This window comes from Vibrio coralliilyticus (assembly GCF_024449095.1).
In the GTDB taxonomy this organism is placed as follows: Bacteria; Pseudomonadota; Gammaproteobacteria; order Enterobacterales; family Vibrionaceae; genus Vibrio; species Vibrio coralliilyticus_A.
The window spans coordinates 1326446-1384116 of sequence record NZ_CP024627.1 but is presented as its reverse complement, the minus strand read 5'-3'; the positions used below and the strand labels follow the sequence as shown (position 1 = coordinate 1384116).

74 protein-coding genes and 4 pseudogenes (2 of these 78 running past the window's edge) are annotated in these 57671 nt (G+C 40.8%); 6 read left to right on the top strand and 72 right to left on the bottom strand.

The annotated features are described in order from the left end of the window. The 41 genes and pseudogenes from CTT30_RS06540 to CTT30_RS06305 form a co-directional block, all read right to left on the bottom strand. Positions 1-1237 carry the 5' portion of an IS4 family transposase gene (locus CTT30_RS06540; protein WP_252036413.1) on the bottom strand. It extends 86 nt beyond the left edge of the window, so 1237 of the gene's 1323 nt are visible here — the first part of the coding sequence; the start codon lies at positions 1235-1237; its stop codon lies off the left edge, out of view. A 78-nt stretch (positions 1238-1315) separates the two neighbouring features. Beyond that, positions 1316-1531: pseudogene (locus CTT30_RS06535) on the bottom strand (DUF1801 domain-containing protein); the annotation flags it as partial. A 580-nt stretch (positions 1532-2111) separates the two neighbouring features. Continuing rightward, positions 2112-2522, bottom strand: a complete 411-nt coding sequence (locus CTT30_RS06525) for a GNAT family N-acetyltransferase (RefSeq protein WP_252036412.1) — start codon at positions 2520-2522, stop codon at positions 2112-2114. Between the two features lie 649 nt (positions 2523-3171). Then, positions 3172-3351, bottom strand: a complete 180-nt coding sequence (locus CTT30_RS06520) for a 6-phosphofructokinase (RefSeq protein ID WP_252036411.1) — start codon at positions 3349-3351, stop codon at positions 3172-3174. Positions 3352-3603: 252 nt separating this feature from the next. Then, positions 3604-4077 (bottom strand): DUF4145 domain-containing protein, encoded by a 474-nt coding sequence (locus tag CTT30_RS06510; RefSeq protein ID WP_252036410.1) that lies wholly within the window; start codon positions 4075-4077, stop codon positions 3604-3606. A gap of 157 nt (positions 4078-4234) precedes the next feature. Next, positions 4235-4555, bottom strand: a complete 321-nt coding sequence (locus CTT30_RS06500) for a hypothetical protein (protein ID WP_239866734.1) — start codon at positions 4553-4555, stop codon at positions 4235-4237. A 135-nt stretch (positions 4556-4690) separates the two neighbouring features. After that, positions 4691-4966 carry a hypothetical protein gene (locus CTT30_RS06495; protein ID WP_039952315.1) on the bottom strand — a complete coding sequence of 92 codons (276 nt, stop codon included), beginning with the start codon at positions 4964-4966 and terminating at the stop codon, positions 4691-4693. 147 nt (positions 4967-5113) lie between these two features. After that, positions 5114-5464, bottom strand: a complete 351-nt coding sequence (locus CTT30_RS06490; protein WP_252036615.1) for a cupin domain-containing protein — start codon at positions 5462-5464, stop codon at positions 5114-5116. Positions 5465-5916: 452 nt separating this feature from the next. Then, positions 5917-6117 (bottom strand): hypothetical protein, encoded by a 201-nt coding sequence (locus tag CTT30_RS06485; RefSeq protein WP_252036409.1) that lies wholly within the window; start codon positions 6115-6117, stop codon positions 5917-5919. Positions 6118-7325: 1208 nt separating this feature from the next. Continuing rightward, positions 7326-7601: a hypothetical protein gene (locus tag CTT30_RS23385; RefSeq protein WP_305130653.1), complete on the bottom strand. Its 276-nt coding sequence runs from the start codon at positions 7599-7601 to the stop codon at positions 7326-7328. Positions 7602-7757: 156 nt separating this feature from the next. Next, complete coding sequence (locus tag CTT30_RS06475; protein WP_252036408.1) at positions 7758-8075, bottom strand: hypothetical protein; 318 nt, start codon at positions 8073-8075, stop codon at positions 7758-7760. A 463-nt stretch (positions 8076-8538) separates the two neighbouring features. Beyond that, positions 8539-8952, bottom strand: a complete 414-nt coding sequence (locus CTT30_RS06470; RefSeq protein ID WP_252036407.1) for a hypothetical protein — start codon at positions 8950-8952, stop codon at positions 8539-8541. A 902-nt stretch (positions 8953-9854) separates the two neighbouring features. Beyond that, a complete protein-coding gene (locus CTT30_RS06465; protein ID WP_252036406.1) occupies positions 9855-10061 on the bottom strand; it encodes a hypothetical protein in 207 nt (68 codons plus the stop codon). A gap of 484 nt (positions 10062-10545) precedes the next feature. After that, positions 10546-11028 (bottom strand): annotated as a pseudogene (locus tag CTT30_RS06460) (tetratricopeptide repeat protein). A 135-nt stretch (positions 11029-11163) separates the two neighbouring features. Next, entirely contained in the window at positions 11164-11796 is a 633-nt protein-coding gene (locus CTT30_RS06450; RefSeq protein ID WP_252036404.1) for a hypothetical protein, read from the bottom strand. 114 nt (positions 11797-11910) lie between these two features. Further along, positions 11911-12444, bottom strand: coding sequence for a hypothetical protein (locus CTT30_RS06445; RefSeq protein WP_252036403.1), 534 nt, complete (start codon positions 12442-12444; stop codon positions 11911-11913). A gap of 157 nt (positions 12445-12601) precedes the next feature. Then, positions 12602-12997 carry a DUF3465 domain-containing protein gene (locus tag CTT30_RS06440; RefSeq protein WP_252036402.1) on the bottom strand — a complete coding sequence of 132 codons (396 nt, stop codon included), beginning with the start codon at positions 12995-12997 and terminating at the stop codon, positions 12602-12604. Positions 12998-13109: 112 nt separating this feature from the next. Next, complete coding sequence (locus CTT30_RS06435) at positions 13110-13877, bottom strand: GNAT family N-acetyltransferase (protein ID WP_252036401.1); 768 nt, start codon at positions 13875-13877, stop codon at positions 13110-13112. Positions 13878-14014: 137 nt separating this feature from the next. Further along, positions 14015-14623, bottom strand: a complete 609-nt coding sequence (locus CTT30_RS06430; protein WP_252036400.1) for a hypothetical protein — start codon at positions 14621-14623, stop codon at positions 14015-14017. A 145-nt stretch (positions 14624-14768) separates the two neighbouring features. Next, a complete protein-coding gene (locus CTT30_RS06425; protein WP_252036399.1) occupies positions 14769-15572 on the bottom strand; it encodes a hypothetical protein in 804 nt (267 codons plus the stop codon). 579 nt (positions 15573-16151) lie between these two features. Further along, entirely contained in the window at positions 16152-16493 is a 342-nt protein-coding gene (locus CTT30_RS06420) for a hypothetical protein (protein WP_252036398.1), read from the bottom strand. 149 nt (positions 16494-16642) lie between these two features. Next, the gene (locus CTT30_RS06410) at positions 16643-17230 is read right to left on the bottom strand and encodes a hypothetical protein (RefSeq protein WP_252036663.1); all 588 of its coding nucleotides are present in this window, start codon (positions 17228-17230) and stop codon (positions 16643-16645) included. Positions 17231-17385: 155 nt separating this feature from the next. Further along, on the bottom strand, positions 17386-18000 hold the full coding sequence (locus CTT30_RS06400) for a hypothetical protein (RefSeq protein WP_252036397.1): 615 nt from the start codon (positions 17998-18000) through the stop codon (positions 17386-17388). A gap of 151 nt (positions 18001-18151) precedes the next feature. Beyond that, the gene (locus CTT30_RS06395; RefSeq protein ID WP_172855367.1) at positions 18152-18604 is read right to left on the bottom strand and encodes a hypothetical protein; all 453 of its coding nucleotides are present in this window, start codon (positions 18602-18604) and stop codon (positions 18152-18154) included. 186 nt (positions 18605-18790) lie between these two features. Next, positions 18791-19009, bottom strand: coding sequence for a DUF7661 family protein (locus CTT30_RS06390; RefSeq protein ID WP_252036396.1), 219 nt, complete (start codon positions 19007-19009; stop codon positions 18791-18793). A gap of 137 nt (positions 19010-19146) precedes the next feature. After that, on the bottom strand, positions 19147-19683 hold the full coding sequence (locus CTT30_RS06385) for a ClbS/DfsB family four-helix bundle protein (protein ID WP_252036395.1): 537 nt from the start codon (positions 19681-19683) through the stop codon (positions 19147-19149). 229 nt (positions 19684-19912) lie between these two features. Continuing rightward, positions 19913-20227, bottom strand: coding sequence for a nuclear transport factor 2-like protein (locus CTT30_RS06380; RefSeq protein WP_252036394.1), 315 nt, complete (start codon positions 20225-20227; stop codon positions 19913-19915). Between the two features lie 115 nt (positions 20228-20342). Continuing rightward, positions 20343-21116: pseudogene (locus tag CTT30_RS06375) on the bottom strand (phosphotransferase). A 623-nt stretch (positions 21117-21739) separates the two neighbouring features. Further along, positions 21740-22156: a hypothetical protein gene (locus CTT30_RS06370; protein WP_140083190.1), complete on the bottom strand. Its 417-nt coding sequence runs from the start codon at positions 22154-22156 to the stop codon at positions 21740-21742. Between the two features lie 149 nt (positions 22157-22305). Further along, entirely contained in the window at positions 22306-22776 is a 471-nt protein-coding gene (locus tag CTT30_RS06365; RefSeq protein ID WP_252036393.1) for a hypothetical protein, read from the bottom strand. A 137-nt stretch (positions 22777-22913) separates the two neighbouring features. After that, positions 22914-23486 carry a hypothetical protein gene (locus CTT30_RS06360; protein ID WP_060531460.1) on the bottom strand — a complete coding sequence of 191 codons (573 nt, stop codon included), beginning with the start codon at positions 23484-23486 and terminating at the stop codon, positions 22914-22916. 138 nt (positions 23487-23624) lie between these two features. Next, on the bottom strand, positions 23625-24329 hold the full coding sequence (locus tag CTT30_RS06350; protein WP_252036392.1) for a hypothetical protein: 705 nt from the start codon (positions 24327-24329) through the stop codon (positions 23625-23627). 140 nt (positions 24330-24469) lie between these two features. After that, the gene (locus tag CTT30_RS06345; RefSeq protein WP_252036391.1) at positions 24470-24871 is read right to left on the bottom strand and encodes a hypothetical protein; all 402 of its coding nucleotides are present in this window, start codon (positions 24869-24871) and stop codon (positions 24470-24472) included. Positions 24872-25012: 141 nt separating this feature from the next. After that, positions 25013-25330 carry a CPCC family cysteine-rich protein gene (locus tag CTT30_RS06340; protein ID WP_252036390.1) on the bottom strand — a complete coding sequence of 106 codons (318 nt, stop codon included), beginning with the start codon at positions 25328-25330 and terminating at the stop codon, positions 25013-25015. 135 nt (positions 25331-25465) lie between these two features. After that, positions 25466-26005: a hypothetical protein gene (locus CTT30_RS06335; RefSeq protein WP_252036389.1), complete on the bottom strand. Its 540-nt coding sequence runs from the start codon at positions 26003-26005 to the stop codon at positions 25466-25468. Positions 26006-26011: 6 nt separating this feature from the next. Further along, complete coding sequence (locus CTT30_RS06330; RefSeq protein ID WP_252036388.1) at positions 26012-26170, bottom strand: hypothetical protein; 159 nt, start codon at positions 26168-26170, stop codon at positions 26012-26014. Between the two features lie 489 nt (positions 26171-26659). Further along, positions 26660-27466 carry a cytidine/deoxycytidylate deaminase family protein gene (locus CTT30_RS06325; protein ID WP_252036387.1) on the bottom strand — a complete coding sequence of 269 codons (807 nt, stop codon included), beginning with the start codon at positions 27464-27466 and terminating at the stop codon, positions 26660-26662. A gap of 136 nt (positions 27467-27602) precedes the next feature. Next, positions 27603-27932 (bottom strand): hypothetical protein, encoded by a 330-nt coding sequence (locus tag CTT30_RS06320; RefSeq protein WP_252036386.1) that lies wholly within the window; start codon positions 27930-27932, stop codon positions 27603-27605. Between the two features lie 9 nt (positions 27933-27941). Then, positions 27942-28088, bottom strand: coding sequence for a hypothetical protein (locus tag CTT30_RS06315; protein WP_252036385.1), 147 nt, complete (start codon positions 28086-28088; stop codon positions 27942-27944). A 446-nt stretch (positions 28089-28534) separates the two neighbouring features. Continuing rightward, the gene (locus tag CTT30_RS06310) at positions 28535-28756 is read right to left on the bottom strand and encodes a VF530 family protein (RefSeq protein WP_004400149.1); all 222 of its coding nucleotides are present in this window, start codon (positions 28754-28756) and stop codon (positions 28535-28537) included. A 279-nt stretch (positions 28757-29035) separates the two neighbouring features. Beyond that, entirely contained in the window at positions 29036-29353 is a 318-nt protein-coding gene (locus tag CTT30_RS06305; protein ID WP_252036384.1) for a hypothetical protein, read from the bottom strand. Positions 29354-29565: 212 nt separating this feature from the next. On the opposite strand from CTT30_RS06305, the gene CTT30_RS06300 reads away from it, so the two are divergent. Together CTT30_RS06300 and CTT30_RS06295 are read left to right on the top strand one after the other, a co-directional pair. After that, a complete protein-coding gene (locus CTT30_RS06300) occupies positions 29566-29850 on the top strand; it encodes a type II toxin-antitoxin system RelB/DinJ family antitoxin (protein WP_239871581.1) in 285 nt (94 codons plus the stop codon). Continuing rightward, positions 29847-30125, top strand: coding sequence for a type II toxin-antitoxin system RelE/ParE family toxin (locus tag CTT30_RS06295; RefSeq protein WP_025796573.1), 279 nt, complete (start codon positions 29847-29849; stop codon positions 30123-30125). The genes CTT30_RS06300 and CTT30_RS06295 overlap by 4 nt, the downstream gene beginning before the upstream one ends. Before the next feature lie 173 nt (positions 30126-30298). Here CTT30_RS06295 and CTT30_RS06290 read toward each other — a convergent pair whose 3' ends face one another. Beyond that, positions 30299-30535 carry a hypothetical protein gene (locus CTT30_RS06290; RefSeq protein ID WP_252036383.1) on the bottom strand — a complete coding sequence of 79 codons (237 nt, stop codon included), beginning with the start codon at positions 30533-30535 and terminating at the stop codon, positions 30299-30301. Positions 30536-30964: 429 nt separating this feature from the next. Here CTT30_RS06290 and CTT30_RS06285 point away from each other — a divergent pair, with 429 nt between their 5' ends. Continuing rightward, entirely contained in the window at positions 30965-31471 is a 507-nt protein-coding gene (locus CTT30_RS06285) for an HNH endonuclease (RefSeq protein WP_252036382.1), read from the top strand. Positions 31472-31740: 269 nt separating this feature from the next. Here the strand turns inward: CTT30_RS06285 and CTT30_RS06280 are convergent, their stop codons facing one another. The 7 genes and pseudogenes from CTT30_RS06280 to CTT30_RS06240 all read right to left on the bottom strand — a co-directional run bounded on the left by CTT30_RS06280 (position 31741) and on the right by CTT30_RS06240 (position 39086). Next, positions 31741-32427: a hypothetical protein gene (locus CTT30_RS06280; RefSeq protein ID WP_252036381.1), complete on the bottom strand. Its 687-nt coding sequence runs from the start codon at positions 32425-32427 to the stop codon at positions 31741-31743. A 174-nt stretch (positions 32428-32601) separates the two neighbouring features. Then, positions 32602-33543: a Shedu immune nuclease family protein gene (locus CTT30_RS06270; RefSeq protein WP_193275176.1), complete on the bottom strand. Its 942-nt coding sequence runs from the start codon at positions 33541-33543 to the stop codon at positions 32602-32604. A gap of 671 nt (positions 33544-34214) precedes the next feature. Further along, positions 34215-34670 (bottom strand): annotated as a pseudogene (locus CTT30_RS06265) (GNAT family N-acetyltransferase). Positions 34671-35158: 488 nt separating this feature from the next. Continuing rightward, a complete protein-coding gene (locus CTT30_RS06260; protein ID WP_252036380.1) occupies positions 35159-35821 on the bottom strand; it encodes a hypothetical protein in 663 nt (220 codons plus the stop codon). A gap of 390 nt (positions 35822-36211) precedes the next feature. Next, positions 36212-36448, bottom strand: coding sequence for a hypothetical protein (locus CTT30_RS06255; protein WP_252036379.1), 237 nt, complete (start codon positions 36446-36448; stop codon positions 36212-36214). 228 nt (positions 36449-36676) lie between these two features. Next, positions 36677-36925: a hypothetical protein gene (locus tag CTT30_RS06250; protein WP_252036378.1), complete on the bottom strand. Its 249-nt coding sequence runs from the start codon at positions 36923-36925 to the stop codon at positions 36677-36679. A gap of 1423 nt (positions 36926-38348) precedes the next feature. Next, complete coding sequence (locus CTT30_RS06240; protein ID WP_239876928.1) at positions 38349-39086, bottom strand: SDR family NAD(P)-dependent oxidoreductase; 738 nt, start codon at positions 39084-39086, stop codon at positions 38349-38351. A gap of 253 nt (positions 39087-39339) precedes the next feature. Here CTT30_RS06240 and CTT30_RS06235 point away from each other — a divergent pair, with 253 nt between their 5' ends. Next, entirely contained in the window at positions 39340-39582 is a 243-nt protein-coding gene (locus CTT30_RS06235) for a type II toxin-antitoxin system Phd/YefM family antitoxin (protein ID WP_239866745.1), read from the top strand. Positions 39583-39588: 6 nt separating this feature from the next. After that, complete coding sequence (locus tag CTT30_RS06230; protein WP_038939651.1) at positions 39589-39885, top strand: type II toxin-antitoxin system RelE/ParE family toxin; 297 nt, start codon at positions 39589-39591, stop codon at positions 39883-39885. Between the two features lie 171 nt (positions 39886-40056). On the opposite strand, the gene CTT30_RS06225 is transcribed toward CTT30_RS06230, so the two are convergent. Next, entirely contained in the window at positions 40057-40404 is a 348-nt protein-coding gene (locus CTT30_RS06225; protein ID WP_239866754.1) for a hypothetical protein, read from the bottom strand. Positions 40405-40463: 59 nt separating this feature from the next. Continuing rightward, on the bottom strand, positions 40464-40604 hold the full coding sequence (locus tag CTT30_RS06220) for a hypothetical protein (RefSeq protein ID WP_252036377.1): 141 nt from the start codon (positions 40602-40604) through the stop codon (positions 40464-40466). Between the two features lie 606 nt (positions 40605-41210). Between CTT30_RS06220 and CTT30_RS06210 the strand changes: the two genes are divergently transcribed. Further along, positions 41211-41666 (top strand): hypothetical protein, encoded by a 456-nt coding sequence (locus CTT30_RS06210; RefSeq protein ID WP_252036375.1) that lies wholly within the window; start codon positions 41211-41213, stop codon positions 41664-41666. 143 nt (positions 41667-41809) lie between these two features. Here the strand turns inward: CTT30_RS06210 and CTT30_RS06205 are convergent, their stop codons facing one another. From CTT30_RS06205 to CTT30_RS06100, 21 genes are all read right to left on the bottom strand, one after another. After that, on the bottom strand, positions 41810-42199 hold the full coding sequence (locus CTT30_RS06205; RefSeq protein WP_252036374.1) for a hypothetical protein: 390 nt from the start codon (positions 42197-42199) through the stop codon (positions 41810-41812). 151 nt (positions 42200-42350) lie between these two features. Further along, complete coding sequence (locus CTT30_RS06200; protein WP_252036373.1) at positions 42351-42722, bottom strand: RidA family protein; 372 nt, start codon at positions 42720-42722, stop codon at positions 42351-42353. Between the two features lie 137 nt (positions 42723-42859). Continuing rightward, positions 42860-43357 carry a PDDEXK-like family protein gene (locus tag CTT30_RS06195; RefSeq protein WP_170966842.1) on the bottom strand — a complete coding sequence of 166 codons (498 nt, stop codon included), beginning with the start codon at positions 43355-43357 and terminating at the stop codon, positions 42860-42862. Positions 43358-43499: 142 nt separating this feature from the next. After that, on the bottom strand, positions 43500-43748 hold the full coding sequence (locus CTT30_RS06190) for a DUF4144 family protein (RefSeq protein ID WP_353505744.1): 249 nt from the start codon (positions 43746-43748) through the stop codon (positions 43500-43502). A 675-nt stretch (positions 43749-44423) separates the two neighbouring features. Further along, complete coding sequence (locus tag CTT30_RS06185) at positions 44424-44774, bottom strand: hypothetical protein (RefSeq protein ID WP_252036372.1); 351 nt, start codon at positions 44772-44774, stop codon at positions 44424-44426. A gap of 607 nt (positions 44775-45381) precedes the next feature. Then, positions 45382-45807: a hypothetical protein gene (locus tag CTT30_RS06180; protein ID WP_172848009.1), complete on the bottom strand. Its 426-nt coding sequence runs from the start codon at positions 45805-45807 to the stop codon at positions 45382-45384. Between the two features lie 168 nt (positions 45808-45975). Beyond that, the gene (locus CTT30_RS06175) at positions 45976-46431 is read right to left on the bottom strand and encodes a hypothetical protein (protein ID WP_252036371.1); all 456 of its coding nucleotides are present in this window, start codon (positions 46429-46431) and stop codon (positions 45976-45978) included. Between the two features lie 465 nt (positions 46432-46896). Further along, entirely contained in the window at positions 46897-47472 is a 576-nt protein-coding gene (locus CTT30_RS06170; protein WP_252036370.1) for a GFA family protein, read from the bottom strand. Between the two features lie 909 nt (positions 47473-48381). Further along, a complete protein-coding gene (locus CTT30_RS06165; protein WP_252036369.1) occupies positions 48382-49461 on the bottom strand; it encodes a hypothetical protein in 1080 nt (359 codons plus the stop codon). A 669-nt stretch (positions 49462-50130) separates the two neighbouring features. Further along, positions 50131-50844, bottom strand: coding sequence for a hypothetical protein (locus CTT30_RS06160; protein WP_252036368.1), 714 nt, complete (start codon positions 50842-50844; stop codon positions 50131-50133). Between the two features lie 152 nt (positions 50845-50996). Further along, a complete protein-coding gene (locus CTT30_RS06150; protein ID WP_252036367.1) occupies positions 50997-51464 on the bottom strand; it encodes a GNAT family N-acetyltransferase in 468 nt (155 codons plus the stop codon). Between the two features lie 143 nt (positions 51465-51607). Further along, on the bottom strand, positions 51608-51868 hold the full coding sequence (locus tag CTT30_RS06145) for a YrhK family protein (protein ID WP_239871653.1): 261 nt from the start codon (positions 51866-51868) through the stop codon (positions 51608-51610). Between the two features lie 172 nt (positions 51869-52040). Then, positions 52041-52907, bottom strand: a complete 867-nt coding sequence (locus CTT30_RS06140) for a DUF2321 domain-containing protein (RefSeq protein WP_252036366.1) — start codon at positions 52905-52907, stop codon at positions 52041-52043. Between the two features lie 28 nt (positions 52908-52935). Continuing rightward, complete coding sequence (locus tag CTT30_RS06135) at positions 52936-53391, bottom strand: GNAT family N-acetyltransferase (protein WP_252036365.1); 456 nt, start codon at positions 53389-53391, stop codon at positions 52936-52938. Between the two features lie 119 nt (positions 53392-53510). Continuing rightward, entirely contained in the window at positions 53511-54584 is a 1074-nt protein-coding gene (locus CTT30_RS06130) for a hypothetical protein (protein WP_252036364.1), read from the bottom strand. 217 nt (positions 54585-54801) lie between these two features. Beyond that, positions 54802-55029 carry a hypothetical protein gene (locus CTT30_RS06125; protein WP_252036363.1) on the bottom strand — a complete coding sequence of 76 codons (228 nt, stop codon included), beginning with the start codon at positions 55027-55029 and terminating at the stop codon, positions 54802-54804. Between the two features lie 41 nt (positions 55030-55070). Next, complete coding sequence (locus tag CTT30_RS06120; protein ID WP_252036362.1) at positions 55071-55220, bottom strand: hypothetical protein; 150 nt, start codon at positions 55218-55220, stop codon at positions 55071-55073. Positions 55221-55685: 465 nt separating this feature from the next. Beyond that, entirely contained in the window at positions 55686-56162 is a 477-nt protein-coding gene (locus tag CTT30_RS06115) for a hypothetical protein (protein WP_252036361.1), read from the bottom strand. Positions 56163-56308: 146 nt separating this feature from the next. Further along, a complete protein-coding gene (locus tag CTT30_RS06110) occupies positions 56309-56770 on the bottom strand; it encodes a hypothetical protein (RefSeq protein ID WP_252036360.1) in 462 nt (153 codons plus the stop codon). Further along, entirely contained in the window at positions 56736-56918 is a 183-nt protein-coding gene (locus CTT30_RS06105) for a hypothetical protein (protein WP_252036359.1), read from the bottom strand. Before CTT30_RS06105 ends, CTT30_RS06110 begins: the two co-directional genes overlap by 35 nt. 450 nt (positions 56919-57368) lie before the next feature. Then, positions 57369-57671: the 3' portion of a hypothetical protein gene (locus CTT30_RS06100; RefSeq protein ID WP_252036358.1), read on the bottom strand. The gene runs 117 nt beyond the window's last position; only the last 303 of its 420 coding nucleotides appear in the window; the start codon falls outside the window, past its right edge — the gene reads right to left on this strand; the stop codon is at positions 57369-57371.

Genomic DNA, 57671 nt, shown 5'->3' with positions numbered 1-57671 from the left:
TGAAGTGACTTATGTTCTCCCTCATTTGCTTGAGTTTGCTCGGTAGAGTTCCGTCAGGGCTAAGCGCTAGCCAACGTAGCTGGGTATCTATCAAATTTATTGCCGCTGTAAAGCTCACTCTAGTTGGCCTTACCTCAGCGTCTTTAGCAATATGAACCATCTCTAAGCGCACCAAATTGTACGCCAGCAATATTCCCCAGAGCTCTTGTCTAACACCAGCAGCAAAACGACTTCTCAAGGTGACTTCATTTTGTAACTGAGTTTGTTTTATCTCACCGTAACCTTCTTCTATTTCCCAGCGTTGCCAATAGACAGTCAATAAGTCTTCTAATGAGTATTTCTCAGGATCAACCAGTGAAGTTATAAAGCCTTCAATTTCACCTTTTGGGTCTTTGTAGAGGATGAGGCGTGCTTGCCAATGAGTCGGCAAATTAGGGTTATTGCGCTGAGCTTGCTGTGAAACAGGCATAGAGATAAGCATGTCGTTTTCAGCAAAACGCTCCAAAACTTCATATCTTACTTTGCGTTTCACAGGGGTTAGCCAGTGGCTATTGGAGGCAGCAGCATTCCACGATATCAATAGGTCGGCAGAAAAGTAGCAACGATCAAACAATGTGAGTGAGTTTGCTGGCACGTCTCCTAATAATCGGCGTGCCAGTGTTGTCTCACCGACCTGACAAGCATCGAATGCAGCCCCTACCATAAAACGTGTCTCGGTAGCCATCAGACCGACCAAGCGCAGTTGAGGATAAGGTTTATGTTTTTGAGAAATGAATCCAAACGCTTGCGCATTGTCTTCTGAATCTTGGCAACGAAAAGTGGTACCATCCACGGCCATAATGTTTAGCCCTAGCGCCTTATCCTTTACTAGCGCGTCGCTCTCCCATGCCGCCATAGAGGTTTTAAACAAAGCAGCGAGAGGAGCTTCGTCCAAACGTTGCCTAGAGTCAGTAAGTACGCTAGGTGCAACACGAGACCAAGAATCCTGAGGCTTAGGTTGGAGAGCTAGGTCAAGAGAACTGCATACTTCTTTGATTGATTTATTCCGTTGCAATCCCATCCAAATGACGAGCCAGACGGCTTGTTGCGCTGGTAAGCGTCGCCTTCTAATGCTTGCTTTAGACGTATCAAGCAAAGCTTGTTCTATCCATTCAAGCTGAATGGCATTAACTACAGACTCATAGTTTTTACCATCCTCGATAGTCTCATGTGCCAAAAGCAGCTCTTGAGCAAACATAAAAAATCCCCACTAACTTTGTTAGTGGGGATTATCATACGATCTCAGGATCGTTCAAGTCTCTAAAACGATCGGCATTAGGTAATAATTGTTAGGAGATTTCAGCTTCCAGTCTATTCTTAGCGGGCTGCCTGTTTTTACACTATAGCTAGGTTCACCCCACTTTAGAGTTTCATCGACTTCACCTAACTCCAAATCAGATGCGATTTGAAAGACTAGATTTCGTAGCTCCTCTAGCCTAATACAAGCATTTTCCGGATATTCATCGAAGCGTTCTTTGACTACCTTGTTCACTGGAATCTCCTATTCACATAACGCCCTTGTTAAGCGGCTACCAACGATTCCACAAAACTCAAACAAACTACCGTAAACACCAACCTCGACCAAACACAAAACCGCCAAGCGTTGGTTGTCCGTCTTGAGCAGATTGTTAGGTATGCTTATTACGAAGTCTTTGCTCGCTGGTGCTATAAGACTAAGCTATGAAACACCAAAGCTAACTGCACCGCAACAACCACCAAAGATGAATAACAACCACATCACTATTTTTGCGGTGGTTCGCTGAAGCAAAAAACTAACCGGATGTATATAGCGAACTTTCAATGAACAAACTTGACCAAAAGCACTTAAAACGGAAAACCCTCAACCACTAACGTCAAAACTTGCCAGTTGACTGAAACTTTCGCATGAAAATATTCGAGCCACATGCCCACTTAAATTCATGACAAACAAGGGAGTTGAAGTGGCTGAACGCCCAACTAAAAAACGACCAAATCTAAAGCAACCTAACGCCGCATTAAGGTGTGAGCGGCGCTTGGCTATACTTGAGCGAAGCGAAAACGCCAAGCGTTGCGAATCACTCTTAAATGCTTTGTTATGCGTGCGGCTTAAACTTCTTCGTCATTCCTTGGCTGGACGGAGAAACAAGTTTGTACCCTAACTTCTCGTAAAACACTGGTTCATCTGCGATCATTGAAACATAAGAGCCTTCGAGAGCAACTGACGACAAATAGTTATCTATATACTTCATGACCTTCCGGCCTAAACCTTGGCCTTGATAGTTCGGATCAACTGCAACATCCACCACTTCAAAGTTACATGCACCGTCTCCAACTACCCGCCCCATCGCAATTAGCACATCATCATCTCGAACCGAGATAGCGTACAAGCTATTTGGCAAAGCAATAGTGGCAGCTTTTAACGACTTTGGAGACAAACCTGCCTTCACTCTCATTTCGCAAAATTCTGATGGGCTAGGGACTTTTGCTTCGTATGTTATTGTCATGATGTACATCTCCTTTTATTACATTCGGAGCATACACAAGACAACTGTATAAATAAACATGCAAAGTAAGTTTTTGATTAGTACGCATAACGCCCTTGCTAAGCGGCTACCAACAATAGCACAAAACTCCAACAAACCACCGTAAGCACTAAACTCAACCAGACACAAAATCGCCAAGCGTTGGTTGTCCGTCTTGAGCGGATTGTTAGGTATGCTTATTTCGAGTGCCTTTGCTCGCTGGTACTATAGGACTCCCCCATGAATCACCAAAGCCAACTGCACCGCAATAACCACCAAAACTGAATGGCAATCACATCACTTTTTGCGGTGGTTTACTGAAGCAAAAAACTAACCAAATTGAGATGGCGAACTTTCAACGAACAAGATTGGCCAAGAGCACTTAAAACCAGAAAACACTCAACCACTAACGTCAAAGCTTGCCAGTTAAAGAAACTTTCACCTGAAAATCTTCGAGCCACGTAGCTGCTGAAATTCGCGAAAAATAAGATTATTGAAGTGGCTGATCTCAAGACTAAAAAACCGTACAAGCTTAAAGCAACCTAACGCCGCATTAAGGTGTGAGCAGCGCTTGGCTATACTTGAGCGAAGCGAAACTGCCAAGCGTTGCGAATCACTCTTAAATGCTTTGTTATGAGTTGGGTGTGTCAGTCAGCACTTTCTCTTCTCGACGGCCTTTAAAGTAATACAATACAAAACCAGACGCAGCAGGAAATAAAACTGCAAATAAGACTAATAGAACTTTATTACGAGTACGTTTTGCTGATAGTGCCACAACAAACGAATACACAATCATATGCAATATAAACATCAATACTAATGTTTTTAAAACTATCTCGAACCAACCCTCTACGGGAAGATAGCTCAAAATGGCAGCTACTAAAAAAGAACCGTAACAACTAATGCCTGCGTACTTCTTTATCAATTTTATTACCTCGTAAACTCATAACGCCTTGTTAAGGGGTGAGCAACGCAATACCGAAGCTGCCGCAGACCACCTTAAACACTAAACTCAACGCATAGTAAAAATGCCACGCGTTGCGAATCCCTCTTGAACAATTTGTTATGCATCACTTGCACTGTTTTGCTGAATTACAGTTTCAAGAGCATTATCTAGAATGAGAACCGCGGTATGAAAATATATTCTTGGCTCATTGAAAGATGCTCCAGCAAGCTCTGCACTTTTGACTTTTTCTAGTTCGTTGAGAACATCTGGATTCTCGAAACTACAGCCAAATATGTTGTGGGCGAAAGCATTTCTAATTTCTCTCAACGCGTGCAACTCCGATTGCACCTGTTTAGAAATTAGCTCTAGCTCAAAACAAAGATCAATCCTTTTGGCAAACTGATTAACTACTTTTTTTGAAACACCACTTTTGAAACTATTATCAAGTATTCTCTCAAGTTTTGCGTCAAATGCAGCGCACGAAATAAGCACCGCACTCCGGTCATCGCTTTTTAAAACATCAAACCAAGTAGATGCATTTTTAATGTTACTCAAGCCTTTGAATTTGTTTTTATCATCTTTAATTTTCACAGCTACTCCATGATGCATAACGCCCTGTTAAGGGGTGAGCAACGTAATACCGATGCCACCGCAAATCACCTTAATCACTAAAACCAACGCATAGTGAAAATGCTACGCGTTGCGAATCCCTCTTAAACAGTTTGTTATGTTGTCTGAATAGTTATCGCTATTCAGCTAACACCTCTTTAATTAACGGATAATCATATCCTGTTTGGCAACCTTCAGCATATATCTTTACTGTTTTCCCCGAAGCATAAGCAGAAAGCAATAGAGAATAAGTTTCTTTAAACAAATTGTCATCTGCCTTCAAAAATAAGTAGGCATTATTTTTACAATCATTCTCGACCTGGCTTTCATGAACAAAATAAATCCCATTTCGACTTGGCTTTGGATACACTTTCGTAATAAGCCCCGCAGTATTCCAAGCCCCAGAAAAAGCGCTAGAAGATACTAAAGCAGTAAGCGTGAACAATAATAGTTTCTTCATTTAAAACTCTCAGTAATTTACATAATTTCCAATAAAACATAACGCCGCATTAAGGTGTGAGCGACGCTTGGCTATACTTGAGCGAAGCGAAACTGCCAAGCGTTGCGAATCACTCTTAAATGCTTTGTTATATATTCATTCTTCTAGTTTACCGACCACCCATTGTGAACCCAAAGCAGAACGCCTTGCACAGGTACCTGGTTCCAGTGCCGTCAAATCATTAATGGTTGCATCCTCAGCCACTAGGTGCCCCACACCAATATGATGGGGGCGACCGCTTTCGACGCAACCGTCAATACCACACAGAAACTGCCAGTCTCCATCAAAATCTCTTACAGAAAAGAGCACTGGCCTAGTTTTCTCAAATACATGCGTGCACACAAACACGCCATAATCGTTTCTAAATTTCATAAAAGCCCTAGAATATATAACGCCGCGTTAAGGGGCGACAACGCATTCCACCCAACTTAAGTCATTGTGCCGTAAACACATAAACCAAACTTTGAACCAAAACCGCCAAGCGTTGAGAGTCCCTCTTGAACGCTTTGTTATGGTGATTTATTTTAGACTTGCTTGAATGATGAGTAACTCAATTTCATTAGCGGATGTATTAACCAGACCGTGAGTACCAAAACGTTTATTAACTATCATATCTCCTGAAGTCACTTTTCTTTCCTCACCTTCAATGGTCATAGTGCCTTCACCTTTCAAAATGATATACATTTCTTCATCGTCTTCGTGAGTATGCTCACCCATAGAACTTCCTGGTGGCATCACTACACGGATAGCAAAATCCCAAGCACCATCGAAATCTTTACGCCTAAATGCACGATAGATACCAATCGAACCTTCTCCATCATGGCTATTTTCGTCGACTTCTTTGTCACAAGTGTAAAAATTACGTATCATTTTTCCGAATTCCTTTCTGATTATTTTCCGCAGGTCCGTAAAGCGCCATAACGCCCTTGCTAAGCGGCAACCAACGATACCACAAAACTCAGACAAACCACCGTAAACACGATACCCAACTAGACACAAAACCGCCAAGCGTTGGTTGTCCGTCTTGAGCGGATTGTTAGGTATGCTCATTTCGAGTTCCTTTGCTCGTTGATGCTATAGGGCTAAGCCATGAAACACCAAAGCCAACTGCACCGTAATCACCACCAAAACTGAATAGCAATCATCACTTTTTTGCGGTGGTTCACTGAAGCAAAAAACTAACCGGATAGAGATAACGAACTTTCAACGAACAAACTTGGCCAAAAGCACTTAAAACAGAAAAGCCTCAGCCACTAACGTCAAAGCTTGCCAACTAAATGAAACTTTCACCTGAAAATCTTCGAGCCACGTAGCTGCTGAAATTAGCGAAAAATAAGATTATTGAAGTGGCTGATATCAAGACTAAAAAACCGTACAAGCTTAAAGCAACCTAACGCCCTTGCTAAGCGGCAACCAACGATACCACAAAACTCAGATAAACCACCGTAAACACGATACCCAACTAGACACAAAACCGCCAAGCGTTGGTTGTCCGTCTTGAGCTGATGGTTAGGTATGCTCATTACGAGCATCTCTGTTCGCTTAAGCTATAGGACTAAATCATAAAACACCAAAGCTAGCTGCACCGCAATAACCACCTAAGCTGAATAACAACCACGTCACTATTTTTGCGGTGGTTCGCTGAAGCCCAAAAACTAACCAAGTTGAGAAAACGAACTTCCAATGAATAAACTTGGGCAGGAGCACTTAAAAACAGAAAGCACTCAGCCACTGACGCCAGAGCTTGCCAGTTGAATGAAACTTTCACCTAAAAATGTTCGAGCCACATGACCGCTGAAACTAGCGACAATAAAAGGATTCGAAGTGGCTGAACGCCAAACTAAAAAACCGTACAAGCTTAAGGCAACCTAACGCCGCATTAAGGTGTGAGCAACGCTACAACAAAGCTAAACCATACCGCCGTAAACACAAAGCCCAACGATGGAATGAAAAATGCCAAGCGTTGAGAATCACTCTTAAATGCTTTGTTACATTAGCCAAATATGAGTAATTAAGGGACGGTTCCCAGTACATGATAAAGCCAATTTCACGGGTTTTCCGGCACTATATGCAGTTAACGCCATAGAATATATACCTCTACCTTTGTGCGTGTTTAAAAACACAGTGTTATACGTGCTGTCACTTCCTGCACGACACTCCGAAGGGATGAAATCACTAGGCACTCCACCCTCTATGATTATCAATGCTCTTCCGTTTTCATCACCTTCCACAATAATGCTAGATATCTTTTTTGCTGTAGGCATCCAACTCCCCGGATTTGCAGATGCAGATACCGATGTAAACACCAATACAAACAAAATTAGAGGTAAAACCTTCATAACCTTAGTTCCTTGAAATATTTTAAAAAATAAAACTTACGATATTTCGATCTAAAAATGTAACGCCCTTGCTAAGCGGCGACCAACAATAACACAAAACTACAGCAAACCACCGTAAACACTAAACATAACCAGACACAAAATCGCCAAGCGTTGGTTGTCCGTCTTGAGCTGATGGTTAGGTATGCTCACTACGAACACTTTAGCTAACTTGAGCTATAGGACTAACCCATGAAGCACCAAAGCTAACTGCACCGCAATAACCACCGAAGCTGAATAACAGCCACGTCACCATTTTTGCGGTGGTTCACTGAAGCAAAAAAACTAACCGGATGTATATAGCGAACTTTCAACGAACAAACTTGACCAAGAGCACTTAAAACGAAAAACACTCAGCCACTAACATCCAAGCTTGCCAGTTGAATGAAGCCTTCACCTGAAAAAGTTCGAGCCACGTGGCCGCTCAAATTTGTGACGAATAAGACAATTGAAGTGGCTGATTGCAATACCACAAACCACACAAGCTTAAAGCAACCTAACGCCCTTGCTAAGCGGCTACCAACGATACCACAAAACTCCAGCAAACCACCGTAAACACCAAACACAACCAGACACAAAACCGCCAGGCGTTGGTTGTCCGTCTTGAGCTGATGGTTAGGTATGCTCATTACAAACGCTTTGCTCACTGAAGCTATAGGACTAAACGATGAAACACTAAAGCTAACTGCACCGCAATCACCATCGAAGCTGAATAAACAACCACGTCACTATTTTGCGGTGGTTTACTGAAGTCAAAAAGCTAACCAAATTGAGAGAATGAACTTTCAACGAACAAACTTGACCAAAGCACTTAAAACCAGAAAACACTCAGCCACTAACATCAAAGCTTGCCAGTTGAATGAAACCTTCACCTGAAAAAGTTCTAGCCACATAGCCGCTGATACTAGCGACAAAGAAAGATTCAAAGTGGCTGAGTACAACAATAAAAACCGTACAAAATTAAAGCAACCTAACGCCCTTGCTAAGCGGCTACCAACAATAACACAAAACTCAAACAAACCACCGTAAACACTGAGCACAACCAGATACAAAACCACCAAGCGTTGGTTGTCCGTCTTGAGCGGATGGTTAGGTATGCTCACTACAAACACCTTTGCTAGCTTGAGCTATACGACTAAGCCATGAAACTACAAAGCTCAATGCACCGCAATAACCACCAAAGCCGAACAACAACCACGTCACTGTTTTTGCGGTGGTTCACTGAAGCAAAAAAAATAACCGGATGGAGATAGCGAACTTACAACGAACAAACTTAACCAAGCGCACTTCAAACCAGAAAACACTCAACCACTGACGCCAAAGATTACTAATTAAATGAATCTTTCACCAGAAAAAGTTAGGGCCACATGGCCGTTTAAATTCGAGACAAATACGATTATTGAAGTGGCTGACTGCCAAACTAAAAAACCGTACAAACCCAAAGCAACCTAACGCCCAATTAAGGTGTGAAGCACGCGATCACTACACTTAACTAGGACGCCGTAAACATTTAACTAAATTGAAACCAAAAGTGCTGAGCGTGCTGAATCACTCTTAAATTGTTTGTTATGTTTCGTAGCCTAAGATTTCGATACCCTTCTCACCAATCACTACCGGAAACTCACCGACCTTGTAGAGCTCCATCAGAAACTTATCTAAATTCAGCTCACGGTATGAAATAGGAGCATTTTTATAAGTATGATATGAATAAGTTCTTGGGATGAATATTCGTTCAATATGCTTGTACTCGACAGGCCCACCACAGCCTTTAACTGGGTCACCAATTGCCGAATCCCATACCTGTTGGTTACTAGGGGCATTACCAAAGAAAACTTTTTCGGTATCCGTAAAATGATACTCAATACCAGAAAAATCTGCTCCATACTCTGCCATTGTAAGGAAGAGCTTCTTCCACTTATGATTGGACATTAAACGCACTGAGTATATCTGTCTCAGAGCTTTATCATTGTGAGCTTTCATTTAAACCTTCTAGAAACATAACGCCGCGTTAATGGGCAAGCAACGCTGCCACAAACTTAAACCATTGTGCCATAAACACAAAAACTAAACTGTGAGCCAAAACTGCCAAGCGTTGGTTGTCCAATTAAACGCTTGGTTATGGAAGCCTAAGACAACCAACACACTCACCGCAAGCCATGGGCTTATTGTGACCACTAAACACAACAAACCAGTATGCAGCAACCCAATGAAACTTATAGAAGAAACCTAACAACAACGACACAGCCAACTAAAACAAAGAAGGGCCGCCCCGCTGAAGCCAATTACCAGCTAATTGCCGTAACACTAAACCCACTTGGGAACAGGATGCAAACGGCGGATTAGCCTGTGTGGAAGACAGAAAGCGGCTTTTCAACAGAGATTAAAATCTGGAATCTTGTGGACATGCAGAAACTACCAAGAAACTCGCAGCGAACGCTGAACCAACAAACCAAAAAAGAACTCTATCTTGCTGCAACATAACGCCCTTACTAAGCGGCTACCAACAATACCACAAAACTCAAACAAACCACCGTAAACACGATACCCAACTAGACACAAAACCGCCAAGCGTTGGTTGTCCGTCTTGAGCGGATGGTTAGGTATGCTTATTTCGACTCCCTTTGCTCGTTGGTGCTATAGGACTCCCCCATAAAACACCAAAGCCAACTGTACCGCAATCGCCACCGAAGCTGAATAGTAACCACATCACTATTTTTTGCGGTGGTTCACTGAAGCAAAAAAGCTAACCAAATTGTGATAACGAGCTTCCAATGAATAAACTTGGGCAGGAGCACTTAAAAATAGAAAACACTCAATCACTAACGTCAAAGCTGACCAGTTGAATGAAACCTTCACCTGAATAAGTTCGAGCCACATGGCCACTAAGATTCGCGATAAACAAGTTTATTGAAGTGGCTGATTGCCAAACTAAAAAACCGCACAAGCCCAAAGCAACCTAACACCCTTGCTAAGCGGCTACCAACGATACCACAAAGCTCAAACAAACCACCGTAAACACTGAGCACAACCAGATACAAAACCGCTAAGCGTTGGTTGTCCGTCTTGAGCGGATGGTTAGGTATGCTCATTACAAACGCTTTTGCTCGCTTAAGCTATAGGACTAACCCATGAAACACCAAGGCCAACTGCACCGCAACAACCAACAAAGCTGGATAATAACCACGTCACTGTTTTTGCGGTGGCTCGCTGAAGCCAAAAAGCTAACCAAATTGAGAGAGCGTACTTTCAATGAGTAAACTTGGACAAGAGCACTTAAAAACAGAAAACACTCAATCACTAACGTCAAAACTTGGCAGTTGAATGAAACCTTCACCTGAAAAAGTTCGAGCCACATGGCCGCTGAGATTCACTACAAATACGATTATTGAAGTGGCTGACTGCCAAACTAAAAAACCGTACAAATCCAAAGCAACCTAACGCCCAATTAAGGGGTGAACAACGCTACCACCCAAACCTAAAGCATTTTGCCATAAACACTAAATTTGAAGTAGAAGCAAAAATGCCGAACGTTGTGAATCCCTCTTAAATTGCTTGTTATAAGCGTGTTTCGTTTTACCACTTTCTATCTAAATCTTCTGCGTATAAAGAAATAGCTCGCTGATACTCTTTAATTGCATCACTGTTCGTGGTTGATACTAAAAGTTCGAGTAGTAATGATGTTGCTTCTTTATGGCGTCCCAAGTTGTAGAGACACATGGCATAGAAAGGCTGAATTTCAATGGAACTAGGGTACTCTCTTAGAGTTTGCTCAAAGTAGCTTAAAGCCTCCGAATACATGCCAAGGCTTCGATAAGTACTCGCTAGCCCAAACAAAGCATCAAACCTATCTACCGACGATAAAAGACCTGAAAGAGATGACAGATAATGAGTAATCGCTTCTTACTCTTTACCTTCGTTGTCGTATGACCAAGCAATTTGCAAATGAGCTTTAGCAGAACAAGTTTCATCGTTTAGCAGCGTTTTTAGCAAAGCTCTCGACTCTTGATACTTACCCTGTTTCCGCAATTCAATTGCTTGTTTGATGATACTTTCCATAATTTTCCTCGAAGCTTATAACGCCCAATTAAGGTGTGAAGCACGCGACCACGACACTTAATTTGACCTCCGTAAACACTGAACTCAACCCAAACCAAAAATGCCAAGCGTGCTGAATCACTCTTAAATTGTTTGTTAGCCCTGTTTGCCCAAGACTGTCGGTAAAATAAACCTTGTATCTTCGTCCCGAGCGAAAAGTTTCTGATTCATTTTTGATTCAGGTAACCGTCTATCAACTGGGACATATTCTTCTTTAAGTGATGATACAAACAACTCGTAGTCTCGATCATCTAAAGCATGACTCATGTTTCTGACCGACGTATGAATCTTATGCAGTTCAGCCTTTACCGCTTCTGGAGACAATTTTCCTATATTGCTTTCGAGTCTTTCAATTGCGAGTATTACACGACGAATTTTATCTGGTGCAGAATGAATACGCCGCAAGTCAATTATATCTTCTTCGTGCATGCCTTTTCGGATTAACTGACTAGCGAAAAGAGCTTTTATCAACTTGGCATCTTTTATTATGTAATCAATTCCGCTTCTAAAGCTTCCATAGCCACAAATTGCTGCATAGATTGAGCCTACGATTAGTAAATTCGCTTTTACACTACCTTCAGACAGTTCGACATAACATTTTACTTCTGAACCATAGATGTCTCTAGCATTAGATTGTGCTAAATCAGACAAATACTTTTTCGTCAAACGCTCGTCAATACATGAGTAGTCAAAATCTATAGTTATAGATATTCCAGCTAATACGGACACAATTTCTCCAATTTACTCTTGAGGGCTAACGCCGCATTAAGGTGTGAGCGGCGCTTGGCTATACTTGAGCGAAGCGAAAACGCCAAGCGTTGCGAATCACTCTTAAATGCTTTGTTAACCCTCGCTCGCGCTATCACTCTCTACTGGCACACGATAACCTTTCGACTTCCACTCCAATTCTTTAGCATGACCTTTACCGAGGATTTTGAGCACCCTGTTTTTAACTAAACACCAAGCTTTCAGATAAATGGGCATACACTCCCATTTAACCCGTTCCCAGTCGTGCTTTAAGAGTAAAGCCATATGTGTAGTAAATTCTTTAGTGTCAGATTTGTGCTCAAGCTTATCGAATACATCTAATACCTTTTGGTCTACATTAGATTTTGGGTTAAGGGATGTCGTTAGTTTCGCTCTTAGGCTGGCTATTTTAGCAGCGTCTGGAACTATATTATCATTAGCAACTAAAGTGACCATTTCCTGCGTTAACATTCTCATTTCGCTACGCCACTTTGCCCTTTCCTTAGTAACCTGTTCAATATGAACAGATTTTTCATCTTTTCTTAAAGCGAAGAAAGCACCAAGCCATCCTGTAAGAGTTACTAATGAGACACCTGCTAGTAAAGAAGCGATATCAAACTCAATATTCATTATTTCCTCGTAGTTAAAAAGAGGGTTAACGCCGCATTAAGGGGTGAACAACGCAACCACCCGACTTAACATATTGTGCCATATACACTTAAATTGAAGTAGAAGCTGAAGTGCCAAGCGTTGAGAATCCCTCTTAAATGCTTTGTTATGTGAATTTTCACTCGTACATTTTACCGTTGTGCTTTAGCCAACCGTGCGGATGCCTATTGTTGGGATCACGGTGTGTCCAGTGAATTACACCACCCTTTTTATTCCATTCATATTCGCCGTAAAACTGAACTCGATCGCCGACTTTTAGGTTGGGGATTCTTGGCGCTAAATCGATATTATGGGCAACAAGCAAAGTCTGCTTACTATCTAATTTGAGTATAAATCTTTGATGTCGACTTCCTTTGTTGTCATCTGGCAATAGGCGAATCACTGTTCCTGAACCACGAACTTGAAGGTCACTTTGATGATTTTCAAACGCCTGCCCGAGCTTGTAGTTATTCGCTAGAGCATCAACTGAAACTAAACAAAAAGCTACAATAAATATTGCGAAGAACTTCTTCATACACTCAATTCTCTCTGATTCACATAACGCCGCATTAAGGTGTGAGCGGCGCTTGGCTATACTTGAGCGAAGCGAAAACGCCAAGCGTTGCGAATCACTCTTAAATGCTTTGTTAGCTATTTGGTGAAGTGTAGCCCGTTGTTGTAGCTACGACTTCAAATCCACGCTTTGATACCATCGGTTTACTCATATCTGAGGCATCGATTATTAGATATTTAACACCTTTCGACTTGGCTTCAGCGATGCGCTTATTTAGGAGCAAGCTATAAAACCCATTACCTCGAAACTCTTTGATTGTGCTTCCGCCCCAAATACCTGCGAATGGGCTGTTTCCATTAAATGTTAGCCAAGCAGAAGTTACTGGCTGTCCATCTACATACACAACATAAATGGATACCGAATCTGGAGATTGTTCTTTGAGGCTCATTAAGTAGTTGTATTGCCAATCGAAATCTCCGCCCCAAACTTGTTCTTGAACCTTTATTGCATCACGAATGCCTTGGCTGTCGAAAACTTCTGTAATCTGAGATTCATCGAAGAATTCGTTATCTGTTTTAGAAAGGTCTAAAACCATAAATGATTCGGTATCTTCTTGTTCAAAACCATTAGCGAGCAATACACTGCCGATATTACTTGGTTTATCGGTACTATATGTCTTCCACTCAAAGCATAATTTGCGTTGGCTAAAGTATGCAAGCTGCTCCTTAACTATTGATTCAGAGAGACTTTCATCAAAGTCAAAGAACGAAATATAACTGCCGTGACGGTCATTAGACACAAATTTAGTCAGATTGCTATCTGACTCCTTTACGCCATTAAACGAGTGAATAAGCTTGCGTTCAAACTCATTGTACTCTCGCATTACATCCACTGTATTCATTTTATCCTCGTATATAGCTAACGCCGCATTAAGGTGTGAGCAACGTTACCACAAAACTTAACCATACAACCTTAAACACTAACCCCAACGATGAAATGAAAAATGCCAAGCGTTGGGAATCACTCTTAAATGCTTTGTTATGCACGTACTGCACCAAAGCGTTCTGCTATAACGTAAGAATTACCTAACTCAAAGACAGACAAGCTTGGGTAACTTATGAATTCTGAACCTGTCCAATGTTTTGGAGCGCCTACCTCAATGGGCTTGATATTTATTGGCAGTGCACTTAGCTCTTGAGTAATTTTGCCAGCCAATGGTTTGGGGAAGCGACCTAAAGTACCAAATTTAGCTTTCACGATCCCATTTACTGTTGGCTTTTGATTCAAGAACCGGACTAAGTATTCCGCTTTTCCCATTATCTCCACACAGGCGCTGAAAAGAACACCAAGAAGTGACTCTGGGCTGCATGAGTTCCCCGAAAAAAACAGGTCAATTTCTACTTCTTGGTACGGAATTAAAAGAGGAGAGTTCTTAGATATAGAGAGTAACTCTTCTTCAACAGAGCATATAGACTCTTCAACGACACCAATACACTGCGCTTCCCAAAGTTCAGAAGCAGCCTCATTATGCATCAAGACTGAAAGGCTAATCCTAAGATCGTCCGCATACCAATCAGCATCAACGATGCGAATATTACCTTCTGCTTCATCAAACTCTGTTTGAATTCTTTCTAATAGTTCTTTCATATAACCCTAAGTGCATAACGCCGCGTTAAGTGGTGAGCAACGCAGACCACCCTACCTAAACCATTGTGCCGTAAACACTAAAGCTGATTCAAACTGAAAATGCCAAGCGTTGGGAATCCGTCTTAAACGCTTTGTTATACGAATTCTATCGCTGGTTTTTATAATAGAAGTTGCTTGGAAGAGTCATTGTGATTGCACCATTCTCAGTGTAGACGCCGACATACGAGCCATTTTTTAAAATTATTAAACCCGTAACTTCTTCAGACTCTATCGAAGAATCATAAGGTTTAACATGTTTTGTTTTAATTGATACACAAGGATTCCAGCCACTTTCCAGTTTTTTACATAAGTTACCCTTTTTATTTTCTAGTATTTCATTAACAACATAGCGTCCATGATCGCTACCTATGTTTGGCAAAAACACCCAAATAGACAAAAAGAAAGGTAATAAACCCAAGAAGAATATAAAGAAGTATGACGCTAAAAATGCAAAGACTGCTTGTTCTTTGATAAAAAGCCAAGTAGCAACATTACTAGTATATTTAAATAGTAACCTATGCTTTCTTTTGAGTCTTATATAACGAGCCTTTCTTTGAAACTTTTTCAATCTAAAAGGAGCAATATCTTTGTCATTATCGCTTTTAGGCGTTATTGACAAAGCAGCCCAAATACGAGCAAAAACAAAAACAAAAAATAATACAACAAGCAAAGCTTGGGGATGTCTGCCCATTACAACCATTAAGTTAGCCCCGAGCTCCCGACTTGCATAGTATGCCCACACAATAGCATTTGACCAATCAATAGCAAAAAAAGCGTACTCAAAACCAAAAGCTTCTACGTAGCCTTGATAATAACCTAAACCATAAACGTAAATAGCATTTGTCAGCAAACCTGACCCCGCAAGAATCAGTAGAATTCTTTTGAAAATTCTTTGTACTACAATTTCCAAGTACGTAACTCCTTACAATTCGTATAACGCCCTGCTAAGTGGCTAGCAACGCATTACACGATACTTAAACTAACCACCGTAATCACTATGCCTGATTAGAGGTAAAATCGCCAAGCGTTGATAGTCCGCCTTGAGCAGATTGTTAGTTGGCTAGCACGCACTGAAGTTTCCATTCTCCACAGTAGAATCAGCGGACGCCCTAGATTAGTAGACTAGATGACTAAAATGCACCCTGCTCTCTTTGCACAGACAAACTAAAAGCGCCTGTAGCTCATTGCATGCCTGAGTCACTGAAACCAGTAAACCTGATACGCCCGTTCTTCAAACCAGACACAAAACTCGAAAGGCAAGCTAACCACCAAACCAGTTCAATTACGGCGAAGTTTCCTCTTGCCGAAGTTCGGAGAACGAATGTAAATAACGCGCACAGAACCCGTACCTAAACCAAGAAACTATTGCCAACTAACGCCGCGTTAATGGGCAGGCAACGCTGCCACAAATAAACCATTGTGTCATAAACACTAATGCTAAACTGTGTACCAAAATTACTAAGCGTTGACTGTCCAATTGAACGCTTTGTTATGCCTTGCCTTGAAGTAGGCGATAAAAGTTCCAAATTAGCCCATATAAGCCAACATATACCAATATTGGAGCTATTTGATTTAGCGTACTAACACAAATTAAATAACCGATACAATATACCCCACCCCATGCTTTGAAAACATCGAATGCTAAACTGATTGTAGCCAACACAAGAGGAACTCCAGCTAACACCACTACTCCAAACATCACATGAAAAGCATATGGGTAGTCACGTTCCAAATATGGCTCAGGAATTAACAGGAAGATAATGTAGCCGAGTAGAGATATGCTAAGTATTACTGCCAACACTTTCAAATATCGTATATTTTTGCTTGCCATTATAAATCCTATATTGGAGCATAACGCCCTGTTAAGGGGTGAGCAACTCAATACAAAAGCCGCCGCATACCACCTTAATCACTTAAACCAACGCATAGTAAAAATGCCACGCGTTGCGAATCCCTCTTGAACAGATTGTTATACATTTCTTACCCACACGGTTCCGACAACCCAGAACTCCATGCTTCAATAACATTTCCGGGGTTCTCTATTTTGTAGCAAGCCATAAGACTTGAAGGAGATTTGATGCCTAGCACTACCCCTTTACCCTCTACTTTCCCGAAGCTGTCTCGATAAGCCGATAAAGCAGGTTGAATTATATTTTTCCAGTAAACATCGACCAGCTCGCTTTCACTCGTATATTTAAGGCTTTCGGATAACTTACTGGAACAAAACAACGTATAAAATGTTACACCCCCAGATGACATGACCGATGACTCTAGTGAGCAACTAAGAAGATTACTTTCACCTACTGAAGTCAAAAATGGTTCCAACTCACTTCCAGCGGCACTTAGCTCTAGCTGAATATAGGTAAAAGGTACTAGTGTCGTGACAACTAAGAGCAAGCCCATACGAAGCTTATTACCTGTGTAATTTTTAAACGCGTGATAATAAGTGAAAGGAAATAGGAACAGCCCTAAGAAACCCAACCATATCTTTTGCTTAAACATGTCGACAACGACTGTAAAATACAAAACTATCCCTATAAAAATCAGAAAAACAGACAAACTTAACATAATTGTGATTTACTTCCTTTTTAATGTATAACGCGTAATTAAGGTGTGAGCCACGCTACCACGACACTCAAATTGAACACCGTAAACACTAAACTTAACCCAAACCAAGAATGCCAAGCGTGGGGAATCACTCTTAAATTGTTTGTTAGGCAAATTTATAGTTGATTCGCTTTCTTATACAAAGATGGGAGTATGACAGCAAAGCCTATACAGTCGTCTCCCTGAACTTTTTTCCCGTGATATTTTTCTACGTAATTTCTAAAGAACTCATAAGCTTCCCGACTATATGGGTCTTGGGTTTCGCTATGCGTTTTCAGTAGCATTTTTGCATTTTCAACGGCGTCAAATAAATCTTTCTTGCCCGTAGTAATTGCAAGAACGTAGGAGTTAATCATTTTATCCCTGAAATTGTTCAACTTATGTAGAACCGCTAACTTTTCTGCATTTCCAAGTTTGTAAGTAACAGAAGCAAGCTTAGCCTCATTTTGAGCAATAACAGCCTTTAGATTAGCCTCTTGACCTTGTAATTTTATAATGGAACTATCGTACTCTTTGATTTGAACACCTAAGGTTTCTATCTGCTCCGATAAACTTTGCCTTATCTTACTAAGGTTTTCATTTTCTATTTTGGCTTGTTGTAACTCTTTCTCTTTTACAAATACTGGATGAATAGTATTAAAATAAGCCCATACACCAAAAGCTAAACTTAGTGCGGTTGCTATTTTTAACACATTTTCAACTACTCCATCGTCTTCTTTAAACCACTTCACGAAAATATAACTCCCATTTGCCTAACGCCTTGCTAACGGGCGATAACGCTATACCACCCAATTTGAAACTTGCACCCTAAACACTGAGACTGATTTGTATGAAAGTGACCAAGCGTTAGGAGTCCCTGTTAAGCGACTTGTTATGCAAATATCAACGAATGCGAACTTTACCAATAGCATTAACTCGGCTGTATCTGTATTTGGGGTAATAAACCCAGAATGTGTTGTCATTCTTTGAGTCCTCAGCTATCAACAGCTCGACCTCACCATTGTTAACAACGATCCGCACTTTATTTTTAGTTAGTGGTTTCGTCCTATATAATGTCACATACTTTTTATTTTTTATTGCATCCAAGAGCTTTGATTCATCAAAGTCTACATCCGATTCAATAACAAAGCTGTAATCACTTATTTTTTCAGTGAGTACTGTTCTGATTTGATGCCTCAGTAAAGTATCTGAGAGCATGACTAAGAATACCATCCCTACAAATACTACTATGCATTCTTTACCTTTACTCAAGCATCCAAACCAAAAAAGTAATAACAAGCAAAGGACAAAAATTATTTGAGTAACAGAAAGCCAAATGTCTAAGTAATTATCCATACTCCCTCATTTGCATAACGCCGCGTTAAGTGGTGAGCAACGCTACCACCAAACCTAAAGCATTGTGCCGTAAACACTTAAGCTGATTCAAACCAAAATTACCAAGCGTTGCGAATCCATCTTAAACGCATTGTTATGTGATTTTTCTGGCATATCCGATCAGCCACAACCTACAACTTGTTAGTTTCAATTTATTTGAAACACTGAATGATCTTTCTGATTAGCATATTCATGATAAATATCATCCAAATACTGTGCTAATTCAGTTTCGGTCAAATCAGAGGGAATCACGACATCATAGACTTTAGTTCGTACTCCTGCGTCAGATTCTCTATATAAAACCCAATTATCTGCTTCACGATAAACTGACATGATTCTACCGAACACATTAAATTTAAGAATCATAGAGTTTCCTTTTTATTTCAATTTTGCCAATCACATAACGCCGCATTAAGGTGTGAGCGACGCTTGGCTATACTTGAGCGAAGCGAAAACGCCAAGCGTTGCGAATCACTCTTAAATGCTTTGTTAGTGCGTACTTTTTACGAATGCATTTTTGCGTGAGCCCGGAGCTTTTTTAACGCCCAATCATAGTGACTTGGCATCGCAGATACACAGTAACTTCCTAACGTTGTTGTACCGGTCCAATCGAAATACTGTTTGGTGAAAAGTGCCTCATTAGTAAAACTATTAGCTAACTCGAGCGACGCTTTATGACTTTCCTGTACCAATCGCTTTGCTGCCGACAACTCTGTTTCTTGGTGCTTTTGCCAAAATTCAATGTTCATTTGGCCGTATGTTTTCCAATTGTATGGTTCAGGAAGAAAACTGGCCTTCTGCCCCGCCATGTTTGAATTAACCCATTTCAGTAACAACTGATGCCATTCGTACAGATGTATCAATACATCTCGAAGGTTTCGGTCGCGGGCCCAATGTAATTCCTTTTTACCCTTATCACTGGAAAAATCAAACTCAGTATTTAACACACTTTCAGGCATTGAATCGATATACCGAAATAGCTTTGTAAAACTCTCATCAGCTTGATGAATTAACTCTTCCTTAGTCTTCGGTCTTGCCATAACAAACTCCGTTCATCGTCTATAGATAAGCACTAACGCCGCGTTAATGGGCAGACAACGCTACCACAAACTTAAACCATTGTGACATCAACACAAAAACAAAAATGTGAGATAAAGATGCCAAGCGTTGACTGTCCCATTGAACGCTTTGTTATGCAAATTTAGCTCACGTCTTTAATGTGATGTATTTTACCATTTTGAAACTTAAAGTATGTCTTACCTTTCATAGCTAATTCCTGGCCTTCCTTGAGACCATTGGGAAGATCGATTGCCAAAGACCCGTATAATCGATACTGACTGTTGCTGTACTATCACTTAGCTGTATATCCGTTACAACTTGCTGGCGAGCACTAAACATTTTTGCTGACTGGGAAGCTAAGTTTTCAAAATCTACCTTACCTACTGTACGCGCCGTTATCTCACCATTTGATTCGTTTTCGAAAACGATATTATCACTAAGAATCTCTAACATCCCAGTCACATCAAACGCGTTGTAACGACTTATATAGGCCTCGACCAATTCAACTTTTTCACTTTCTGACATGCTAATTATCCTTATTTGTAATTTGCATAACGCCGCATTAAGGTGTGAGCGACGCTTGGCTATACTTGAGCGAAGCGAAAATGCCAAGCGTTGCGAATCACTCTTAAATGCTTTGTTAGTTGCACAACGCGCACTGAATTTTTTGTTTATTTTCAGTGATATATTCTATGTCATTTAGATAAGCTTGAAGATGACCTTGCTCTATGTTTTCAGCAAAGGTTTCATTACCATTTTCAGCTTCACTGCGCATGAACAAAACTAAAGCCTGTAATCGCTCAATCATTGCGTCCGCTAGTTGATTTCTTTCAGACGTAGATGCACCGTAACTATCACAGAACAACTTAGCTCTAGTTACCTGCTCAGAGATTGTGCCTAACTTATCATTGCTGTCAGTTTTGAAAGGCGACCAACAATAAACTGAATATGCTAAATCCCATATTCTTGGCGCAGGGTGCGCAGTATCAAAATCAAATACACCTACAACTGTGTTCTCGGATAGAGCAACATTGTATGGGGTAAAGTCACCATGACAGATAACTTCAAAAGGCTCTCTTGGCTCTAGCATCCACTTGTGTGCATTGACATCTACTTGTTCCAAAAGTGGCGCAGTTGAGTCATGTATTTTACGCAATAGTTTACCTGCTGATGTGAGTGCATCCACAGTAGCAATTGCACCGACTAGAGGATAGTTATAAGTATTTCCAACGACAAAACTTAGGACTTCCTGTTCTTAGTTAACACCAAGAAATCTTGGACATTCATCTACATTTTCTCGCTCGAGGTGTTTCAAAATAAGCTGAATTGTAGGACTCCACGGCTGAAGAGGACGATAGACAACTTCACCATCTCGATATATTGCTGATTCTCTTCCACCTGATAATTCTTCCACGAAACCTCCTCGTGCAACTAACGCCCTTGCTAAGCGGCAACCAACAATAACACAAAACTCAAACAAACCACCGTAAACACTGAGCACAACCAGATACAAAACCGCTAGGCGTTGGTTGTCCGTCTTGAGCTGATTGTTAGGTATGCTCATTACGAACGTCTTTGCTAGCTGGAGCTATAGGACTAGACCATGAAACACCAAAGCTAGCTGCACCGCAACAACCACCGAAACTGAATAGCAACCACGTCACTATTTTTGCGGTGGTTCACTGAAGCAAAAAGCTAACCAAATTGAGATTACGAACTTTCAATGAACAAGCCCAGCCAAGAGCACTGAAAACGGAAAACACTCAGCTGCTGACGCCAAAACTTGCCAATTAAATGAAACCTTCACCTGAATAAGCTCGAGCCACATGGCCGCTAAGATTCGCGATAAACAAGTTTATTGAAGTGGCTGATTACAAAACTACAAACCGCAAAAACTTAAAGCAACCTAACGCCGCGTTAAGTGGTGAACAACGCGACCACGTAACCTAAACCATTGTGCCGTAAACACTTAAGCTGATACAAACCAAAAATGCCAAGCGTTGTGAATCCGTCTTAAACGCTTTGTTATAAGCATGACTATAAGTGGGCACCTTCAAAAGTCATGAAAAAATACAATGTAAAGGCTACACCAGAGATGAAATAAGCAACACACACCCACAAACACCATTCCATGCAGTTTTCAACTGTAGATTCTGATGTGTTCTTTGACCAGAGAATGCCTGCTTGCTTCCCCCATGCAATCCTGAGCCATTTCGCTGAAAGGTATTGATAAACTAAACCGCTAAGAATAGATAACCCTAACAAAAGCCACGCAATATAGATACTACAGCCGAATACTGCCAACAAAGGAGAATCTTTCGGAATGTCAATAAAGTTCCTAGCGAAAAAGACTGGCAGCAATAAAGACGCGGTAGATAGATTGACTACGGATTTAACCATATCCAAGTAACGATCATTTGTATCTTTTTTCCAAGGTTCTTTCATTTCATTCATGATATTTCGTTCTATACGCTTAATGCTTATAACGCCCAATTAAGGGGGGAACAACGCCTCCACCCAGACCTAAAGCATTGTGCCATAAACACTAAATCTGAAGTAGAAGCAAAAGTGCCAAGCGTTGTGAATCCCTCTTAAATTGTTTGTTATACATTTTCTTTCAATGTGTTAGAGAAAAACTGCTTGATATACACCTCTACTTTATCAACCTCTTCATCAAAGTAAGCAACCACACCACCATCAAGCTCTATTTTTAAGCTTGATACATCAAAGTCTTTCGAGAAAGCTGATGAAAATGCCCCTTGATGTCGCACTGTTTTTTTAACTACAGGCTGATACATTGTAATACCCCGATGCTTACTGCCATTGGCTATATCTTGCATGTAGCCGAGAGCGGGACAAGAGCCTTTCATGAAATTTTGGAAATCTCGTTTTTTGGGGTACGTTATAGCTAATGAAGGATATTCTTGATAAATCCACTCCACAATGTGCCATGAAAAAATTGCACAGATTACCGCAGAGCCAGAAGATAACGGCTCTTTGCGATACTCTTCAGCTAAACGTGAAAATTCTTGAAATAGATCTTTTGAATTTTTAATATCAAATGAATAGCTCAACTTTACCTCCAAATGTATAACGCCCAATTAAGGGGTGAACAACGCCTCCACCCAAACCTAAAGCGTTGTGCCATAAACACTAAAAGTGAAGTAGGAGCAAAAGTGCCAAGCGTTGTGAATCCCTCTTAAATTGCTTGTTATGTGCGTCCGCGAAGTTTACTCGAGACGACAGTGGCTTTTGAAACTATGTTGCTTAAGCTATCTATACTCTTTTCAGCTATCTCAACTGTCGGAATTAGTGAAGGAGATTCACTCTGCGCCGAAGACGTAACTGATAGTTGAGCCAAAATTGATGCTTTTACATCAGGAGCAATATCCTTCTCGGAGACTAATTCACGATACGCTAGTACACCTAACAACCTGTCTTCACACAGACTAACTCGAATGGTGCAAATTCTAAAAAGATATACTATCGCCAAGAATGCCAGCGTGATACCACCTACAATAGGCACCCACATAGTATTATTTCCTACTAGTCCTGCGATTGACTCTGGCGAGCTCAATTCACCGGGAGTCTTACCAGTTGCACGAGCTATCTCGATCATTGTATACGCAACTTGCTTTAGTGACTGTTCAGCAAACTGAGTAACGTATAACCCGAATAGGGTAACGCTCAAACTTAGCGTTAGGAGCACTATTAAAAGTAAGTATTTGCCCAATCGAGCCGAAAATAACTGCTTACGAATCTCTTTTTCTAAATCACTGAACATTCTACGTCCTCAAAAGCACCATAACGCCCTGTTAAGGGGTGAGCAACGCAATACTGAAGCCGCCGCATACCACCTTAAACACTAAAGCCAACGCATAGTGAAAATGCCACGCGTTGCGAATCCCTCTTGAACAGTTTGTTAAGCTGCTGGGTGACGAGCCTTCTGCTCTACACACGCGTATTGAAGGTTCGCTATTAACATGTTGGATGCTCGTTTGTAACTGATCATTGCTAGTAAAGCGAACACTGTAAACAAAACCACATACAAGAACTCTTCAAAACTACTATTTAAAAAAGTGTCGTCTATTTTTTTGCCCGATAGACTGAGAAAGCGTAGCTGTAAGTTCAAGCTTAATAGATACAGCCCCCAAAAAGCACCTATTATCCATTTGTAGAACTTCACTTTAGCATCAATACGTTGTTCGACTTTCTCAAGGTTACTTTCTAAGAGTTCTATGTCTGACTCACTTTGAACTCCGTTTTCATCAAGTATATCGACAATTTTATTAACGCTAGCCTCAGTCGCTCCATAGAATGCGTAAGTACTAGGTGTTGAAAAAATTGTTAACAACAATATTCCCCAAATGCAGATATTGAATAATATGAGAAATATCTCTTGAGGCATCTCCATACTTGATGAAAACAGTGCCAATAGCACCATTAATGCAAAGCTCGTAAAAGACCATACAGCCATAGGTTTGGTGAAATCACCGAAGCCTAGTTTTAGGTAGACCAAAGGATAGACAAAAAGTCGTTGAACTGGCTTCAGCAAACTTCGATTTATTGAAAATCCTAGTAAAGCGGACTCTGAAGCTTCCAATATTTCTTTTGTTTTTATAAACATCTGACCAAATCCTGTTGCAGCTTAACGCCGCATTAAGGGGTGAACAACGACACCACCTAATCTAAGCCATTGTGCCGTAAACACTAAAGCTGAATCAAACTGAGAATGCCAAGCGTTGAGAATCCCTCTTAAATGCTTTGTTAGGCTTTCAAACGCTCAATTTTGTCTTTTATTTCTTTACAATACTTATCATAGTTCTTGACCTTGGTTAATTTACCTCCACAACTAACAGCTACAAGATATGCTAATAGAGACATCAAACTAATGAAAATAGACGATATATCCGCCCCCTCCGAGGCAATATTCACAAGCTGATAAACCTGTGCACTAGCAATGAGCGCAAGTACTATAAGAATAGATTGACCAATGTAGATCATTAAATACTTGTTATCACTATGAAGTTTTTCTATTTGTGCAAGCCGTTTTTCCAAAGATGAAACCTTCTTAGCTTTGCTCCAGATCCAAATTTTAATTACCCAACCTTTGTAAACAGGTATTGTTGCAATCAAACCAACAATTGCTACAAATTTCTCGAAAGTCATACTTTTCCTATTAAAGATAGCCTAACGCCGCATTAAGGTGTGAGCAACGTTACCACAAAATTTAACCACACCACCGTAAACACTAAGCCCAACGACGGAATGAAAAATGCCAAGCGTTGGGAATCACTCTTAAATGCTTGGTTATATTTTGTTCCTTGAGACCACTCGATATTCTAAATAGTAGTTTCGTAAATTTGTATCGGTTCTACTAGGAGATCGACAATGTCGCAAATCCTTTTGTTCAGCTGCTCCAAACACCAAGAAGTTAAATCTTGCTTCACTCAATGAAACACCGTTAGGCCCACCTAGAAATTTTTCAGAATCTGGATCATCCTGCCCATCATCTTCCCAAAAACAGATTTCACATATTTCATACTCAGCAGGCTTTCCAATAGTCGCGTACCCACAACAAGGGCATGCATACAAAGTATCCTTAGCTTGCTCTCGAATTTTACTCATGTAGCCCCCAGAAATATAACGCCGCATTAAGGTGTGAGCAACGCTACCACTGAACCTAACCATACCACCATAAACACAAAACCCAACGATGGAATGAAAAATGCCAAGCGTTGGGAATCACTCTTAAATGCTTTGTTATATTACGGTTCCGATATAAACACCGATACAAAAAACAATAAGAATCAAACCAATTATTCCAATAATGGTATATTTTAGTAGTCGTTGTATAGTTGCTAATTGTTCTTCTGTTCGATTTAAAGAGAGTGCATTTTCACGAGAGATAAACTCCTTATTATCAGTTGAGTTAACGGATGCCACATTCGCAACCACACTACCTCCAGCGCCAAGAAATGTTGCGCTAGCAATTGATAACAAAGCTACATATGCCGCTTTTAAATTGTCAGGTACTGAAAAAAGCTTAATTGTACTTTCGTTGTCTAGGCTTGCTGCTCCACCTAAAGCTACAACAAAAAACACTCCAGACAAAATCATTATCGTTCCTTTCTCTAGTTGATCTTTTTCATAAAAAACCGACCACAAAAAAAGCGTTAAGTAGCTAAACAAGAAGCCTATCAGAGCTAGGTTTGTAAGGTCGCTCATACCTAACAGCATCGAAACAAAGAAAATAAACCAGCCTAACACTGAATATTTAATTGATTTTGTTGTTTTTTTCATATTGTCCTAATATCGATTAGTAATGGAGTAATATAACGCCCTTGCTAAGCGGCAACCAACAATACCACAAAACTCAGACAAACCACCGTAAGCACTAAACATAACCAGACACAAAACCGCCAAGCGTTGGTTGTCCGTCTTGAGCTGATTGTTAGGTATGCTCATTACGAATGCTTTTGCTCGCTTAAGCTATAGGACTAACCCATGAAACACCAAAGCTAACTGCACCGCAATAACCACCAAAGCCGAACAACAACCACGTCACTATTTTTGCGGTGGTTCGCTGAAGCTAAAAAGCTGAGCAAATTGAGATAACTAATGACCAATGAATAGACTTGGACAAGAGCACTTAAAACCAGAAAACACTCAGCCACTAACATCAAAGCTTGCCAGTTGAATGAAACTTTCACCTGAAAACGTTTGAGCCACATAGCCGCTGAGGTTCACTACAAATACGATTATTGAAGAGGCTGACTGCCAAACTAAAAAATAGTGCAAACTTAAAGCAACCTAACGCCGCATTAAGGTGTGAGCGACGCTTGTACATAACTTAACGCATTGAACCTTAACCACTAAAGCCCCAGTTTAAACTGAAAATGCCGAGCGTTGCGAATCACTCTTAAATGCTTTGTTATGTAAGTATTGAGCCCATACTCACTTGTCGTTTCTCACTTCCCATTTGAAAATGATGTCGTTATCGAAAATTTCAACCACTTGAATAAGAACATAAAAAGTTGAACTTGATGGCTTAACTATAGCGATATCGCCTTTGTACATTCTTGCGTAATGGCTTGGAAAACGGAACACTGTTGGATCACTAATGTCGCCGAAGTTTCTTGCTCCGGCGGCGACTAAAACAGAACCGTTACAACCATGAAGGTCAACACACCCATGTGTAGGCTGCAATGTAGCCCACTTAATATCGATTGTTCTTTCATCTGTCTCACTAAACTGGACTTCAATTTCGTTCCCGCTATGTACGACCGGGACTCTTCTTTTACCACAACCATAAATTTTATGTATGTTACCGCAGTCAAAAGACTCCTCTTCGACAGCAGCTCTAAGTTTTCGATTGAAGAAGCTTACATTAATATTGTTTTCCAATAGTTTTCTGTAACCTTGAGAATAAATCGTTCCATTTGGGTCTAAAACACCGATTACAACCTCGTTCACTCCGGAGTCGATTAATAGCTGAGCACAAGATGGAATCTTCTGGTCTGTATCTAATTCAACACACGGTTCTAACGTCGTATAAACAGTTGCACCTTTAATCTGTTCATCGGTCAGTTTTCTTATAGCTACGCGTTCAGCATGAACGCTTTTAGTTTCACCACGGTAACCTGTAGCTAATAATTTCCCACTTTTCGCTACAGCAACCCCAACTCGTGGAAACTCAGTGCACTTCAAGTGCTCTTCTATGGCGATCTTCATTAAGTCAGATCTTGAGTAATTATTCGACATACTATCCTACTTACATAACGCCCTGCTAAGCGGCTGACAACATACCATAAAATGCAAACAAACCACCGTAAACACAGACCAACTTTTGGAATACACTCGCCGAGCGTTGGCTGTCCGTCTTAAGCAGCTTGTTAGCTTATTTTATTAGATGTACTTCATTTACGTCTTCACTATCACTCCAACGCTCACACTTTCCAGTGCCGTGTACACGTACCGTTTTCGCGGCAGCATAAGCCGTCAATAACAACGATAACTGTGACTTTCCCGCCAGAGAGTGCTCATCTTTTATTGCCCAATACGTTGTACCAGAGGCGCAGCTAGCTCTGTTAGTTGCCTCACCTGACACATAGAAATAGTGCAATCCATCACTTTGTCTTACTATGATATCCGTTACTTTCCCTTCCACCCAACCAGCAAGAGAGCCACTTGATATTAACATCAAGCCAACGGTAATTACTTTTTTCATATTCTGTTACTATTTAAATAAAGCTAACGCCCTTGCTAAGCGGCTACCAACAATACCACAAAACTCAAACAAACCACCGTAAACACTGAGCACCACCAGACACAAAACCGTTAAGCGTTGGTTGTCCGTCTTGAGCGGATGGTTAGGTATGCTCATTACAAACGCTTTTGCTAGCTTGCACTATAGGACTAAACCATAAAACACCAGAGCCAACTGCACCGCAATAACCACCGAGCCTGAATAACAACCCCGCCACTATTTTTGCGGTGGTTCGCTGAAACAAAAAAGCTAACCAAATTGAGATAACGAACTTTCAATGAACAAGCTCGGCCAAGAGCACTGAAAACGGAAAACACTCGGCCACTAACATCAAAACTTGCCAGTTGAATGAAACTTTCTCCTGAAAAAGTTCGAGCCACATGGCCGCTGAGATTCGCGACAAACAAGATTATTGAAGTGGCTGAACGCCAAACTACAAACCGTTCAAACCCAAAGCAACCTAACGCCGCATTAAGGTGTGAGCGGCGCTTGGCCATACTTGAGCGAAGCGAAAACGCCAAGCGTTGTGAATCACTCTTAAATGCTTTGTTATGCAAATTTTCTTACTTGCAGAAAGTCTCAATATACAGTGCTTCTACTTTGTCTCTAGCCCACTGAGTGCGACGCAAGAACTTAAGCGAAGACTTGATAGATGGGTTATTGTAAAAGCAGTTGATCTGGATTTCCGCGTCCAAGCCTTCCCAACCATAATGTTCCTGTAGACGGACAAGAATTTTCTCTAGCGTCAAACCATGTAGTGGGTTGTTTGGTTGCTCTTGGCTCATTTGGGGAATTCCTGAAATACTTAAAATCAGCCTAAGTCTACCAGATTAGCAGTAGGAACTTAGTAGTTTTACCCACATTTATCGCTATCTGTCTGAACAACCAGAAACGAACAGAAATGAGCTATAGAGTTAAATTACCCTCATTTGCATAACGCCCAATTAAGGGGTGAGCAACGCTACCACCCAAACCTAAAGCATTGTGCCATAAACACTATATTTGAAGTAGAAGCAAAAATGCCAAGCGTTGGGAATCCCTCTTAAATTGTTTGTTATAACTCACTATTCTGACTGCAGTTTCTTATGTAGCTTCAATATATCCGCCGCAATTTTACTCGCTGTTTTATTTTGGATCTTAGTCATTGTATGAGCGACAGCACCTTCAACCATTTTGCCTTCAAAGTTAGCTCTAGGATCACTTTTAGTCATACGTTCTTGTATTGATCGCCAATCACCAAGCAACTCTTCGGGAAAGTGAATATCTAAAAGACTTGAAGTCGCCTCATTGGCACTAAGCAAGCGACTTCTCGCATCACCAGCTCCAATACACAACTCTTCTACTGCATCATCAATACGACCTTTAACATATTGGTATTTCATGTATAAATTCCCTCGGAACTTGAATGAGTTATAAAGTCCAATTAAGGGGTGAACAACGCCTCCACCCAACCTAACGCATAGTGCCATAAACACTAAATTTGAAGTAGAAGCAAAAGTGCCAAGCGTTGTGAATCCCTCTTAAATTGCTTGTTAGTTGCCCAACTTCAAACCTAGTGCTAACATTTGTACACACATAAAATATGGAGTGCATCATGGACACTAGAATTCAATTTCGTGTTGATGAAGAAACGAAGCGACTAGCCCAACAAATGGCTGAAAGCCAAGGCAGAACACTAAGTGATGCTTGTCGTGAACTGACTGAGCAACTGGCTGACCAACAGAGAAAGACTTTATCTCACGACGCATGGTTAACTGAACAAATTAACTTAGCTTTTGAGAAGTTTGACTCAGGAAAAGCCACTTTTATTGACCATGAGTCAGCTAAATCTCGTATGGACGAGCGTAAAGCTAAAATCCGTAACCGAGGCAAATTATGATTTTGTGGGAAGAAGAGTCTCTCAACGATCGCGAAAAGATCTTTGAGTTTCTCTACGACTTCAACCCCGAAGCTGCTGACAAAACCGACGATATTATTGAAGCAAAAGTTGAGAACCTTTTAGAGCAACCTCATATGGGAGTCCAGCGTGACGGAATTAGAGGGCGATTGCTCATTATTCCTGAGATTTCGATGATTGTTTCCTACTGGGTTGAAGGTGATATCATTCGAGTTATGCGCGTGCTACACCAAAAACAAAAATTCCCAACGGACTAATTATGTCGACTGGGAAACTAACGCCACGTTAAGGGGCAGCAACGCTACCACAGTCTTAAAGCATTGTGACATAAACACTTATGCTAAACTGTGAGACAAAATTGCCAAGCGTTGACTGTCCCTCTTGAACGTATTGTTAGCTCTAAGTGCTCGGCGATATATATGTCTTATAACTATTGAAATGCGTCGCCCAAGTTTTCTAAGGTTTTATAACCACACTTTTCGCAAACCACGTACCTATCGATTAAATCTAAAGATGCACCTACAGGGCTAGCGACCCCACCAAAGAAACCTTCAAGGAAAGCCTTAAATTGTTCTTTCTTACTTTTACCGTATTTCGAAGGCTTCTGCTTTATTAGTTCCTTATGCTCGGTTTTTTCACCACACTTCTCACAAAAACTAAGACTCATTTCCTACACCTCTAACTGATTTATACCTATTGGAGTAGATAATCACATAATGGCACAAGAAAGATTGAGCTGGTTTCCAGTTAACAAGCAAATTTTGAATTAATTGCCCTGCAAATAGAAGAGAGCTAACGCCCTTGCTAAGCGGCTACCAACGATACCACAAAACTCAGATAAACCACCGTAAACACTAAACATAACCAGACACAAAATCGCCAAGCGTTGGTTGTCCGTCTTGAGCGGATGGTTAGGTATGCTACCTTTGCTAGCTGCACAGGACTAACAAGGCCACAACACTTAAGAGCACGATTAGGACATGAATTAGCCGTATTATTAAAGCGGTAAAACCGAGTGAATATAGCTGGGACAAGATAAGCTTATTTTTATTTTTATTTTTATTTTTATTTTTATTTTTAATCAGGAGACCGACTTATGGGAGTTAAAAGCAAAAACGCTTCAGGAAGATACTGGGCGGAAGTTATTGATGCTGTAAATGAAGTCTATGGTGATAGAGCAGATAACCTTACCTATGGTGGCTACAATAACCACTACGGCTGGGTCAACAGACCTGGCTGGTTTGCTGAGATACGTCGAGGGCTGTATCAGAGTTTAGAGTGGGACAGAACCACAAATACACCACTAACTCGTTGCCAAACCTGTGGTTTTATTATGTCTCCCCAAGCAGTTCAGATAGATCATATCGTTCCCTGGAATATGTATTTAGATGGATTCCGTCACCCCGGCTCACCGATGACTAACCTAGAAGCACGACTCCTATATAATGATCCGGCTAATTTGCGTGCCATTTGTGCTCTATGTAATGGTGCCCATCCGGAGGCGCGCGCTCCAGCGGGTAATACCCGGGGAGCATTTGAACGAGCTGCAGCTCAGCGCATTGATTTCCTAGTTGGGCTCCGCCTTAATGACGGTGACGATTAAGTGGCTTCTTAAAACGGAAAACTCTCAATCACTGACGTCAAAACTTGGCCAGTTAAATGAAGCCTTCACCTGAAAAAGTTTGAGCCACATAGCCGCAGAAACTAGCAATAAAGAAAGATTCGAAGTGGCTGAGTACAACAATAAAAACTGTAAAGACTTAAAACAACCTAACGCCGCATTAAGGTGTGAGCGGCGTTTGGCTATACTTGAGCGAAGCGAAACTGCCAAGCGTTGCGAATCACTCTTAAATGCTTTGTTAGCTAAGTACACTAGATTGCTGGCTCAATAGATAAAAGCAAAATTTCTCCATCTACGAAACCAACATTTACTTCAACCCCATCTAAACTTAAGTTGTAAGGTTTTTTCGCCTTGAGGCTTTCATAGATACTATGTAACAGTTGCTTTGCGTTGGTCCCTTCCGTCAACTGAAAAATTGACCCAAGATACATATATTGAGTTAGTGCTACATCTTGAGCACAATCTTCTATCCTATCGTAAGGGGATTTCAATTTAAGCTCAGCTAACATTTCACGCTTATTTTTCATAGCCGTTAAAATATCTACTTTGGCACAAGCATTGGGGTAAATATATTCATATACCTTAAACTCACCCTCCGTCGTACCAATATAACTATTCAATTGAGACACTGTATCTATTCTAAGTTCATGTCCAATAGTGCCTTCAATATCTTTTATTTTATTCAGTTCTTTTTCAAGGCTTAATCGTTCCCTTTCACTAAGAGATGCTAAGTATTCTGAAGCCAAAGACACCTTAACGTCTGATTTAGTTACCTGTAACTCAGGCTTAGCTGCGAATGCCAGTTCATTATAATAGTTAAATAGATTTATGATGCTTACTTTTGTCGTTCTCACATCCGAGCGATTTTCATTTTCTGCTTGTGCGTTAAAAGTCAACATTAGCAACGCTAATAGTATAGTTTTCAGTCCATTAGACATTTTTCATGATCCTTACCGTAATTTATTTTTCGGTGCATAAATGTAGCTAACGCCCTGTTAAGGTGTGAGCAACGCAATACTAAAGCCGCCGCATGCCACCTTAAACACTAAACTCAACGCATAGCAAAAATGCCACGCGTTGCGAATCACTCTTAAACAGCTTGTTAGGCCTTACTACGAGCAAATCTCGAGCACATCCTTGGATTTCTGGAATAGCTCGTCATATGTGACAACTTCAACGCCAGCTAAAGTGTTTCTGAACAGTTCAAATGACTTGAACATTTCTGGGTTTTCCATTTCTCGCTGGATGTTGCCGATAACTACAATACATCTAGGGTTGAAAGCTGAAAAGTCAATATCAGAAGTTTCTGCATTGAGCTTGTAGTACTCCTTAAGCACCTTATCTTTATAATTTAATACCTGAACAATGCTTCCTGATAAATCCGAACTTATTGTATAAGCACCATTCCTATACTTATTCCCCAAAGTGCGAGTTCTAGGGGTCTTTATCTCGACTAGCACGACATTAGATGTTGATTTATTAGCATAAATAAAATCAACAATAGAGCCACCTTTATTAAGAAGTGATTTACCACCTAAATAGCAACGACTACCTATTTGTATAAGGCTCTGTGGAAATATCTGAGAAAGAACTGATGGACATCTTTCGAATAGTTTCTGCCAAAATTCTTCTGAAGAATTTAGATGGTTACTATCCCAAAGTGCAATGGCTTCTCTTAATGAAAGCTCTACTTTTTCATCCAGCTCTGGAGCAGGGATCTTTTCATATTCTAGGAAACTTTTTATCCTATCTAAGTGCTTTAACTTAGCTTCCTTTAACCATTTGGCTGAATAGAGCTCAGGCTGAAGGTCGATAAGCCTATGATGGCTTGGACACAACAACATGTAATTATCTTCTCGAAGATACCCCGGAAATCCAATGTTAGGATTATGCCTTGGACCATTGGGCATAAATGATTCTATAAAAGCAACCTCTCCGATGAACGTCTCACCATCAACACTTAGGTTTTGCCCACACCCCGGAAACGAACACTGGCTACCACTTTCGGCAACTAGTTTTTTCTTTTTCTCAATTGAAATTACATTTCTCTTCATTACTAAGTCTAGTGTTCCTAATTGAAGACAGAGGCCTAACGATTAGCTAAGTGGCTAACAAACCTGCCACCTCACTCAATTTAAACACCTTAAACACACAACTAAACCAAACTGAAAATGCCAAGCGTTTGTTAGTCCGTCTTTAGCGCCTTGTTAGTTTGCCACAGCGATATAGCCAAAGGTTTAGCGCCAAGGTGCTGAATTGGTTACAAAACTACTGGCTTTGAACTCATAAGTAAAATGAATAGTTCGAAATTCAAACCAAATAACCAAACGTGCTTGGCAAAGAAGACTTTCGAAGATGCTTACAACCACACACGCCAATTCCTAAAAAGATGCTATTGCCTAAAAACACCAAAGAAACAGCACCAAAGAACTTGGGAAAAAGAACCTTACTAACACTGAAGAACTGAATGACACGGAAACCACTTAACCGAAAAACCCACTACACGTGATGATAAATACGATGATAATGAGCGAAGAACTAGCAGGTGAATAGCAAAGAAACCGAGCCAGCTTTTAGGCCCAAAACGCTTTTCTGCCCTTTGCAAACTAACGCCGCGTTAAGGGGTGAGCAACGCCACCACCGAACCCAAGCCATTGTGCAGTAAACACTAAAGCTGAATCAAACGGAAAATGCCAAGCGTTGAGAATCCCTCTTAAACGCTTTGTTATGAGGCAACTTGAAGCGACAAAGAAAGGAAGTTTTCATCGCTTTCAGTCACCTTATAGCCAAGAGATTTGTAAAACCTTACCGCTGACTCGTTTCTAGTAAAACTTGATAAAGTTACATGACTACGCCCTTGCTCTCGCGCTATTTCGTGAACCATATTCATTACCCTTCCACCCAATTTTTGATTTTGAAATTCTGGGAACACAATGAGTAAATGCACATGAAAAGCGTTTTCGTAAGGCTTGAAGCCTAGCATTCCAACTTGCGTGTTATTGACATAAACCCAGTAAAACCAATGCGGCTCATAGTCTTTTTTTAAACGATTAACCTAAAACTCATCACACCAGCCAAAGACGGCGTCAACATGCGAATAAAGTCCCTGTTTTACAACAGAGAACAGACTTTCAAACTCATCAATTTCTATTTGTATTAGTTGAATATCCATATGCCTCATAACGCCTTGTTAACGCGCGAGAAACTAGTGTGCCATACTATTGAGCGAAGCGAAAATGGCACGCGTTTTGAGTCGCTGTTGAACAATTTGTTATAGCTACAACTCTACGAACTTCGCCATTCAGATAAAGCCTCAGTGACGTTAAAGTTAGTTCTGAAATTAGCTACTTTCCTCGGTGCAAAATACACCGGTTTCGCACGGATACTAATAGCAAGTTGATCGATATATGATTTGCCCGTTGATTTATAACTTGATGCTTCCGAATGAGTTAATTGAATCTCTATGGTAAACATGCCGACAGTTCCACATACCACCGACAAATACATATCGTTTGTGTGTTGGAAAAGAAGCCATGACATGTGTTCTTCATCTAAGACTACCACCAACCCTCCAGTAGCTATAACGCCGCATTAAGGTGTGAGCGGCGCTTGGCTATACTTGAGCGAAGCGAAACTGCCAAGCGTTGCGAATCACTCTTAAATGCTTTGTTAGCTCTCATTTGTACCTAGCTTTTTAGTTAACCATGTATATGTTGTCATTGGCTCTTCAAAGCACGGTTTTGTAACTTTTTCTAAGTCACTTTGAATTACTTCTAGCTTAATTCGAATCGTATCGTCCTCTGCAAATGAGTCCCAGAATATCCCTTCATGGATTCTCATTTGTTCTAGATGCCTTTGAAACTCGTCATCACTCATAGGGACACGACCTTGACGTTGCCAGTAGTGTGTTGCTAATTGTCTCGATGAGGCAAAGATACTATTAAGTACTTTATTCGTTTCAATAAAAACCTCTTCACTCTCCGCACCAAATGAGGCCATAAACCTATATTTCATCGTTTGGAATTTCGTAAAAACTTCTTTTCTAGATTCGTAGCGCTCAAAGACAATATACCCGCGATCTAGTAACTCCGATTCTTCTTTGCTTTCCGTTTCACCTTTAACCCGAGATGAACCTTCGCTCGCTGAGGCAAATGGGCTACGGATTACCGCTATAGCATCTTTAATTTCGAAAAAACAAGCTAATACTTCTTCCGCCAGTTCAATTCTACGCTTGCCAATGAACTCTCGCTTCCAAGCACCTACACCAGAAATTATTGCCCAACAAGCGGATATGATCGCTATAGTTTTTGCTATTAGTGCTAATGTTTCCATAATTCCTCACTTGAGAGCTAACGCCCTTGCTAAGCGGCTACCAACGATACCACAAAACTCAGACAAACCGCCCTAAACACCACACATAACCAGACACAAAACTGCCAAGCGTTGGTTGTCCGTCTTGAGCGGATTGTTAGGTATGCTCATTACAAACACCTTTGCTAGCTTGAACTATAGGACTAAGCTATGAAACTACAAAGCTCAATGCACCGCAATAACCACCAAAGCCGAACAACAACCGCGTCACTATTTTTGCGGTGGTTTACTGAAGCAAAAAAACTAACCAAATCGAGATAACTAACTACTAATGCATAAACTTGGGCAAGAGCACTTAAAACAGAAAACACTCAGCCACTGACGCCAAAGATTACTAATTAAATGAATCTTTCACCAGAAAAAGTTAGGGCCACATGGCCGTTTAAATTCGAGACAAATACGATTATTGAAGTGGCTGACTGCCAAACTAAAAAACCGTACAAACTTAAAGCAACCTAACGCCCTTGCTAAGCGGCTACCAACAATATCACAAAGCTCAGACAAACCACCGTAAACACTGAGCACTACCAGATACAAAACCGCTAAGCGTTGGTTGTCCGTCTTGAGCGGATGGTTAGGTATGCTCATTACAAGCGCTTTTGCTAGCTTAAGCTATAGGACTAAACTATCAAACACCAAAGCTCAATGCACCGCAATCATCACCAAAGCTGAATAATAACCTCGTCACTGTTTTTTGCGGTGGTTCGCTGAAGCCAAAAACTAACCGGATGGAGATAGCTAACTTTCAACGAACAAGCTTGGCCAAGAGCACTTAAAACAAGAAAACACTCAGCCACTAACGTCAAAGCTTGCCAACTAAATGAAGCCTTCACCTGAAAAAGTTCGAGCCACACAGCTGCTGAAATTCGCGATAAACAAAGCAGTTGAAGTGGCTGAGCACCAAACTACAAACCGTTCAAATCCAAAGCAACCTAACGCCCTTGCTAAGCGGCTACCAACGATACCACAAAACTCAGACAAACCACCGTAAACACGATACCCAACCAGACCCAAAGCCGCCAAGCGTTGGTTGTCCGTCTTGAGCGGATGGTTAGGTATGCTCATTTCGAGTGCCTTTGCTAGCTTGAGCTATAGGACCAGCCCATGAAACACCGAAGCCAACTGCACCGCAATCACCACCGAAACTGAATAGCAATCACATCACTTTTTTGCGGTGGTTCACTGAAGCAAAAAACTAATCGGATGGAGATAGATCACTTTCAACGAACAAGCTTGGCCAAGAGCACTTAAAACAAGAAAACACTCAGCCACTAACGTCAAAGCTTACCAGTTGAAGAAACTTTCACCTGAAAACGTTTGAGCCACATGGCCGCTGAGATTCGCGACAAACAAGATTATTGAAGTGGCTGACTGCCAAACTAAAAAACAGTGCAAACTTAAAGCAACCTAACGCCCTTGCTAAGCGGCGACCAACAATAACACAAAACTACAGCAAACCACCGTAAACACTAAACATAACCAGACACAAAATCGCCAAGCGTTGGTTGTCCGTCTTGAGCTTATTGTTAGGTATGCTCATTACGAACACTTTAGCTAGCTTGAGCTATAGGACTAACCCATGAAGCACCAAAGCCAACTACACCGCAATAACCACCGAAACTGAATAGCAACAACGTCACTATTTTTGCGGTGGTTCACTGAAGCAAAAAAGCTAACCAAATTGAGAGAACGAATTTTCAACGAACAAACTTGGCCAAGAGCACTTTAAACGAGAAACACTCAACCACTAACATCAAAGCATGCCAGTTGAATGAAACCTTCACCTGAAAATGTTCGAGCTACATGGCCGCTGACACTAGCGACAATAAAAGGATTCGAAGTGGCTGATTACAAAACTACAAACCGCAAACACTTAAAGCAACCTAACGCCCTTGCTAAGCGGCAACCAACCATACCACAAAGCTCCAGCAAACCACCTTAAACACAGTACTAAACCAGACACAAAATCACCAAGCGTTGGTTGTCCGTCTTAAGTAGATTGTTAGGTATGCTCATTACGAACACCTTTGCCAGCTTGAGCTATAGTGCTAAACCATGAAACAACAAAGCTAACTGCACCGCAACAACCACCAAAGCTGGATAATAACCACGTCACTGTTTTTTGCGGTGGCTCGCTGAAGCAAAAAAAACTAACCGGATAGAGATAGCGAACTTTCAACGAACAAACTTGGCCAAAAGCACTTAAAACGGAAAAGCCTCAGCTACTGACGTGAAAGCTTGCCAACTAAATAAAACTTTCACCTGAAGAGCTTCGAGCCACGTAGCCGCTAAAATTCGCAACAAATGAGATTATTGAAGTGGCTGATATCAAGACTAAAAAGCCGTACAAACTTAAAGCAACCTAACGCCCAATTAAGGTGTGAAGCACGCGACCACGGCACTCAACTTTACCACCGTAAACACCGAACTCAACCCAAACCAAAAATGCCAAGCGTGCTGAATCACTCTTAAATTGTTTGTTAGCCGCTCATGCCAACGATAGCCCACCATCAACTACTAACGTGTGACCAACTATATAGCTGGCTTTATCTGATAATAAAAACTCAATTGCATTGACGATTTCGTCGATTTCCCCAAAACGATTGATAGGTACTACGTCAGAAACATCAGCGCGGATATTAGAGTTTTCAAGTTGCCTTTCTTCCCATCTGGGAGTCCACGTTACACCAGGAGCAACCGCATTGATTCGAATTCCAGATTTGATACTTTCTAGGGCAACTGATCTCGTTAGCCCCTCAAGGGCGTGCTTAGCAGCACTATACATTGATGCATTGGGTGTTGGCCTAAGACCATTAACAGAACTTACATTTACTATGGATGCACCAGCTTCCATTAGTTTCAATTCAGACCTCAAACACAAGGCTTGGCACAAAAAGTCCACATGAAGTGTTTCTTTGAGAAGTGGTACATCGACTTGAGGCAGATAGCCTCTAGAAGCAAGAGCCGGAGAAGCGTTGTTGACCGCTACATCCAATTTCCCGTAGTGGTCTGCAATATGAGCAAATAAACCGTCTAATTGTTGCTCATCCGCAATATCAACCGACTGGTAATCAACAGATTTTAATTCTGGATATTTTTGCATAACATCAAGCCAAATCTCCTTCGAACGTGAGCACGTAACAACTTTATATCCCTGCCTCACGAGCCGAAGAACTGAATACAAACCGATACCTTTTGAACCACCAGTGACTAACGCAATTTTCAATTTAGTACTCCTTTCCTATTTATGTGCTTTGACGGCTAACGCCCAATTAAGGGGTGAGCAACGCTACCACCCTACCTAAAGCATTGTGCCATAAACACTAAAATTGAAGTAGAAGCAAAAATGCCAAGCGTTGGGAATCCCTCTTAAATTGTTTGTTAGTTTACCTTTCGCACAAATCACACGATTTAATCATATTGACCATTTCATGCGAATAACTATAATCTTACTGTGATTCCAGATTTGGAGAGTAATCATGCACACATTAACAGCAAATGATGCCAAACGTAATTTTGGTGAGTTACTTCTGAGCGCTCAACGTGAGCCAGTGAAAATTAGCAAAAATAGCAAAGATGCCGTAGTAGTTATGTCGATTAAGGACTATGAAGAGCTGGAAGCAATGAAAACTGATTACCTGAGACATTGTTTCGAGTCAGCTAAGCAAGACTTGGTACAAGGCAATGTGGTTGATGGTGAAGACTTTTTAAACGCCTTATAACCCATTATGCAAAAGAATAAATATAAGCTAAGTAAATTAGCACAGACCCATTTACAAAAAATCAAAAACTATACCGTCAACAATTTCTCTGAGATGCAATGGCGAAGCTACAAAGATACCTTACTAACAGGGTTTCAAATGCTTGCTGACAACCCGGCTGTTGGTCGCAGTTGCGATGAGATATACCCAAGTGGTTTTTATTTCCCAGTGGGTAAGCATACCGCTTACTTTACAAAAGAAGATGGCTTCATTTTAGTTGTTGCTGTACTCGGTCAATCACAACTTCCGCAGAACCACCTGTAATTAAGATTTCACCCTAGGATTGGATTTAGGGTGATGATCTTCACTGGTAAACTAACGCCGCATTAAGGTGTGAGCAACGCTATCATTAAACCTAACCATACCACCGTAAACACAAAACCCAACGATGGAATAAAAAATACCAAGCGTTGGGAATCACTCTTAAATGCTTTGTTATGGCGAGACTATAAAGCGCCTCATTGACTCTCTTCTAGACCCCATTAGCTCTTGATATGATGACACATCAATTTTAAAACATATGTGGTTCTTATCGTGTCGAATGTAGAAACCAGATTTATTCTCACGTAAATAATTCGTAGGAATGTCGAGCAAATGTATGTTCATACCATCTTCGAGTAAGAAATAGATTTGCTTTAGCCGGCTGTCATCTATTTTGTCTAATGAAACCTCTAGCCACCAAACTGGTAATGCCTTGTTGATCTTTGAAAAGTGAGTATTGCGACTTCGAAAGTCAACACCATATATACTTCTCGCTCGTTGCATTGCTTCTGACTTTTTCATGATTCATGTCCTATCCTTGGATACAAATCAATTATAGCAACTGATTGAATACAACTTACCTAGCGCCATAACGCCCTTGCTAAGCGGCTACCAACGATACCACAAAACTCAAACAAACCACCGTAAACACTGAGCACAACCAGATACAAAACCGCTAAGCGTTGGTTGTCCGTCTTGAGCGGATGGTTAGGTATGCTCATTACGAGCATCTATGTTCGCTTAAGCTATAGGACTCACCCATGAAACACCAAGGCCAGCTGCACCGCAATAACCACCAAAGCGAACAACAACCCCGCCACTATTTTTGCGGTGGTTAGCTGAAGCCAAAAAGCTAACCAAATTGAGATAACGAACTTTCAACGAACAAACTTGACCAAGAGCACTTAAAACGGAAAACACTCAGCCACTGACATCAAAGCTTGCCAATTGAATAAAACTTTTACCCGACAAAGTTTGAGCCACATAACCACTAAAACTAGTGACAAAGAAAGATTCGAAGTGGCTGAGCACCCAACTAAAAAACGACCAAATCTAAAGCAACCTAACGCCCAATTAACGTGTGAGCAACGCATACACTGAACTTAACCACTGCGCTGTAAACGCTTAACTCAACCCGAAGTGAGAGCGCCAAGCGTTGCGAATCACTCTTGAACAGTTTGTTAGCTATCAATATTAATCCTATTTCTTGATAAATCCAAATGCCGAAATATGCCCATATATGCATATTAACTATGCAGTTGGCTAAAGATAACTAAAGAGGATACAAAATAAGTACTGATACTAGTTTTACTATCGATGTTAACCAATTGATTAAAGAAATTTTTGGTGGGAATACGCATAGAAATGACTTGGCTGTAGGGTTGTACAACGATGTAGAAGGCTTAATTAAAGTAGATTACTATCTTGACCACGGAAGTATTGTTGACATAAGCAAAGGAAATGCTGTTAGCAGCCAGAGTTTATGGGAGATCGGCGTTCATGCTAAAGGTGCCGGCTCTAATATAACTCTGAATGTAACTATGCCAAACGGCTCCGGTTGGGCAATAATGGCAGCAACTCCATCCAACAAAGAAAACTATTTTAAAGTAGCGCACAATAAAAATGGCTATAAGGACGCAAAATCTGCGCACAAAGCTGCTGAAAAAGATGGCAAGCATTACTCAACAAAAGGGATTTATGACGAAAAACTCAATGGTTACAATGCTGTAATTAGTATTACAGGTGAAACTCCGGCAGCTTGCTGCATTGTCTTTGACAATTAAAGTAAATTCCAAAAGGGCTTGGTTATTTTGCTAAGCACTAATTCTAATTGCTAGCTAACGCCGCATTAAGGTGTGAGCAGCGCTTGGCTATACTTGAGCGAAGCGAAAGCGCCAAGCGTTGCGAATCACTCTTAAATGCTTTGTTATGTGTTGCCATCATTAGTCACGATATCGTCATCGTATATCTCGACTAAATAGCCTTCCTGTATAACATAATCATAGTTTTCAATTTGCCACTGTTTCTCAAGCTCACTGCGCTGCTTCATTTTTGCAGCACGCTCAACACCTGCTTCCTTCCACCCCCGCATGCGTGAAAGCATACTCAGAACCTTATCAATATCAAAATCTGATCCCTTCGGCTCTTTAATATATAGGATAAGTCGGTATGTCACACCTTTATCGTATCTAGGCATTTCTTGCCGCGCTGTGGCAAAACCGTAGTAAACATGTATTTCGTGTTCCTTCTCTTGATTACCGGTACTTTCGCAACCGACCAGAAAAAGAGCAAAAAATAAAGTGATTAAGAATTTCATAGTCCTTCCTGATTACACATAACGCCGCGTTAAGGGGCAGTAACGCGCTGCCACCAAACTAAAATTTACCACCGTAAACACAAATACCAATATTTGAGCCAAACTCGCCACGCGTTAACTGTCCCTCTTGAACGCTTTGTTATGTTCGAACTTATAGCGCCACGATAGCTTCTATTTCTATGTGTAAGTCCGGATGAATTAAATTTGAGACTTCAACAAGAGAACAAGCAGGCAAATGAACATCATAGAATTCAAATAGTAGTTCTCTAACGCCGGCTAACATACTTATGTCGCGAACAAAGATTGTAATTTTGACCAAGTCGCTTTTTGATCGCTGCTCAAGTCTGAGTATCTCGGAGATTTGACCGAGAATTACTTTACTTTGAGCGAGCATATCCAAAGATTGAGAGTCCGTTCCATAAGCGGTAAGCCTTGATATAAAAAGCATTTTATTGTGCTTTGTAGCCTGAACGTAAGGACCTGCAATTTGAGGTAATCCTTCGTAATTTACCCTTTCGACCACTTTATTTCTCCCCAGAACATAACGCCCAATTAAGGGGTGAACAACGCCTCCACCCAACCTAAAACATTGTGCCATAAACACTAAAATTGAAGTAGAAGAAAAATGCCAAGCGTTGTGAATCCCTCTTAAATTGCTTGTTATACGATTTTGAACAACGCCTCATACAATTCTTCTATTGTGTTCAAAATTGCGAATTTTGACTTTGACACAACCCTGATTGATGGCCTTTCATTTTTAGTACCTTCCGCATTTCCTTTTGTATGTTTCGCAATAGGAAAATCACTGATGTCAGGCAACTTTTTGTTTGGCTCACCACCAAAGAACAAGAATGGACCGAGCTCCATCGTTGTTTCGTTAAAGTAAACCCAAACGACACAACCTGATGGTTTATTAGCTAAAGCGACATGGATTTTTTGACGTGCTGTGCTCGAACCAATATGAGAGGTTTTAAGTTGAACATGACGAAAAGCACCAAGGTCTTCCATGATTAGATCATAGCCTTGATTGTCTACCTCTGGTTTGGAAATTTCGATGGAACAACTGCCATTTTTCCATGACATTTTAAGTAGTTCGCTAATCAATGAGTGCTCGATTAGCTTCTCTCGAAAGGAAGAATTTAAGTAATGTTGTTCCATATTTTCCTCTTAATCGTATAACGCCGCGTTAAGTGGTGAGCAACGCTACCACCAAGCCTAAACCATTGTGCCGTAAACACAAAATTAAAAGCAAACCGAAAATGCCAAGCGTTGGGAATCCGTCTTAAACGCTTTGTTATGTTTATGTCTCTAAGGCTAGCGCTTGAATTGCTTCCGGAATAGATGAGAACTGGATTTTTGTTATGCAAACTCCAGCCTTTGAAAACTCGTGCTCTTGAATTAGTTGAGTGACAAATTCTAGGGATAACCGCTTACCGTCAACTTCGTAGTCATAACTTCCGGTGCTATCTCTAACTACGTAACTTTGTCCACCACTGTCTATTAAACGGTCTGAGGAGCTCCAAATTAACGCCTCTAGCTCAAGAACCAAATCTTGCTCAGAATAGTTCTGAATCCCCTTCTAGCTTTAGGATGCATGGCCACTGAATCATCATTTTCTCCGATAAACATAACGCCGCGTTAATGGGCAGACAACGCTACCGCAAACCTAAGCTATTGTGACATAAACACTAATGCCAAACTGTGAACCAAAACTGCCAAGCGTTGACTGTCCAATTAAACGCTTGGTTATGGGGAGTTAAGACAACCACTACAATCACCACAACACATGAGCGCTTTGCAACCACGAAACCCCACAAACCAATATGCAGCAACCAAATAATGCCCAAGGAAGAAACCTAACAACAACGATACAGCCAACTAAAACAAAGAAGGGCCGCCCCACTTAGTCAAGAGTTAGCTAATTGCCGCTGTACCAATTTCACTTGGGAGCCAGATTCAATCGGCAGATTAGCAGTCATGAAAAACTCAAAGCGGCTTTTCACCAGAGGTTAAAATTTTGAACAAATAGTGCTATGAAACTCGCAACAGACTCAGAACTAACAAACCAAATAAGAACCAAATCTTGCTGCACCATAACGCCGCGTTAAGTAGTGAGCAACACTACCACTGAACCTAACCTATTGTGCCGTAAACACTAAAACTGATTCAAACCCAAAGTGCCAAGCGTTGCGAATCTGTCTTAAACGCTTTGTTATGCTCGTACTTAAAGAAATTGAAGGACTAAACAAGCAATGAACGCTGGCAGACCCGCTATGAAGAAAACTAAGCCTGTTTGGTAATTCATTCGATAGTGCTCTCGTTCGTCTTTTTCGAAATCATGCCCTTCTACCAGTTTGTAGACTTTATCTGTTCTAGGATCATCTAACCGAGTCGTCTTGCTATGGACACCGCCTTCCCACATTAGCTTCGCCAAAACCCATATGACGATGACGACAAAGAAAAGAAAATCGACCAACTGAGTAGTAGCAAAGAATGGGACAAACTGGGCTAGAGCGATAACAACAAGAGCTGCTGAGAGATTAATTAGAACTACTTTCTTGAATAAATCGAGCAAAATCATCTCCTAGAGCATAACGCCGCGTTAAGTGGTGAACAACGCTACCACCCGACCTAACTCATTGTGCCGTAAACACTAAAGTTGATTCAAACTAAAAATGCCAAGCGTTGTGAATCCGCCTTAAACGCTTTGTTATGTTGCGAACTCATCGATATACAATTTACCTAAAATCGATTCAACAGCAGCAATTTTACCGCCACTACCATGATAAGTTTCAGCGCAAAGATGTATTACTTGCCCGCAGAGCTTGCAAACAAAGTAATTGCTTACGAAATCGCCCCAATTTTTCCCATTAGCTATTTGGGAAAAAGGCTGGCCATAAGAGCCAAACCCTAAATATTTGAGGTTTCCCTTCTCTGTGTTTGTTCTTAAAAGAAGTATCGATTCCGTTAACTTTTGGGGATTTCGAATCTCCCTGACTAATCGAGAACACTTTCCACAACTCATCCCAATGTCCTTTTGATAGCTAGAGCAACATAACGCCCAATTAAGGGGTGAACAACGCCTCCCCCGAACCTAAAGCATTGTGCCATAAACACTAAATTTGAAGTAGAAGCAAAAATGCCAAGCGTTGTGAATCCCTCTTAAATTGCTCGTTATGTGTTTACTCAAAGTAACCCTCGGAAGCAATTGCAACCGATTGAAAGTACAACCCTTCACCTTCTTCTAGGTCAGGAAGAGTTGGACGCCAGAAAGATAACTGAAGCTCTTTAAACACGTAGCTATAGCCTAACTCTGGATCAGCATGATCATAGTTACCTTCTAGCTGAACTCGTTCGAGCACATTAGCCGCTAATGTCCTATGTACGTCAAAGCCAAACAATGTCGTTGAAAACAACTCAGACGCAGCAGCTTCAATGAACTCAACTCTTCCTTCATTATTAAAATCTACCATGAGACCATCTAAAAAATGATGGCGATGACCATAGATGTAATCAGAAGCTCCGATAACATTGCTCACTTCAGTTTCTGTCATACCAAGCTTGACTGGACCGATTGAGTTTCCTAGTTGAATTTCGAAAATTTCCATTTTTGTCCTAAAAACACATAACGCCCTTGCTAAGCGGCTACCAACCATACCACAAAACTCCAACAAACCACCGTAAGCACTATACTCACCAGACACAAAATCACCAAGCGTTGGTTGTCCGTCTTGAGCTGATGGTTAGGTATGCTCATTACAAACGCTTTTGCTCGCTTAAGCTATAGGACTAACCCATGAAACACCGAAGCTAACTGCACCGCAATCCCCACCGAAGCTGAATAACAACCACGTCACTATTTTTGCGGTGGCTCGCTGAAGCAAAAAAACAACCGGATGGAGATAGCGAACTTTCAACGAACAAACTTGACCAAAAACACTTAAAAACAGCAAACACTCAGTCACTAACATCAAAGCTTGCCAGTTGAATGAAACCTTATCTAAAAAAGTTCGAGCCACATAGCCGCAGAAACTAGCGAAAAAGAAAGATTCTAAGTGGCTGAGCACCCAACTAAAAAACCGTACAAACTTAAAGCAACCTAACGCCCTTGCTAAGCGGCTACCAACAATAACACAAAACTCAAACAAACCACCGTAAACACCAAACTCAACCAGACACAAAACCGCTAAGCGTTGGTTGTCCGTCTTGAGCGGATGGTTAGGTATGCTCATTACAAACGCTTTTTCTCGCTTAAGCTATAGGACTAAACCATGAAACACCAAAGCTAAATGCACCGCAACAACCACCGAAGTTGAATAACAACCACATCACTATTTTTGCGGTGGCTCACTGAAGCCAAAAAGCTAACCAAATTGAGATAACGAACTTTCAACGAACAAACTTGACCAAGAGCACTTAAAACGGAAAACACTCAGCCACTGACATCAAAGCTTGCCAATTGAATAAAATTTTACCCGGCAAAGTTTGAGCCACATAACCACTAAAACTAGCGACAAAGAAAGATTCGAAGTGGCTGAGCACCAAACTAAAAAACGTACAGTCTTAAAGCAACCTAACGCGCGTTAATGGGCAGACAACGCTACCACATACTTAAACCATTGCGACATCAACACAAAAACAAAAATGTGAGATAAAGCTGCCAAGCGTTGGCTGTCCCCTTGAACGCTTTGTTATGTTTATTTTGGGAAACCTTCTAACTTAACTGCTTGCAAACCCAGCTTATGCCACTCTGCTTGTTCTGAACAGAATATTTGAGCATCAAGAACCTTTGATGGCTCTTCATTTAAAGAACCAGCTGGAACAATTAGAAATTTCCCACTTTGAGTCAAAAATGGTAAACCTGAACCACAATCCGTACAAAATGCCTTAGAAAAAGAACGAGTTGGATGGTCATAGCGCTTTATCTTGTCGTCACCTTTAATCCACTTAATGTTAAGCGGAGACGTAAACAAGTTCGACGCATGAGCCGAGCCTGTTAGTTTCCTACACTGTTCACAATGACAGAAGAAGAACTTACCGAAGTCATCATTAAGTTTAAAGGCGACGCTTTCACAGCAACAACTACCAGTAACCTCTTTAGCCATACCAAAACTCCATGTTTGTCTTTTGTACTGTAAACATAACGCCCTTGCTAAGCGGCTACCAACAATAACACAAAACTCAAACAAACCACCGTAAACACTGAGCACAACCAGATACAAAACCACCAAGCGTTGGTTGTCCGTCTTGAGCGGATGGTTAGGTATGCTCAATTACGAACGCTTTGCTCGCTAGAGCTATAGGACTAACCCATGAAACACCAAAGCCAACTGCACCGCAATAAGCACCGAAGCTGAATGACAACCACATCACTATTTTTGCGGTGGTTCGCTGAAGCCAAAAAGCTAACCAAATTGAGATAACTAATGACCAATGAATAGACTTGGACAAGAGCACTTAAAGCCAGAAAACACTCAGCCACTAACGTCAAAGCTTGCCAGTTGAATGAAACCTCCACGTGCAAATGCTCGAGCTACATGGCCGCTTAAATTCGTGACAAACAAAACAATTGAAGTGGCTGAGCGCCCAACTAAAAAACGACCAAATCTAAAGCAACCTAACGCCCTTGCTAAGCGGCTACCAACAATACCACAAAACTCAGACAAACCACCGTAAACACCAAACTCAACCAGACACAAAACTGCTAAGCGTTGGTTGTCCGTCTTGAGCGGATGGTTAGGTATGCTTATTAAGAACGTTTTTGCTCGCTTGAGCTATAGGACTAACCCACGAAACACCAGAGCCGACTGCACCGCAACAACCACCGAAGCTGAATAACAACCACGTCACTACTTTTGCGGTGGTTCGCTGAAACAAAAAAAGCTAACCAAATTGAGATAACGAGCTTCCAATGAATAAACATGACCAAGAGCACTTAAAACGTAAAATAATCAGCCACTTACACCAAATCTTGCCAATTGAATGAAACCTTCACCTGAAAAAGTTCGAGCCACATAGCCACTGAAGTTCGCGACAAAGAAAAATTCGAAGTGGCTGATTACAAAACTACAAACCGTACTAGCTTAAAGCAACCTAACGCCGCATTAAGGTGTGAGCAGCGCTTGGCTATACTTGAGCGAAGCGAAACTGCCAAGCGTTGCGAATCACTCTTAAATGCTTTGTTATAGCGAAGTTTGATGCATTTTCTTAGTCTTATGCAACAAAGGAAAATCGAAAATTGGGATACCATAGGTGAAACTTGGTTCAACTTTATGATTATTTTTATTTGGAAATATATGTTGGTGAGCAGGTCCAAAAGGAACATCTGGATGATCAGGTGCCGAGTCAATTCTATGAACTTGCTCTCCAGATTTATTAAAAAGCATATACGCATAGCTTTTTAAGTTGTTTAAACGCAGTAGCCAGAACCAACCATCTTTCATTACAAAACGTGATTCCCAACCATTATTCCCCTTTTTAGGAGGTGTAAAACTAGCATCCAAATTTAAGGCAATTATTGAAAAAATAGGCTCTATAAGTTCGTCTGGCACATGATCGAGCATGATAAGATCTGGAATATCTATATTTAAGAAAAATAGTGTTCCAAAAAATGAGAGAACACATGCGTTTTTATTCGCATCATATTCATGGGTTTTGCACAGCAAAATTTCTATCATTACAGATGAGCTGTCGCCCATTGTAGTTGCGGCTCGATGGGTAGCAGTGTTCCCACAAACGGCACAACCATTTCCTTTAGAGGCAATAATCACCTGCTCTACATTAGTATTCTCAAGTCTTCCCTCTGCTAATTTACTTGGCTGTTCAAGTACTTGTAGTTGATGCTCTTTCCAAGCTCGAAATACATAATTTTTTTCTTGCGAGTCAAGTAAACTGAATAGCTCTCGTTCTGAACTAAGTACTGTCCAAGTACCTCTATTCCACGGAGTATTTCTACGGTGATCTAGAGTCGAAGAAGGCTTTAGCCTGTAAAGACGAATATAACCACAACCAGTATTTTGATTGTACATAGCCCAACCATGTCCTTTAGACTTAATCCAAAGTAGTGAGTCTGCACCATCAATTAGTCTTTCCCAATAGTCCATCCGATGAGTGATCAGTTCTAAAACATGCTCAATTCTCTTTTCCACATGAAGCATGTTCATTGAAGTCATTTGCACATAGGAATCAATTACTTCTGAAGTAACTTCTTTATTTTCTAAAGCATCATAATTTGAATCTATGGCTATATATGGAGGTTCCATATGTTCTCCTGTGCTCTTCGCTATAACGCCGCGTTAAGTAGTGAGCAACGCTAACCACCTAACCTAACCCATTGCACCGTAAACACTTAACCTGGCTTAGAATGCAAAACGCCAAGCGTTGGGAATCTGCCTTAAACGCCTTGTTATGCGAATTTGCACGCATAAGCCAACTTGGCCCAATGCAGACTACCTTAAGCGCGAAAAACCACAAACAAACCAAACATTTTTTGTGATTCAAGAAACAGCAGGGTCACTATGTTACAGCCGAGATTTTAACAACCACTAAATGCGGCCTTTCAGCAACAATGCTGCTTTTAAACCAACTAACCTAGCAGAACCGAGCGTTCAACAAATACAAAGCGTCGATAGCCTTGCTATTTCCACACTTTGAGCCAGTGGAACTCGCCACAAACCAGCACTGAAAACCAATGAGGCAACCCGCGAATATTGGCATGTTTTACAGCCTGATAGATTCAAGAAATTGAGCCGACAATGCTGAGTTGCCGACACCGAAAGATGGATAGCCAAAGAGAGCGAAAACGAGAGATGGGATAATTTTCCTTCCAGTCGCATAACGCTGCATTAAGGTGTGAGTGATGCTTGGCTATACTTGAGCGAAGCGAAACTGCCAAGCGTTGCGAATCACTCTTAAATGCTTTGTTAGGCGAATTATTCATTGTTCCAAAAATGTTTCATGCAGATACCAAAAGGGAGTTCTAAGTAGCTATGCCGTCTCATCGCCGCCTCGTATTCATCAAGCATTCGCTTACATATTTCTTGCTTATGCTCTGCTGTATAATCTTTGGGGAATCTTACCGTAGAATCCGTTCGGCATAGATCTTCGACTCTACGATATATTGGCAGTAGCATGACATTTTTCAATTTCTGATACATCGACTTTGGTAAAGGAACATAACAGACAGAGCCATTGCTCAAGTAAATAGCAATCTTTGCTTTTACCATTCTTTGCATACCTACAGGGCTTCTAATGTCAGATATCTCACAGTATGCATCCAAGATTGATTTTGCAGAGTAATTAAATCGATGATACCCACCAGATTGAACTTCAATATCTAGCCGATCACTTTGCCTAAAAGGCTCGTCTACAAATAAGGTGCTAAGACTAAACTTACTTGGCGACAGTTTTGTTCGAGAAAATAACGAAGCTTGAACTAAGCGAACATGCGATATATGTGCAGTAACAGGCTTTAAGTTATACACATCAATAGAAAACTCACCATCGTCACCAAACTTAATTTCTGAGACTTTAGCTTTTAGTTTTGGTCGATTAACATTCATTGCGTAAAGTACTGCTGAGAATGCACCTACTCCAGAAAACCAAGTGCCTAACATACTCAAAACATCTACTGTGCTTGCCTTCATTTATCCTCTCTACTGGAGATTTGCCTAACGCCTTGTTAAGGGGTGAGCAACGCAATACCGAAGTTGCCGCATACCACCTTAATCACTTAAAACAACGCATAGTTAAAAATGCCACGCGTTGCGAATCCCTCTTGAACAACTTGTTATGCGTGTTATTCCAGTGATTTTGTCATGGGAATACAATCCAAACTAATACCCCTTGGTGAATGGTAAGTAGATACTTTATCCCCCATAAATCCAAAGGAGCGATAGAAAGGTGCTGCATTTAAAGTTGATTCTAATTTTAGTGAGCACAAACCATTTTCTTTGGCCAAGCTTTCTAAAAAATTCAGCATTTTTTTGGCTACACCGACTCCAAAGTATTCGGGTGCTACAAAAATAGCGTCTACCATACCGGTTTCGATATTAAGCTTACCACTACCAATTACTTGACCATCAGTTTCAGAAACGTAAAAAGTATTAATTACATCTTGAACAAAGCCATCAGAAACTCCGCCTTGCGTCCACAAGGAGAGCTGTTCTTTCGTATAATGGGCTGCACATTTGTCTAAAATAGCGCGTCTTCTTAATTCATAAATTATGTGAACATCAGCTTCAGTAGCTTTTCTAATTACGATCAAAATAACTCCTCCGATGCTTTACGGCATAACGCCCTTGCTAAGCGGCGACCAACCATACACAAAACTCAGATAAACCACCGTAAACACGATACCCAACTAGACACAAAACCGCCAAGCGTTGGTTGTCCGTCTTGAGCTGATGGTTAGGTTGACGATTTCGATACTCTTCCAACATGAACTAAACTTGTAAGCTTTATTAGTGGTTTAATGATTAGTTGGGCACTACCTACAACAAACAACCAAGTACCACTTTCAACAAGAGACTCATTCAAAAAGAAAAAACTACCAACTAAAAACCAAATCGCTATTAGCAAATCATTGATTGCTCCCAAGGCCTCATAACGACGTTGGATGACAATATGTCGATTACCAATGTCTAGATCTAATTTCATTGTTTGGCTCATTTTCACCTCATAAAACGATACATGACTGAATAAAATAAGCATCAGGTCGCAAATGTCCATTGGCAACCTAACGCCGCATTAAGGTGTGAGCGGCGCTTGGCTATACTTGAGCGAAGCGAAAGCGCCAAGCGTTGCGAATCACTCTTAAATGCTTTGTTATGCCTATATCCTCTTAATAACCTTTGGGAACGATTAGTACTTTGCATTCAAAGTCTTCATCGCTGGAATTAAGGTCGTTTTCAAGACCTCTAGGGTTAGCTACCCACCCATCAGGATCATATACAAAACACACTAATTTCTTACAGTCGGGGTGGACTTTATACCTTTCGGTATCAACTATTAATTGCTCACCGACGTGTTTACCTTTCAAACTTTGGCGTGTTTTTTTAACTTCTATTACGATCTGTTCTTGTTTAAGAAGAAAGTCCACTCTAGAACAACCTCCAGCATAGCTTGGAGTCCACTCTTCAGCTCTAACGTCATCGAAATGAATAAGAAGCATGGAATGCAGGAGATCTTGAACATCATACTCATCATTGATTATCAGAGTATCTCTGTCGTTGTATCTAGACTTAATTTGCTTAGCTACTAAATGGAAACGTGAACATAGTTTTTCTACTAATGCCAAATGATCTACATCGTGATGCTTAACTGCGTTTTCTACATTTTCTACTTTCAACTTAGTCCAAGGGTATTCGCTACCACAGTGAGCGCAATGAGTAGGAACGCTAGTACTTGACCAGCCAATAACACCCTCAACATGATAGTCTCCTGGAATATCACTATTACATTCTGGACATTTATGGATCGTTTTCTCACCACAGTCAGTACAAAAGTTCTTTCTAAACTCAGGCGATGAGTTGTAATTGTCTGTTATTTGATGTCCATTTAGACAAACTTGCTGTACATCGTAATATCCCATATATACTCCAATATTCAGATAGGCATAACGCCGCGTTAAGGGGTGAACAACGCAAGCCGCCAAATCTAAATATTGTGCCATAAACACAAAAGCTAAACTTTGAACCAAAATTGCCAAGCGTTGAGAATCCCTCTTGAACGCTTTGTTATGAGGCAACTTGAAGCGACAAAGAAAGGAAGTTTTCGTCGCTTTCAGTTACCTTATAGCCAAGAGATTTGTAAAACCTTACCGCAGGCTCATTTCTAGTAAAGCTTGATAAGGTTACGTAACTGCGCCCTTGTTCACGCGCGATTTCGTGAACCATGTTCATGACCCTTTCACCCAGTTTCTGATTTTTAAATTCTGGAAACACGATGAGTAGATGTACATGAAGTGCATCGTCGTAAGGCTTGAAACATAGCATTCCAACTTGCGCGTTATTGAGATAAACCCAGTGAAACCAATGCGGCTCATAGTCACTTTTTAAACGAGCGACCTGAAACTTATCACACCAACCAAAGACGGCATCAACATGCGAATAAAGTCCCTGTTTCACTACAGAAAATAGACTTTCAAACTCATCACTTTCTATTTGTATTAGTTGAATATCCATATGCCTCATAACGCCCAATTAAGGGGTGAACAACGCCTCCACCCAAACCTAAAGCATTGTGCCATAAACACTAAAACTGAAGTAGAAGCAAAAGTGCCAAGCGTTGTGAATCCCTCTTAAATTGCTTGTTAACCGTCGACTGCGAGTGAACTCACAATGTCTTGATTAGTTTTCTCTTTACCAATTTTTGTGACCATAAACAAAAAATTATCCGAGTTAAAAAAGTTCAGAGAATGTTCAATAAAATCTCTATATAGAATAGTTGCATTACCACTTTCAACTAGTGCCAAAAGCCTACTTGCACTTGAATACCTATGACCATGCCCATCAAGAATGCAAAAATTAGCCCTTAGCAACATATCGCTTGAAAGTTGATTCTGCATAAAATCAATAACACCTGTTAATATGACTTCTTCACCGTGTTGCCTTATGGGCAGTTGCTTTTGCGCAAAGCAATCTAAAAACAAATTAAATAAAAAGTCACGTTCCTCTAGCACAATAGCACTTTCATCTGTTTTTACAGTTACAGATTTCAAATAACCATATGCTGGGTCATATACTTTTGATATAGATGGTGAGTTTGAAAATGTTTTTTCTACATATATATTTTTAGTCGCCGTTATGAAGCAGTCATTTAGTAGAATATGACCCACACTATTAGTTAAACACTCTACGCTGGCTTTTCGCCCATGATTTTGAAATTGCTCTTGAGTTTGTATAATCCACCATTGCTGTTGAGCGTTTATTTTCAACCTTGACGCAATAAGTAAAGGAATGCCAAAGGTATCAGCGTAGTTTGAATACTTTTTAAAGAAACCAGCACCTAACTTTTTTGTTTCGGCATTATCAGTCGTTTTAACTTCAACAAATGCTGATAGTTTTTCCAATATCGACTCTGAATCATAAATACAGTTTCGTGTATCGAACACAGCTAAATAGTCCGGGACTTTAAGGTTATTCTCAATCGTTAACCCTTGATCCAGTCCATTGATAACAAAGCAAGACTTCATTAACTTGCAAAGTAGCAAAAACTCATCTTCGAGCAAAAGGCCATCAACGCGCCTATTAGCTTCTGTAACACCCAAGCTACCAGCATAGTTTTCTAGATACGGTTTAAATTCGTTATCAGTGGAACAACCAAGCCTTATGGACTTAAGTATTTTTAATCTTTCTATATCGGAAAGCTGTTCTATTCCATTCATTCTATGTGAACCTATTTAGACGGTTAACGCCGCGTTAATGGGCAAGCAACGCTACCACAAACTTAACCCATTGTGACATAAACACTAATGCCAAACTGTGAACCAAAACTGCCAAGCGTTGGTTGTCCGATTAAACGCTTGGTTATGGAAACCTAAGACAACCGACACGCTCACCGCAAAGCGTAAGCTCATTGCGGCCACGAATCCTCGTAAACCACTATGCAGCAACCACATGAAGCCCAAAGAAGAAACCTAACAGCAACGATACGGCCAATTGATACAAAGAAGGGCCGCCCCACTGGAGCCAAGATTCAGCTAATTGCCGCTGTACCAATTTCACTTGGTAAATAGATGCAAACGGCAGATTAGCCGTCTTGAGAAACTCAAAGCGGCTTTTCATCAGAGGTAAAGGTTTGGAACCTAGTGGAAATTTGAGAATGCCCATGTAACTCGCAACGAACGCTGAACCAACAAGCCAAATAAGAACTATACCTTGCTGCACCATAACGCCCTTGCTAAGCGGCTACCAACAATACCACAAAACTCAGACAAACCACCGTAAACACTAAACATAACCAGACACAAAACCGCCAGGCGTTGGTTGTCCGTCTTGAGCTGATGGTTAGGTATGCTCATTACGAACGCTTTGCTCGCTGGAGCTATAGGACTAACCCATGAAACACCAAAGCTAACTGCACCGCAATAACCACCCAAGCTGAATAACAACCACATCACTATTTTTGCGGTGGTTCGCTGAAACAAAAAAAGCTAACCAAATTGAGATAACGAGCTTCCAATGAATAAACTTGGACAAAAGCACTTAAAACAGAAGACGCTCTGCCTACTCACACAAATGTTTGTCAATAGAAGGAAACCTTCACCTAAAAAAGTTCGAGCCACATGACCACTGGCACTAGAGAAAACAATATTATTGAAGTGGCTGGACGCCAAACTAAAAAACCGAACAAACTTAAAGCAACCTAACGCCCAATTAAGGGGTGAACAACGCCTACACCCAAACCTAAAGCATTGTGCCATAAACACTAAAACTGAAGTAGAAGCAAAAGTGCCAAGCGTTGTGAATCCCTCTTAAATTGCTTGTTAAATGTATTCCAACACACTGCTATCAAATACTTGCTCCCTAAAAGGATCAGCCAGTATATTATTTAGGTTTTCTATATCTCGCTCTGAAAACGTATAAGCATTGGTATATATTGTGATGATTTCTTCAATACTTTCTATAGTTTTATTAACCTTGAGCAACCTTTGGGTAAAGTCACCGGAGATACACTCACCTAAAGATATGTTGGAATATCTTTCCACATCTTTAGATTTGCTTAATATCCCGGAAAAACAGTTTGTCTTGTAGACATCCTTCCTCTCGTTCAGGTTCCTTTCGTACTCTATCATTGCATTTAAACAACGTTGCTCTGATTGATAATGTTCCAGATCCTTTCTAGCTTTCTCCAAGTGCCTGCTCGCTTTTTCCTTTGCGATCTCTGCAGCTTGTATTAATGACCTAATCTTGTCTTTATCAACTTCTATTGTCTTAGTATTAAACTGGTTCTTTATATCCACAATAAACTCCTTATTTCGAGATACATTTAACGCCGCATTAAGGTGTGAGTAACGCAACCACGAAACCCAACCATACCACCGTAAACACAAGACTCAACGATGGAATGAGAAATGCCAAGCGTTAGGAATCACTCTTAAATGCTTTGTTATGCGTTTGAGCGGTGATATATAAAGCATTGTAAAAGCTCAGAAAGCATGTCTCTGTGCCCCTTTTCCATATCATCAAAATTGTACTGTTTAAAACGCTTTGCGGCTTTAATGCGACCAGCAATCGCCAGCACTAAATTCTGTTCATTAATGTCATTATACGAGCCATTTTCTAAAATCCAGCCGTAGTCTTGCCCAATCCAGAGTTTACCTTGCTTTCTGATTGTAGAGTCTTCTAAAGCACTGTACTTGGCAATAATATCTTCAAACTTATGATAATTCTTGGGTGCAACTACTGCATCTAGCTCATCAAAAAGCTGATTCAAATAACAAGCAAAGCTATCTTCACTTTCTGTGAGTTTATTACCCACCCAATCTAGCTCGTATTCAGGTTTAATATAATACAGAGGCTTGGTAACTAAGCGTTCAAAGTAATCTGAATTTTGAAAAAAAGTGCGCATATACTCTCCTGACGCATAACGCCCTTGCTAAGCGGCTACCAACGATACCACAAAACTCAAACAAACCACCGTAAACACGATACCCAACCAGACACAAAACCGCCAAGCGTTGGTTGTCCGTCTTGAGCGGATGGTTAGGTATGCTCATTACGAACACCTTTGCTAGCTTGAGCTATAGGACTAAACTATCAAACACCAAAGCTAGCTGCACCGCAATAACCACCCAAGCCGAATAACAACTAAATCACTATTTTTGCGGTGGTTCGCTGAAGCAAAAAAGCTAACCAAGTTGAGAGAACAAACTTCCAATGAATAGACTTGGACAAGAGCACTAAAAACAGAAGACGCTCTGCCTACTCACACAAATGTTTGTCAATAGAAGGAAACTTTCACCTGAAAAAGTTCGAGCCACATGGCCACTGAAACTCGCGACAAACAAGATTATTGAAGTGGCTGAGCGCTAAACTAAAAACCGTACAAATCCAGAGCAACCTAACGCCGCGTTAAGGCGTGACGTAATGCGTGCCATACTGTGAGCGAAGCGAAACTGGCACGCGTTGCGGAATCGCTCTTGAACGCTTTGTTAGGTGTGTAGCTACTAGTTGAACGTATATAACCTTACTTGGGATGCCAAGGAACTAATACATTCCTGCACTTTATTTTCCTTATACCAAAAAATAAATGTATAGTCGTACGTCTCTTTGATTAATAAATCCAAACTAGGAATAAATATTTCCACAAAATCTCCACCCTCAAAGCTACAAGGATAGTCAGACAAAAAAGAGTCAATATTATTTATTTTGTGCAAAGTTCTCGAATCCCATTCAGCTCTATATATGTCGTATTTTGAGTACAATAGTCGTATTAATTGTTTGAAACGCTCAACCTCATAGGCATCAAC

Coding starts and splice junctions, on each gene's coding strand:
- CTT30_RS06525 (WP_252036412.1), bottom strand. CDS start 2,522: ATGACAATAACATACGAAGCAAAAGTCCCTAGCCCATCAGAATTTTGC.
- CTT30_RS06520 (WP_252036411.1), bottom strand. CDS start 3,351: ATGTTTATATTGCATATGATTGTGTATTCGTTTGTTGTGGCACTATCA.
- CTT30_RS06500 (WP_239866734.1), bottom strand. CDS start 4,555: ATGAAGAAACTATTATTGTTCACGCTTACTGCTTTAGTATCTTCTAGC.
- CTT30_RS06495 (WP_039952315.1), bottom strand. CDS start 4,966: ATGAAATTTAGAAACGATTATGGCGTGTTTGTGTGCACGCATGTATTT.
- CTT30_RS06490 (WP_252036615.1), bottom strand. CDS start 5,464: ATGATACGTAATTTTTACACTTGTGACAAAGAAGTCGACGAAAATAGC.
- CTT30_RS06485 (WP_252036409.1), bottom strand. CDS start 6,117: ATGAGCATACCTAACCATCAGCTCAAGACGGACAACCAACGCTTGGCG.
- CTT30_RS23385 (WP_305130653.1), bottom strand. CDS start 7,601: ATGAGCATACCTAACCATCAGCTCAAGACGGACAACCAACGCCTGGCG.
- CTT30_RS06470 (WP_252036407.1), bottom strand. CDS start 8,952: ATGAAAGCTCACAATGATAAAGCTCTGAGACAGATATACTCAGTGCGT.
- CTT30_RS06465 (WP_252036406.1), bottom strand. CDS start 10,061: ATGAGCATACCTAACCATCCGCTCAAGACGGACAACCAACGCTTAGCG.
- CTT30_RS06445 (WP_252036403.1), bottom strand. CDS start 12,444: ATGAATATTGAGTTTGATATCGCTTCTTTACTAGCAGGTGTCTCATTA.
- CTT30_RS06440 (WP_252036402.1), bottom strand. CDS start 12,997: ATGAAGAAGTTCTTCGCAATATTTATTGTAGCTTTTTGTTTAGTTTCA.
- CTT30_RS06435 (WP_252036401.1), bottom strand. CDS start 13,877: ATGAATACAGTGGATGTAATGCGAGAGTACAATGAGTTTGAACGCAAG.
- CTT30_RS06430 (WP_252036400.1), bottom strand. CDS start 14,623: ATGAAAGAACTATTAGAAAGAATTCAAACAGAGTTTGATGAAGCAGAA.
- CTT30_RS06420 (WP_252036398.1), bottom strand. CDS start 16,493: ATGGCAAGCAAAAATATACGATATTTGAAAGTGTTGGCAGTAATACTT.
- CTT30_RS06410 (WP_252036663.1), bottom strand. CDS start 17,230: ATGTTAAGTTTGTCTGTTTTTCTGATTTTTATAGGGATAGTTTTGTAT.
- CTT30_RS06395 (WP_172855367.1), bottom strand. CDS start 18,604: ATGGATAATTACTTAGACATTTGGCTTTCTGTTACTCAAATAATTTTT.
- CTT30_RS06390 (WP_252036396.1), bottom strand. CDS start 19,009: ATGATTCTTAAATTTAATGTGTTCGGTAGAATCATGTCAGTTTATCGT.
- CTT30_RS06385 (WP_252036395.1), bottom strand. CDS start 19,683: ATGGCAAGACCGAAGACTAAGGAAGAGTTAATTCATCAAGCTGATGAG.
- CTT30_RS06380 (WP_252036394.1), bottom strand. CDS start 20,227: ATGTCAGAAAGTGAAAAAGTTGAATTGGTCGAGGCCTATATAAGTCGT.
- CTT30_RS06370 (WP_140083190.1), bottom strand. CDS start 22,156: ATGAATGAAATGAAAGAACCTTGGAAAAAAGATACAAATGATCGTTAC.
- CTT30_RS06360 (WP_060531460.1), bottom strand. CDS start 23,486: ATGTTCAGTGATTTAGAAAAAGAGATTCGTAAGCAGTTATTTTCGGCT.
- CTT30_RS06350 (WP_252036392.1), bottom strand. CDS start 24,329: ATGTTTATAAAAACAAAAGAAATATTGGAAGCTTCAGAGTCCGCTTTA.
- CTT30_RS06345 (WP_252036391.1), bottom strand. CDS start 24,871: ATGACTTTCGAGAAATTTGTAGCAATTGTTGGTTTGATTGCAACAATA.
- CTT30_RS06340 (WP_252036390.1), bottom strand. CDS start 25,330: ATGAGTAAAATTCGAGAGCAAGCTAAGGATACTTTGTATGCATGCCCT.
- CTT30_RS06335 (WP_252036389.1), bottom strand. CDS start 26,005: ATGAAAAAAACAACAAAATCAATTAAATATTCAGTGTTAGGCTGGTTT.
- CTT30_RS06330 (WP_252036388.1), bottom strand. CDS start 26,170: ATGAGCATACCTAACAATCAGCTCAAGACGGACAACCAACGCTTGGCG.
- CTT30_RS06325 (WP_252036387.1), bottom strand. CDS start 27,466: ATGTCGAATAATTACTCAAGATCTGACTTAATGAAGATCGCCATAGAA.
- CTT30_RS06320 (WP_252036386.1), bottom strand. CDS start 27,932: ATGAAAAAAGTAATTACCGTTGGCTTGATGTTAATATCAAGTGGCTCT.
- CTT30_RS06315 (WP_252036385.1), bottom strand. CDS start 28,088: ATGAGCATACCTAACCATCCGCTCAAGACGGACAACCAACGCTTAACG.
- CTT30_RS06310 (WP_004400149.1), bottom strand. CDS start 28,756: ATGAGCCAAGAGCAACCAAACAACCCACTACATGGTTTGACGCTAGAG.
- CTT30_RS06305 (WP_252036384.1), bottom strand. CDS start 29,353: ATGAAATACCAATATGTTAAAGGTCGTATTGATGATGCAGTAGAAGAG.
- CTT30_RS06300 (WP_239871581.1), top strand. CDS start 29,566: ATGGACACTAGAATTCAATTTCGTGTTGATGAAGAAACGAAGCGACTA.
- CTT30_RS06295 (WP_025796573.1), top strand. CDS start 29,847: ATGATTTTGTGGGAAGAAGAGTCTCTCAACGATCGCGAAAAGATCTTT.
- CTT30_RS06290 (WP_252036383.1), bottom strand. CDS start 30,535: ATGAGTCTTAGTTTTTGTGAGAAGTGTGGTGAAAAAACCGAGCATAAG.
- CTT30_RS06285 (WP_252036382.1), top strand. CDS start 30,965: ATGGGAGTTAAAAGCAAAAACGCTTCAGGAAGATACTGGGCGGAAGTT.
- CTT30_RS06280 (WP_252036381.1), bottom strand. CDS start 32,427: ATGTCTAATGGACTGAAAACTATACTATTAGCGTTGCTAATGTTGACT.
- CTT30_RS06270 (WP_193275176.1), bottom strand. CDS start 33,543: ATGAAGAGAAATGTAATTTCAATTGAGAAAAAGAAAAAACTAGTTGCC.
- CTT30_RS06260 (WP_252036380.1), bottom strand. CDS start 35,821: ATGGAAACATTAGCACTAATAGCAAAAACTATAGCGATCATATCCGCT.
- CTT30_RS06255 (WP_252036379.1), bottom strand. CDS start 36,448: ATGAGCATACCTAACCATCCGCTCAAGACGGACAACCAACGCTTAGCG.
- CTT30_RS06250 (WP_252036378.1), bottom strand. CDS start 36,925: ATGAGCATACCTAACCATCCGCTCAAGACGGACAACCAACGCTTGGCG.
- CTT30_RS06235 (WP_239866745.1), top strand. CDS start 39,340: ATGCACACATTAACAGCAAATGATGCCAAACGTAATTTTGGTGAGTTA.
- CTT30_RS06230 (WP_038939651.1), top strand. CDS start 39,589: ATGCAAAAGAATAAATATAAGCTAAGTAAATTAGCACAGACCCATTTA.
- CTT30_RS06225 (WP_239866754.1), bottom strand. CDS start 40,404: ATGAAAAAGTCAGAAGCAATGCAACGAGCGAGAAGTATATATGGTGTT.
- CTT30_RS06220 (WP_252036377.1), bottom strand. CDS start 40,604: ATGAGCATACCTAACCATCCGCTCAAGACGGACAACCAACGCTTAGCG.
- CTT30_RS06205 (WP_252036374.1), bottom strand. CDS start 42,199: ATGAAATTCTTAATCACTTTATTTTTTGCTCTTTTTCTGGTCGGTTGC.
- CTT30_RS06195 (WP_170966842.1), bottom strand. CDS start 43,357: ATGGAACAACATTACTTAAATTCTTCCTTTCGAGAGAAGCTAATCGAG.
- CTT30_RS06180 (WP_172848009.1), bottom strand. CDS start 45,807: ATGGAAATTTTCGAAATTCAACTAGGAAACTCAATCGGTCCAGTCAAG.
- CTT30_RS06175 (WP_252036371.1), bottom strand. CDS start 46,431: ATGAGCATACCTAACCATCCGCTCAAGACGGACAACCAACGCTTAGCG.
- CTT30_RS06165 (WP_252036369.1), bottom strand. CDS start 49,461: ATGGAACCTCCATATATAGCCATAGATTCAAATTATGATGCTTTAGAA.
- CTT30_RS06160 (WP_252036368.1), bottom strand. CDS start 50,844: ATGAAGGCAAGCACAGTAGATGTTTTGAGTATGTTAGGCACTTGGTTT.
- CTT30_RS06145 (WP_239871653.1), bottom strand. CDS start 51,868: ATGAGCCAAACAATGAAATTAGATCTAGACATTGGTAATCGACATATT.
- CTT30_RS06135 (WP_252036365.1), bottom strand. CDS start 53,391: ATGAGGCATATGGATATTCAACTAATACAAATAGAAAGTGATGAGTTT.
- CTT30_RS06130 (WP_252036364.1), bottom strand. CDS start 54,584: ATGAATGGAATAGAACAGCTTTCCGATATAGAAAGATTAAAAATACTT.
- CTT30_RS06125 (WP_252036363.1), bottom strand. CDS start 55,029: ATGGGCATTCTCAAATTTCCACTAGGTTCCAAACCTTTACCTCTGATG.
- CTT30_RS06120 (WP_252036362.1), bottom strand. CDS start 55,220: ATGAGCATACCTAACCATCAGCTCAAGACGGACAACCAACGCCTGGCG.
- CTT30_RS06110 (WP_252036360.1), bottom strand. CDS start 56,770: ATGCGCACTTTTTTTCAAAATTCAGATTACTTTGAACGCTTAGTTACC.
- CTT30_RS06105 (WP_252036359.1), bottom strand. CDS start 56,918: ATGAGCATACCTAACCATCCGCTCAAGACGGACAACCAACGCTTGGCG.